The 57671-nt window shown below is 60.0% G+C and carries 50 protein-coding genes and 3 tRNA genes (1 of these 53 running past the window's edge); 5 read left to right on the top strand and 48 right to left on the bottom strand.

Annotated elements, in window-relative coordinates; genetic code table 11:
- The 20 genes from carB to aspS all read right to left on the bottom strand — a co-directional run.
- A protein-coding gene (carB, locus tag IM764_RS07000) for a carbamoyl-phosphate synthase large subunit (RefSeq protein ID WP_194187395.1) crosses the window boundary here: on the bottom strand, window positions 1–3166 show its 5' portion. The gene continues 170 nt to the left of window position 1, outside the view; only the first 3166 of its 3336 coding nucleotides appear in the window; it begins with the start codon at window positions 3164–3166; its stop codon lies beyond the left edge, outside the window.
- Window positions 3167–3227: 61 nt separating this feature from the next.
- Window positions 3228–4373 carry a glutamine-hydrolyzing carbamoyl-phosphate synthase small subunit gene (gene carA, locus IM764_RS06995; RefSeq protein ID WP_099298697.1) on the bottom strand — a complete coding sequence of 382 codons (1146 nt, stop codon included), beginning with the start codon at window positions 4371–4373 and terminating at the stop codon, window positions 3228–3230.
- 83 nt (window positions 4374–4456) lie between these two features.
- Window positions 4457–5815, bottom strand: a complete 1359-nt coding sequence (locus tag IM764_RS06990) for a dihydroorotase (RefSeq protein WP_099298836.1) — start codon at window positions 5813–5815, stop codon at window positions 4457–4459.
- Window positions 5816–5871: 56 nt separating this feature from the next.
- A complete protein-coding gene (locus tag IM764_RS06985; protein WP_194187394.1) occupies window positions 5872–6810 on the bottom strand; it encodes an aspartate carbamoyltransferase catalytic subunit in 939 nt (312 codons plus the stop codon).
- 3 nt (window positions 6811–6813) lie between these two features.
- The gene (gene pyrR / locus IM764_RS06980) at window positions 6814–7419 is read right to left on the bottom strand and encodes a bifunctional pyr operon transcriptional regulator/uracil phosphoribosyltransferase PyrR (protein WP_099298695.1); all 606 of its coding nucleotides are present in this window, start codon (window positions 7417–7419) and stop codon (window positions 6814–6816) included.
- A 161-nt stretch (window positions 7420–7580) separates the two neighbouring features.
- Window positions 7581–8240 carry a transcription antitermination factor NusB gene (gene nusB, locus IM764_RS06975; RefSeq protein WP_099298694.1) on the bottom strand — a complete coding sequence of 220 codons (660 nt, stop codon included), beginning with the start codon at window positions 8238–8240 and terminating at the stop codon, window positions 7581–7583.
- Window positions 8241–8257: 17 nt separating this feature from the next.
- Window positions 8258–8821: an elongation factor P gene (efp, locus tag IM764_RS06970; protein ID WP_099298693.1), complete on the bottom strand. Its 564-nt coding sequence runs from the start codon at window positions 8819–8821 to the stop codon at window positions 8258–8260.
- Window positions 8822–8926: 105 nt separating this feature from the next.
- A complete protein-coding gene (locus tag IM764_RS06965) occupies window positions 8927–10015 on the bottom strand; it encodes a Xaa-Pro peptidase family protein (protein WP_099298692.1) in 1089 nt (362 codons plus the stop codon).
- Window positions 10016–10057: 42 nt separating this feature from the next.
- A complete protein-coding gene (aroQ, locus tag IM764_RS06960) occupies window positions 10058–10495 on the bottom strand; it encodes a type II 3-dehydroquinate dehydratase (RefSeq protein ID WP_099298691.1) in 438 nt (145 codons plus the stop codon).
- A gap of 31 nt (window positions 10496–10526) precedes the next feature.
- Window positions 10527–11606 (bottom strand): 3-dehydroquinate synthase, encoded by a 1080-nt coding sequence (gene aroB, locus IM764_RS06955; RefSeq protein WP_099298690.1) that lies wholly within the window; start codon window positions 11604–11606, stop codon window positions 10527–10529.
- A 46-nt stretch (window positions 11607–11652) separates the two neighbouring features.
- The gene (locus IM764_RS06950) at window positions 11653–12180 is read right to left on the bottom strand and encodes a shikimate kinase (RefSeq protein ID WP_099298689.1); all 528 of its coding nucleotides are present in this window, start codon (window positions 12178–12180) and stop codon (window positions 11653–11655) included.
- Window positions 12177–13394, bottom strand: coding sequence for a chorismate synthase (gene aroC / locus IM764_RS06945; RefSeq protein ID WP_099298835.1), 1218 nt, complete (start codon window positions 13392–13394; stop codon window positions 12177–12179). Before aroC ends, IM764_RS06950 begins: the two co-directional genes overlap by 4 nt.
- Window positions 13395–13404: 10 nt before the next feature.
- Window positions 13405–13878 carry a hypothetical protein gene (locus tag IM764_RS06940; RefSeq protein ID WP_143341764.1) on the bottom strand — a complete coding sequence of 158 codons (474 nt, stop codon included), beginning with the start codon at window positions 13876–13878 and terminating at the stop codon, window positions 13405–13407.
- Window positions 13879–13945: 67 nt separating this feature from the next.
- Window positions 13946–14893, bottom strand: a complete 948-nt coding sequence (locus tag IM764_RS06935) for a shikimate dehydrogenase (RefSeq protein ID WP_194187393.1) — start codon at window positions 14891–14893, stop codon at window positions 13946–13948.
- 15 nt (window positions 14894–14908) lie between these two features.
- Window positions 14909–16063: an endolytic transglycosylase MltG gene (mltG, locus tag IM764_RS06930; RefSeq protein ID WP_194187392.1), complete on the bottom strand. Its 1155-nt coding sequence runs from the start codon at window positions 16061–16063 to the stop codon at window positions 14909–14911.
- A 57-nt stretch (window positions 16064–16120) separates the two neighbouring features.
- A complete protein-coding gene (gene ruvX, locus IM764_RS06925; protein ID WP_194187391.1) occupies window positions 16121–16597 on the bottom strand; it encodes a Holliday junction resolvase RuvX in 477 nt (158 codons plus the stop codon).
- A 50-nt stretch (window positions 16598–16647) separates the two neighbouring features.
- Window positions 16648–19308: an alanine--tRNA ligase gene (gene alaS, locus IM764_RS06920; protein WP_194187390.1), complete on the bottom strand. Its 2661-nt coding sequence runs from the start codon at window positions 19306–19308 to the stop codon at window positions 16648–16650.
- Window positions 19309–19379: 71 nt separating this feature from the next.
- Window positions 19380–20747 (bottom strand): replication-associated recombination protein A, encoded by a 1368-nt coding sequence (locus IM764_RS06915; protein WP_194187389.1) that lies wholly within the window; start codon window positions 20745–20747, stop codon window positions 19380–19382.
- A 14-nt stretch (window positions 20748–20761) separates the two neighbouring features.
- The gene (locus tag IM764_RS06910) at window positions 20762–22006 is read right to left on the bottom strand and encodes a phosphotransferase (protein WP_194187388.1); all 1245 of its coding nucleotides are present in this window, start codon (window positions 22004–22006) and stop codon (window positions 20762–20764) included.
- Window positions 22007–22020: 14 nt separating this feature from the next.
- Complete coding sequence (aspS, locus tag IM764_RS06905) at window positions 22021–23868, bottom strand: aspartate--tRNA ligase (RefSeq protein ID WP_099298682.1); 1848 nt, start codon at window positions 23866–23868, stop codon at window positions 22021–22023.
- Window positions 23869–24037: 169 nt separating this feature from the next.
- Between aspS and IM764_RS06900 the strand changes: the two genes are divergently transcribed.
- Window positions 24038–24943, top strand: coding sequence for a neutral zinc metallopeptidase (locus tag IM764_RS06900; RefSeq protein ID WP_099298681.1), 906 nt, complete (start codon window positions 24038–24040; stop codon window positions 24941–24943).
- A gap of 25 nt (window positions 24944–24968) precedes the next feature.
- On the opposite strand, the gene IM764_RS06895 is transcribed toward IM764_RS06900, so the two are convergent.
- The 4 genes from IM764_RS06895 to IM764_RS06880 all read right to left on the bottom strand — a co-directional run bounded on the left by IM764_RS06895 (window position 24969) and on the right by IM764_RS06880 (window position 32096).
- Window positions 24969–27647, bottom strand: coding sequence for an ExeM/NucH family extracellular endonuclease (locus IM764_RS06895; protein ID WP_194187387.1), 2679 nt, complete (start codon window positions 27645–27647; stop codon window positions 24969–24971).
- 152 nt (window positions 27648–27799) lie between these two features.
- Window positions 27800–29860, bottom strand: a complete 2061-nt coding sequence (locus IM764_RS06890; RefSeq protein WP_194187386.1) for a bifunctional UDP-sugar hydrolase/5'-nucleotidase — start codon at window positions 29858–29860, stop codon at window positions 27800–27802.
- 163 nt (window positions 29861–30023) lie between these two features.
- Window positions 30024–31319, bottom strand: coding sequence for a histidine--tRNA ligase (gene hisS / locus IM764_RS06885; protein ID WP_194187385.1), 1296 nt, complete (start codon window positions 31317–31319; stop codon window positions 30024–30026).
- 78 nt (window positions 31320–31397) lie between these two features.
- Window positions 31398–32096 (bottom strand): MBL fold metallo-hydrolase, encoded by a 699-nt coding sequence (locus tag IM764_RS06880; protein ID WP_194187384.1) that lies wholly within the window; start codon window positions 32094–32096, stop codon window positions 31398–31400.
- A 134-nt stretch (window positions 32097–32230) separates the two neighbouring features.
- Between IM764_RS06880 and IM764_RS06875 the strand changes: the two genes are divergently transcribed.
- Complete coding sequence (locus tag IM764_RS06875) at window positions 32231–33100, top strand: peptidylprolyl isomerase (RefSeq protein ID WP_288800888.1); 870 nt, start codon at window positions 32231–32233, stop codon at window positions 33098–33100.
- A gap of 81 nt (window positions 33101–33181) precedes the next feature.
- Here IM764_RS06875 and IM764_RS06870 read toward each other — a convergent pair whose 3' ends face one another.
- The 9 genes from IM764_RS06870 to ruvC all read right to left on the bottom strand — a co-directional run bounded on the left by IM764_RS06870 (window position 33182) and on the right by ruvC (window position 43707).
- Window positions 33182–35452, bottom strand: a complete 2271-nt coding sequence (locus IM764_RS06870; protein ID WP_194187382.1) for a bifunctional (p)ppGpp synthetase/guanosine-3',5'-bis(diphosphate) 3'-pyrophosphohydrolase — start codon at window positions 35450–35452, stop codon at window positions 33182–33184.
- Between the two features lie 11 nt (window positions 35453–35463).
- Entirely contained in the window at window positions 35464–36075 is a 612-nt protein-coding gene (locus tag IM764_RS06865; protein ID WP_370551564.1) for an adenine phosphoribosyltransferase, read from the bottom strand.
- A 128-nt stretch (window positions 36076–36203) separates the two neighbouring features.
- The gene (locus tag IM764_RS06860) at window positions 36204–37796 is read right to left on the bottom strand and encodes an ABC transporter substrate-binding protein (protein ID WP_159460962.1); all 1593 of its coding nucleotides are present in this window, start codon (window positions 37794–37796) and stop codon (window positions 36204–36206) included.
- 34 nt (window positions 37797–37830) lie between these two features.
- Window positions 37831–39102, bottom strand: a complete 1272-nt coding sequence (gene secF / locus IM764_RS06855; protein ID WP_099298673.1) for a protein translocase subunit SecF — start codon at window positions 39100–39102, stop codon at window positions 37831–37833.
- Window positions 39102–40841 (bottom strand): protein translocase subunit SecD, encoded by a 1740-nt coding sequence (secD, locus tag IM764_RS06850; RefSeq protein WP_228073535.1) that lies wholly within the window; start codon window positions 40839–40841, stop codon window positions 39102–39104. Before secD ends, secF begins: the two co-directional genes overlap by 1 nt.
- Window positions 40842–41046: 205 nt before the next feature.
- Entirely contained in the window at window positions 41047–41367 is a 321-nt protein-coding gene (gene yajC, locus IM764_RS06845; RefSeq protein ID WP_194187381.1) for a preprotein translocase subunit YajC, read from the bottom strand.
- A gap of 58 nt (window positions 41368–41425) precedes the next feature.
- Window positions 41426–42538 (bottom strand): Holliday junction branch migration DNA helicase RuvB, encoded by a 1113-nt coding sequence (gene ruvB / locus IM764_RS06840; RefSeq protein WP_099298670.1) that lies wholly within the window; start codon window positions 42536–42538, stop codon window positions 41426–41428.
- Between the two features lie 3 nt (window positions 42539–42541).
- Window positions 42542–43177 carry a Holliday junction branch migration protein RuvA gene (gene ruvA, locus IM764_RS06835; RefSeq protein ID WP_099298669.1) on the bottom strand — a complete coding sequence of 212 codons (636 nt, stop codon included), beginning with the start codon at window positions 43175–43177 and terminating at the stop codon, window positions 42542–42544.
- Window positions 43174–43707, bottom strand: coding sequence for a crossover junction endodeoxyribonuclease RuvC (gene ruvC, locus IM764_RS06830; RefSeq protein WP_099298668.1), 534 nt, complete (start codon window positions 43705–43707; stop codon window positions 43174–43176). Before ruvC ends, ruvA begins: the two co-directional genes overlap by 4 nt.
- Before the next feature lie 89 nt (window positions 43708–43796).
- On the opposite strand from ruvC, the gene IM764_RS06825 reads away from it, so the two are divergent.
- Window positions 43797–44258: a DUF3817 domain-containing protein gene (locus IM764_RS06825; RefSeq protein WP_194187380.1), complete on the top strand. Its 462-nt coding sequence runs from the start codon at window positions 43797–43799 to the stop codon at window positions 44256–44258.
- 42 nt (window positions 44259–44300) lie between these two features.
- On the opposite strand, the gene IM764_RS06820 is transcribed toward IM764_RS06825, so the two are convergent.
- The 15 genes from IM764_RS06820 to IM764_RS06750 form a co-directional block, all read right to left on the bottom strand.
- Complete coding sequence (locus IM764_RS06820) at window positions 44301–45053, bottom strand: YebC/PmpR family DNA-binding transcriptional regulator (RefSeq protein WP_194187379.1); 753 nt, start codon at window positions 45051–45053, stop codon at window positions 44301–44303.
- A 115-nt stretch (window positions 45054–45168) separates the two neighbouring features.
- Entirely contained in the window at window positions 45169–45741 is a 573-nt protein-coding gene (gene pdxT / locus IM764_RS06815) for a pyridoxal 5'-phosphate synthase glutaminase subunit PdxT (RefSeq protein WP_306345847.1), read from the bottom strand.
- A gap of 14 nt (window positions 45742–45755) precedes the next feature.
- On the bottom strand, window positions 45756–46625 hold the full coding sequence (locus IM764_RS06810) for an acyl-CoA thioesterase II (RefSeq protein ID WP_099298664.1): 870 nt from the start codon (window positions 46623–46625) through the stop codon (window positions 45756–45758).
- A gap of 5 nt (window positions 46626–46630) precedes the next feature.
- Complete coding sequence (gene pdxS, locus IM764_RS06805) at window positions 46631–47542, bottom strand: pyridoxal 5'-phosphate synthase lyase subunit PdxS (RefSeq protein WP_099298663.1); 912 nt, start codon at window positions 47540–47542, stop codon at window positions 46631–46633.
- Window positions 47543–47606: 64 nt separating this feature from the next.
- Window positions 47607–48092, bottom strand: coding sequence for a hypothetical protein (locus IM764_RS06800; protein WP_099298662.1), 486 nt, complete (start codon window positions 48090–48092; stop codon window positions 47607–47609).
- Window positions 48089–49243 (bottom strand): glycosyltransferase family 4 protein, encoded by a 1155-nt coding sequence (locus tag IM764_RS06795; RefSeq protein ID WP_099298661.1) that lies wholly within the window; start codon window positions 49241–49243, stop codon window positions 48089–48091. The genes IM764_RS06800 and IM764_RS06795 overlap by 4 nt, the downstream gene beginning before the upstream one ends.
- Before the next feature lie 33 nt (window positions 49244–49276).
- On the bottom strand, window positions 49277–50218 hold the full coding sequence (locus IM764_RS06790; protein ID WP_099298660.1) for a phosphatidylinositol mannoside acyltransferase: 942 nt from the start codon (window positions 50216–50218) through the stop codon (window positions 49277–49279).
- Window positions 50219–50250: 32 nt separating this feature from the next.
- Window positions 50251–50916 (bottom strand): phosphatidylinositol phosphate synthase, encoded by a 666-nt coding sequence (gene pgsA / locus IM764_RS06785; protein ID WP_099298659.1) that lies wholly within the window; start codon window positions 50914–50916, stop codon window positions 50251–50253.
- A 3-nt stretch (window positions 50917–50919) separates the two neighbouring features.
- A complete protein-coding gene (locus IM764_RS06780) occupies window positions 50920–51453 on the bottom strand; it encodes an HIT domain-containing protein (protein ID WP_099298658.1) in 534 nt (177 codons plus the stop codon).
- A 6-nt stretch (window positions 51454–51459) separates the two neighbouring features.
- Entirely contained in the window at window positions 51460–53544 is a 2085-nt protein-coding gene (gene thrS / locus IM764_RS06775; RefSeq protein ID WP_099298657.1) for a threonine--tRNA ligase, read from the bottom strand.
- A 71-nt stretch (window positions 53545–53615) separates the two neighbouring features.
- Entirely contained in the window at window positions 53616–54827 is a 1212-nt protein-coding gene (locus IM764_RS06770) for a Dyp-type peroxidase (RefSeq protein ID WP_194187378.1), read from the bottom strand.
- Window positions 54828–54839: 12 nt separating this feature from the next.
- A complete protein-coding gene (locus IM764_RS06765; protein ID WP_228073516.1) occupies window positions 54840–55490 on the bottom strand; it encodes a copper chaperone PCu(A)C in 651 nt (216 codons plus the stop codon).
- Between the two features lie 92 nt (window positions 55491–55582).
- Window positions 55583–55927, bottom strand: coding sequence for a hypothetical protein (locus IM764_RS06760; protein ID WP_099298654.1), 345 nt, complete (start codon window positions 55925–55927; stop codon window positions 55583–55585).
- A 100-nt stretch (window positions 55928–56027) separates the two neighbouring features.
- Window positions 56028–56621 (bottom strand): copper resistance protein CopC, encoded by a 594-nt coding sequence (locus IM764_RS06755; protein ID WP_228073514.1) that lies wholly within the window; start codon window positions 56619–56621, stop codon window positions 56028–56030.
- Between the two features lie 332 nt (window positions 56622–56953).
- A tRNA-Val gene (locus IM764_RS06750) sits at window positions 56954–57028 on the bottom strand.
- Window positions 57029–57389: 361 nt separating this feature from the next.
- On the opposite strand from IM764_RS06750, the gene IM764_RS06745 reads away from it, so the two are divergent.
- Window positions 57390–57462: transfer RNA gene (locus IM764_RS06745), tRNA-Gly, on the top strand.
- Between the two features lie 34 nt (window positions 57463–57496).
- Window positions 57497–57571, top strand: a tRNA-Val gene (locus tag IM764_RS06740).
- Window positions 57572–57671 lie beyond the last annotated feature (100 nt).

Here is a 57671-nt window from a genome sequence, read left to right as displayed (position 1 = left end):
CCGGAGTGTTAAGGATGAGGTCCACCTTGCCCTCGTTGATGTAGTCCACCACAGAGCGTGCTCGATCCTCGGACTCTTCGTTGATGCTGGACAGCTTGGCGACAACCTCACACGGCACGCCGTTGCGCTTGAGCATCTGGGCGGTGCCCTCGGTGGCGAGAATCTCGAAGCCTAGGTCGGCCAAGCGCATGATCGGAAGCATCAAGGTGCGCTTGTCGCGGTTAGCCACGGACACGAACACCGTGCCGGAGGTGGGCAGGGAACCAAATGCGCCCTCCTGAGACTTCGCGAAAGCTGTGCCGAAGTCAGAATCAAGACCCATGACCTCACCGGTGGACTTCATCTCGGGACTCAGCAGGGAATCCAACACCTTGCCGTCTGGGCTGCGGAAACGGTTGAACGGCATGACCGCTTCCTTCACCGCAATGGCATGCCCCAGTGGCAGCGATCCACCGTCGCGATCGGTCGGGATCATTCCCTCGGACTGCAGCTCCTGCAGGGTGCTTCCCAGCATGATGCGCGCGGCAGCCTTGGCCAGTGGCGTACCGGTGGCCTTGGATACGAATGGCACAGTGCGGGATGCGCGAGGGTTGGCCTCGATAACGTAGAGGATGTCGTCCTTCAGCGCGAACTGAACGTTCATCAGGCCCTTGACACCAATGCCGTGAGCCAGCGCCTGGGTGGAGCGGCGCACATTCTCGATGTCCTCAGGTCCCAGCGTCATTGGAGGCAGGGCACATGCGGAGTCACCGGAGTGAATGCCGGCTTCCTCGATGTGCTCCATCACGCCTGCGAGGAAGACCTCTTCCCCATCGCACAGCGCGTCCACGTCGATTTCGATGGCGGAGTCCAAGAAGCGATCCACGAGCACTGGGTGGTCATCGGTGATTTCGGTGGCGCGAGAGATGTAGTCCTCGAGGGATGACTCGTCGTAGACGATTTCCATGCCGCGGCCGCCCAGCACGTAGGACGGACGCACCAGCACGGGGTAACCGATGCGGGATGCGACGTCCCGAGCTTCTTCGAAGGAGGTAGCGGTGCCGTATGCAGGAGCAGGCAGTTCGGCCTTCTCCAGAACCTTGCCGAATTCGCCGCGGTCCTCAGCCAGGTTGATGGCCTCCGGCGACGTTCCGACGACAGGCACACCGGCATCTGCCAGTCGCTGTGCCAAGCCCAGTGGGGTCTGGCCGCCCAGCTGCACGATGACTCCGGCGATCTCGCCGGACTCGGCTTCCGCGTTGTAGACCTCCATGACGTCTTCGAAGGTCAGCGGCTCAAAGTACAGACGATCTGCAGTGTCGTAGTCCGTGGATACGGTCTCCGGGTTGCAGTTGATCATGACGGTCTCGTAGCCCACACGGGACAGCTCGAGCGCAGCATGGACACAGGAGTAGTCGAACTCAATGCCCTGGCCGATGCGGTTCGGGCCGGAGCCCAGGATCAGAACCTTCTTCTTTTCCGTCTGCGGGGTCACCTCAGTCTCGGCTGCGGGATCCAACTCGTAGGAAGAGTAGTGGTATGGGGTCTTGGCCTCGAACTCAGCGGCGCAGGTGTCCACGGTCTTGAAGACTGGACGCACTCCCAGGGACCAGCGCAGCGAACGCACGCCGTCCTCCCCTGCCAATTCTGGCCGCAGCGCGGCGATCTGCCGGTCAGACAGGCCCAGGTACTTGGCTTCGCGCAGCAGCTGTTCGTCCAGTACCGGCGCATTTTCTAGCTGGTTGCGGAAATCAACCAGAGCCTGGACTTCCTCCAAGAACCATGGGTCGATTTTGGACGCCTCGTAGACCTCGTCGATGGTGGCACCCAGGCGCAGGGCCAGCTCAACGTCGTACATGCGACCCTCGGTCGGGCGGGTTAGATCTTCCAGCACCGCGTCCTTGTCGGTGGCGCGCTCGCCAGCGAAGTACTCGTCAGCGGTGGTCCAGAAGCCGGTCTGCTTGGTCTCCAGGGACCGCATGACCTTATTCAAGCCGGTGATGTAGTTCCGGCCGATGGCCATGGCCTCACCCACGGACTTCATCGTGGTGGTCAGCGTGTCATCAGCACCGGGGAACTTCTCGAATGCGAAGCGAGGAGCCTTGACGATCACATAGTCCAGCGTCGGCTCGAAAGCAGCTGGGGTGACCTCGGTGATGTCATTACGCACTTCATCCAAGGTGTAACCGATGGCCAACTTTGCAGCCAGCTTGGCGATTGGGAAGCCCGTGGCCTTGGAAGCCAGCGCAGAGGAACGGGACACACGTGGGTTCATCTCGATGGTGATGATGCGACCGTCATCTGGGTTGATAGCGAACTGGATGTTACATCCGCCGGTGTCCACGCCCACCTCGCGCAAGATGGCTAGGCCCTGGTCACGCATGGTCTGAAACTCGCGGTCGGTCAGCGTCATGGACGGAGCCACGGTCACGGAATCACCGGTGTGCACGCCCAGAGCGTCCACGTTCTCAATGGAACAGACAACCACCACGTTGTCCTTGCCATCACGCATCAGCTCCAGCTCGAATTCCTTCCATCCCAGGATGGACTCTTCGATCAGCACGTTAGCTTCCGGAGAAGCGGCCAGGCCGCCGCCGGCGATGCGGTTGAGGTCTTCGTTGTTATAAGCCAAGCCGGAGCCCAGGCCACCCATGGTGAAGGACGGGCGAACCACCACGGGAAGTCCCAGCTCAGCCACGGCTGCATGCACTTCGTCCATGTTGTGGCACACGGCGGAACGAGCGGAATCGCCGCCGATCTTGGCCACGATGTCCTTGAACTTCTGGCGGTCCTCGCCGCGCTCGATGGCATCGATGTCCGCACCGATGAGCTCCACGCCGTATTTGTCCAGGATGCCCAGGCGATCCAGCTGGATCGCAGCATTCAATGCGGTCTGTCCACCCAAGGTGGCCAGTACGGCGTCGACCTTGTGGCCAGCGGCCTGCTCTGCGGCGAAGATCTTTTCGATGTAGCCCGGCTGGATGGGCTCGATGTAGGTGTGATCCGCGAACTCCGGGTCCGTCATGATCGTGGCGGGGTTGGAGTTGATCAGGGTAACTCGTAGGCCCTCTTCCTTGAGGACGCGGCAGGCCTGGGTGCCCGAGTAGTCAAACTCACAGGCCTGACCGATCACGATGGGGCCGGAACCGATGACGAGTACGTGCTTGATGTCTTCCCGACGTGGCATGGAATGAATCTCCTAGTTATTGATTGAGGTGATGACTTAAGTGAGTGAGGTACTCGTCGAGTTAAGACGCGGACTGTTCTTGGTCTAGGCGCTCTACGAACTGGTCGAACAGAGAGTTGGAATCGTGCGGGCCGGCGGCGGATTCTGGGTGGTACTGCACGGAGAAGGCAGATCCATCCTTGAGGGCCACGCCCTCCACCACGTCGTCATTAAGGCAGGTGTGCGTGACCTCAGCGGGTCCGAATGGGGTCTCGAACTCCTCGCCCGCCGTGCCCTTGAGCGCGAAGCCGTGGTTCTGGGCGGTGATATCGATGCGACCGGTGCGGTGGTCGATCACGGGCACGTTGACGCCGCGGTGCCCGAACTTGAGCTTGTAGGTCTCCATACCCAGGGCGCGGCCCAGGATCTGGTTGCCGAAGCAGATGCCGAAGAATGGAATCTTGGCCTCGAGGACCTTCTTGACTTGTTCGATGGTTACGTCAGCGGTAGCCGGGTCGCCGGGACCGTTGGACACGAACACGCCGGTCACCGAGTATTCCTTCATTAGTTCCTGCACCCGCTCGAAGGTGGTATCCGATGGCACCACCACGGTGCGCACGCCGCGGCGGGAGAATTCGCGTGGCGTGTTGGTTTTGATTCCCATGTCGTAGGCGATCACCGTGTGCTTGTGCGCGCCCTCGGCGTCGATCACATACACATCGTCGGTGGACACATCGGCTGCCAGGTCTGCACCCACCATGGTCGGTTGGGCCTTGACCTGGGAGAGCATGTCCTCGTCGGTGGTCACGGCCTCGCCGGAGAACAGTCCGGCGGCCACGGAGCCTTGGTCGCGGAGGTGGCGCACCACAGCGCGGGTGTCCACGCCCTGGATGCCGATGATGCCCTGTTCCTTCATCTCTTCTTCGAGGGAACGGTCTGCGCGCCAGTTAGACACGCGACGGGACAGGTCTCGCACTACCAGGCCGGCGATCCAGATCTTGTCACCGCGGGACTCGGAATCTTCGTCGTTCCATCCCGTGTTGCCGATCTGTGGGGCGGTCGCCACCACGATCTGCTGGTGGTAGCTAGGGTCCGTCATGGTCTCTTGGTAGCCGGTCATGGCGGTGGTGAACACGGCCTCTCCCAGCGTGGATCCCTCCGCGCCGAAGGCCCGTCCCCGGAAGATACGACCGTCAGCTAGTACGAGGGCTGCTGCAGTGTTCGTCATTGTTGTGTCCTGTTCTCTTTGTTTCTTTGTGTCCGACGCCAAGCCTGTCTCTTGCCTGGCGCCCATGACTATCTTTCGGGGGTTTAGGCGGTGACTGCTTGTCCGTCTCGGCAGGTCACTGCTCCGCGGAGCAGCGTGGTGCTGATGCGAACGGGCATATCCATGCCTTCGTACGGGGTGTTGCGGGACTTCGATGCCATGTCTTCACCGGTGGCGACCCAGCTGCGCTGCGTATCGACCACGCAGAGGTTGGCTGGTTCGTCCACGGCGATGGGACGTCCGTGTCCGGGCAGCTTGGTGATCTGAGCGGGACGCTCGGACATGACGCGCGCGATGAAGCGCCAGTCTTGGTCTCCGCCCAGCACGAAGATCTGCGCGATGAGAGCCAACGAGGTTTCCAGTCCCAGCATGCCGGGGCGGGCCTTATCGAACTCGCAGCACTTCTCTTCGGATCCGTGCGGGGCGTGGTCGGTGGCCACGCAGTCCACGGTGCCGTCGATGAGTGCCTGGCGCAGTGCGTCCACGTCGCGCTGTTCACGCAGTGGAGGGTTGACGCGGTTGACGCCGTCGTAGGTTTCTAGGCGCTCGTCGGTCAGCAGCAGGTGATGCGGAGTGACCTCGGCGGACAGCGGAATGTTCTGAGCTTTGGCCCACTTGAGCAGTTCCACGGTTCCCTCGGTGGAGGCGTGGCAGATGTGCAGGCGGCCACCGTAGTCGCGGGCCATGATGGCATCGCGCGCCACGATGGATTCCTCCGCCACGCGGGGCCATCCGGTCAGGCCCAACTTGGCAGCCTGCTCACCCTCGTGCGCCACCGCGCCTTCGGTCAGGCGGGGCTCTTCGCCGTGCTGTGCCAGCAAAACGTCCATGCCCTTGGCATACTCCATGGCTCTGCGCATCAAGCGGGGGTCATCCACGCACTTGCCGTCGTCGGAAAACATGCGCACCTTGGCGTCGGATTCGGCCATCATGCCGAACTCGGTGAGCTCGCTGCCTTCCAGGTTCTTGGAGATGGAGCCCACGGGGTGCACGTCGCATAGGTTGGTGTTTTGTCCCTTGTACCAGACGGTTTCGGCGATGCTCGGGTTGTCTGTCACGGGGGCCGTATTGGCCATGGTGAACACGGCGGTGAATCCGCCCTGGGCAGCGGCGGCGGAGCCGGTGGCGACGGTCTCGGTGTCTTCGCGACCGGGCTCACGCAGGTGCACGTGCATGTCTACTAGTCCGGGCAGCAGAATTTGGCCGTCGAGGTCCAGAGTTTCGCCGTCAGTGCTCAGCCCGTTACCGATCTCGGCGATCTTGCCGTCGCGGATCAAGACGTCCGTTGGCTCGCCTTCGCCATAGATCTTCACGCCCTGCAGAAGCACCTCGTTGTCAGCACCCGTAGGGTGTGCTGCCAGGCGGCCCGTTGCTGGGTAAGCGGAATCATCGGCGGTACCCATGATGTGGGAGTTCACGGCCTGTCCTTTCGGCTGTACAGAATCGTTGTTGCTCATAGTTACTTCGCGCCCTCCAAGTCTTGGCCGGTGCCCACCAACAGTGAGAACAACACGGCCATGCGCACGTGCACTCCGGCGGTGACCTGCTGCAACACCACGGTGTTCGGTGCGTCAGCAACGTCGTCGTTGATTTCCATGCCGCGCAGCATCGGGCCGGGGTGCATCACGATGGCATCGTCGCGCATGGATTCCCGGCGTGCACGCGACAGGCCATAACGGGTGGCATACTCACGGTGGCTCGGGAAGAACCCGCCACGCATGCGCTCAGCCTGCACGCGGAGCATCATCACCGCGTCGGCGCTCTTGATCACTGAGTCGAAGTCTTGAGAGACTTCCACTCCCCAACTCTCTACGCCAAATGGCAGCAACGTCGGAGGGGCAACGAAGGTCACGTGGGCACCCAGCGTGGTGAGCAGCTGTGCGTTGGAGCGAGCCACTCGAGAGTGCAGAATATCGCCGACGATAGCCACGTGCTTACCGGAGATATCCCCCAACTTCTGGCGCATCGTCACGGCATCCAAGAGGGCCTGCGTGGGGTGCTGGTGTGAGCCGTCACCCGCGTTGATCACGGCGATATCGTCCACCCAGCGGGCCACTTGCTGGGCCGCGCCGGACGATGGGTGGCGCATGATGATCGCGTCCGCGCCCACAGCCTTCAGCGTCTGTGCGGTGTCTTTGAGGGATTCGCCCTTCTTCACGCTCGAGCTGGAAGCGGAAATGTTGATGACGTCCGCGCTCATCCACTTTCCCGCGGTCTCAAACGAGCTGCGGGTGCGGGTGGAGTTCTCGTAGAACAGGGTGAAGATGGTGCGCCCACGCAGAGTAGGAAGCTTCTTCATCTCCCGGCCCCGCAGAGTCTCTGCGAAGCGGTCTGCCTCGTCCAAGAGCTCTGTGATTTCTGCAGCAGAGAGGTCTCCGATGCTCAAAAGGTGCTTCATGATCTAGACACTCTCCTGTTCAGAAGTGCTGGTCCCGGCGACGTTAGCGCGGGTGAGTACAACCTGGTCCGTGCCATCGAGCTCTTCGAGCTCCACCACCACGTCTTCGTTCGCGGCGGTGGGAATGTTCTTCCCCACGTAGTCCGCGCGAATGGGCAATTCGCGGTGGCCTCGGTCAATCAACACGGCGAGCTGCACGTTGCGGGCACGCCCGATATCGCGCAAAGCATCGAGTGCGGCGCGGACGCTCCGTCCGGAGAAGAGCACGTCATCGACCAAAATGACCGTGGTGCCATCAATGCCCTCGTTGGGAACGGTGGTGGGCTTGAGCGCACGATGCTTCGATCCGCGGCGTAAATCGTCGCGGTAGAGTGTGATGTCCAAAGAACCGTGGAACACGTCCACGCCGGAAAACTCGGTGATCTTCGCTGCCAACCGTTTTGCCAGTGGCACTCCCCCAGACGGAATTCCTAGTAGAACAACCCGTGGGCTGTCCGGCCCGTCTAGTGCCGTTTTCTCAATGATCTGGTGCGCGATGCGCGCGACGGTACGGGAAACGTCATCTGCTGAGAGCAGCTGGGTTTCACCAGTAGCGGCCGTCGGGTTCATCGTGACCTCCTTTCCCGCCTCTCTGTGCGGTCAGTTAAAGGATGTCGGATAAGTGACTGGTAGACAGTGTAGCAAGACAGCTCACGCAGCGGAACTGTTGCTGCGTGAGCTGTCTCAATATTCGACGCAAGGCTCACCACATCACCCGCGCCCATCTGGAATTACTGCTGTTCGCCGGACGAGGGCTGGTTCGGCGTGGAGTCATTCTGATCAGAAGCGGACTCCGGCTGCTCTGGTGAAGACTCAGCGGATTCGGAAGTGGACTCTTCGCCGACCACGTTGCCGATCAGGCTCTCCAGCTCAACATCGGACGGATCGCCCGAACCAGCGGCTTCTTGACTCTCGCGTTGTGCGGCTGCTGCGTCTGCCAGGCGGATGTCCGCATCGCGGCCAACACCGTCCAGGACCACGTTGACGTAGCCCGGAGCCTTATCGTGCGAATACTCGCTGGCTAGCTCCACGCCTTCCTTCATCGCTACCTTGCCGGGGACATCATCGTTGAACATGACCTCCCACGCAGATACGCGCAGTACAGCGCGGTCCACGGCGGGCAGGCGATCGAGTCGCCACTCGGAAGACAAATGGCTGGCGATGGACTCGTCCAGGGCGTCCAAGTGCACGGCCACGCCTTCGACGATTTGACGGGTGTACTCCGGAACCGGCTTGACCTGGTTTTCTGCATCCTTGCTCAACGAAACTCGCTCGTCGACGATGTCTACCGGATCAATGTCCCGGAATTCTGCCTCGAACAGAATGTCCACTGCACGGCGCCGCGCTTTGTAGCGCGACCCATGGCGCTTGAAATTAGTTTCTTTGCTCACGGTTGGCGTCGAAAAAACTAGCTGTTCACGCGGGAGAGGTACTCACCGGTGCGGGTGTCAACCTTGAGCAGGTTGCCCGTCTCGATGAACAATGGGACCTGGATCTCAGCGCCGGTCTCCAAGGTGGCTGGCTTGGTGCCACCGGTAGAGCGATCGCCCTGCAGGCCTGGATCAGTGTGCTCCACCTTCAGCTCCACTGCCACAGGAAGCTCGGCGAACAGTGGCTCGCCTTCGTGGAAGGAGACCTGAACCACGGTGTTTTCCAGCAGGAACTTGGCGCCATCGCCCATCATGTTTTCGGACAGTTCGATTTGGTCGAAGGTCTTATCGTCCATGAGAACGAAGTTGGAACCATCGTGGTACAGGTAGGTCATGTCGCGACGGTCGACCGTTGCGGTCTCCACCTTCACACCAGCGTTGAAGGTCTTGTCTACGGTCTTGCCGGAGACAACATCCTTGAGCTTGGTGCGGACGAATGCTGGGCCCTTACCTGGCTTCACATGCTGGAACTCGATGATCTGCTGGAGCTTGCCATCAATTTTGAGGACCAGGCCGTTCTTGAAATCCGAGGTATTTGCCACGGGTCATTCTCCTTTTAAAGACTTGTGCGTGATCATCGCGCGGGGTGTACGCAGCAACGACGATAACAATGTGTAAATCAACCGGTGAGTCAGTCTAGCACCGAGCTAGACAACGATGAGCTCAGTGGCCGAGACGTTGAGGCTTTCCGCGCCATCGGCCGTGATGATGTAGGTGTTTTCGATGCGCAATCCGGTATCGCCGGGCAGGTAGATGCCAGGCTCGACGGTCAGGGTCATGCCTTCCTTCAGCTTGTCTGCTTCATCCACGGTCTGGGCAGCGCGGGGTGCCTCGTGAACGTCCAAGCCCACGCCGTGACCTGTGGAATGCACGAAGTACTCCCCGTACCCAGCCGATTCAATGACTTGCCTGCACGCAGAATCTACTTCCCGCAGGCCAGTGCCTGGGCGCAGGATCGACTCGCCTGCTTTCTGTGAGCGGTAGACCGTGTCATAGAGCTCGAAATCTCGGTCTGTGGGTTCGCCTACGCACACCGTGCGCGTCTGGTCGGAAGCGTATCCATTCAGGTACACACCAAAGTCAACGGTCACCAACCCAGGCACGATGACGTCCTTAGATACCCCGGCATGAGGCTTGGAGCCGTTGATTCCAGAAGCCAGGATCGTATCGAAGCTCAAAGAATCTGCGCCTGCCTTGCGAAGACGGTTCTCTAGGTCAGCAGCGGCCTCGATTTCCGTCATTCCTTCGCGAATGCCTCCTTCAGCAATGAACTGCTGCCACACGGAATCTGCCAGCTGACCAGCGGCTCGAAGAGCTTGAATCTCGGCATCATCCTTAATCAGACGAGCCTGCTCCACTGCGTTGGAGATAATCTCCGGATCACCCAGGGCCCGGGCTTGCCCCAGCGACATGCTGGGCTCCACCCGGAGAGTCTGCTCGGTCTCCTCCTGGAAGCGGGCATTAAGCGCGCGAACGATGTTGGATTCCACCACGATCTCCACGTCGTCCGGCTCACCCGTTTGCAGCGCGATTTGCGTGGCGTAGCGACCATCCGTGGCCACAATGCCGGTGCCGTCAGCGCGCAGCAAAAATGCCCCATTAGAGCCACGGAAACCGGTGAGGTATTCCACGTTGCGCAGGTCGGTGATCAACAAAGCGTGTGCATGGGCCTCTGCGATGGTGTTGGCGACTGCCTTGCGACGTTCATGCAGCTGTTGTGCTCGGGTGGGGTCCATGTTGTGATTCCTCCTCAGGTCAGACGAGATAAGGGTTCAAGCCTAATGCTCTGCGAAGTAACGCAGTGCGGCGCGATATCCGAAGGTGCCCAGCCCGGCGATTACTCCCTTGGCGATGGGGCTCAGGTAGCTGTGGTGCCGGAAAGCTTCCCGTGCATGGACGTTGGAGATGTGTACCTCCACGAAGCCTTCGCCGTCAGCGATTTCCGCCAGTGCATCGCGCAGGGCCACCGAGGTGTGGGTGAATCCGCCCGGGTTGATGATTACTCCGTGACCAGCATCGGCGGCCGCGTGCACCGCATCGATGAGTTCACCTTCGTGGTTGGATTGCACGAAGGTGACCTCGATAGATAGGGACTCGGCTTCCTCCCGAATCTGGCTTTCGAGATCGTGCAGCGTCGTGGATCCGTACACCTCCGGCTGGCGCTTGCCGAGGCGGTCGAGGTTGGGGCCGTTGATGACCGTGATTGGACGAGCCATGGGTGTCTCCTCAAGCGATTGGGATGGGAATCTAAGCGGGGTGTGCAGTAGCTGCGTAGGCCTTCTCGAGCAGTTCGCGGGAAGGTCCCTCTAGGCGCGTCGGCGTGCCTGCCTCTTCGATCACCACGAAACGAATGGTGCCGTCCTTGTTCTTTTTATCGCGCGTCATGGCGGTGATCAAGGTCTCCAGATCAGCGTTGTTGTACGACGACGGCAACCCCACGGCAGCAAGAATCTGGCGATGACGATCCACCACGGTCTGATCCAAGAGTCCAGCAGCAAGAGCAAGTTCAGCTTCGAAGACCATTCCTACGGCGACTGCATGACCGTGACGCCACTGGTAGTTCTCGTGGTGCTCTACAGCGTGTCCGTACGTGTGGCCGTAGTTGAGGATTTCCCGCAAGTGAGACTCTTTGAGATCTTGGGCCACCACGTTGGCCTTGACTTGGATTGCGCGCTCGATGAGCTCCGGCAGGCTGCCGTGGGGATCGAGAGCAGCCGCTGGATCTTCCTCGTAGATGCGCAGGATTTCCGTGTCTGCGATGAAGCCGGCCTTGATGATCTCCGCGGAACCGGCGGTGAGCTCCAACTCTGGCAGAGTGTCCAGGACATCCAGATCCACCACCACAAGGGTGGGCTCGTGGAAGGAGCCCACCAAGTTTTTCCCGGCCTCGGTGTTGATGCCGGTCTTTCCACCCACCGCGGCATCCACCATGGCGAGCAACGTGGTGGGGCACTGAATGACCTTGATTCCACGCATCCATGTCGCGGCGATAAAACCAGCCAGATCGGTGGCCGCACCACCACCGAGGCCGATGATGACATCGTGGCGGGTAAGACCAGCACGGGCACACATGTCCCAGCATTCGCCTGCTGCCTGCAGAGTTTTGCCACTTTCCGCATCCGCAATCTCGTGCAGCGTGACCGTGATCCCCTGAGCGCTGAGCTCGGACTTAATGTGTGCAGCTCGCTCGGCCAGCGCTGGCTGATGGATGAGCAGTGCATTGTGCACACCGGTGGTTGCCTGGAGGATATGGGAAACCGTGGCAGCCACTCCCCTGTCAATCGTCACGTCATAGGGAGACTGCGAGTTCACGGTGATGGTCGGCATAGTTTCTTCCTGACTACTGCGGTGATGGGCTGTTGTAGATGCACGGCTAGCGCGCGGTGGGGTTGTTCTGATCCTCTTCGAGGTACTGAAGGATATCTGTGACTACTCGTTGCGGCTTCTTCCCATCCGAGTGCACTAGAAGGTTGGCAACTTCCTCGTAGAACTGGGCACGTTCTTCCAACAGTTGCTCATAGCGAGCGGCAGGGTCGCTGACATTCAGTAGCGGCCGAGAGGAATCTCCGGAGGTTCGACGCACGCCCTCCTGGGCGGTGACGTGGAGGTACACGACCCGCTGGTCGGCGAGGAGTGCACGGTTGGAAGCAGTGAGAACGGCTCCTCCGCCAAGAGAGACGATGCCGTCTGTCTCCATGGCCTCCGCGACTGCCTCTGCTTCTGCCTGACGAAATTGAGCTTCACCTAGCTGATTGAAGACATCGCCACAGGCTGAGCCGTACTTCTCCTCGATCATCAGGTCCGTGTCAATCGCGGAGGTATGCAGCGCGTTAGCGAGTCGCTTGCCCACCGTGGTTTTGCCACTGCCCGGCAAGCCCACCAGAACTACGCGAGGGCTCATGATTTATCCCAGGTCAAACGCTGACGTACCTGCTCGAGATACGCCTCGTAGTTGCGCTTGGTCTCTTCCAGCGAATCGCCGCCGAACTTGCGCAGGATCGCACGTGCCAGAACCAGTGCCACCATGGCTTCCGCCACCACACCGGCTGCGGGTACGGCCACTACGTCAGAGCGCTGGTGGATGCCGGTGGCTGCCTCGCCAGTGGCCATATCCACAGTCTGCAGAGCGCGTGGCACCGTGCTGATCGGCTTCATAGCTGCTCGGACGATCAGATCCTCACCGTTGCTCATGCCGCCCTCAATGCCTCCAGCGCGATTGCTCAAGCGATCCACGCCAGACGCGGACTCAGCGCGCACCATTTCGTCGTGGGCCTGGGAGCCAGGTCGGCGGGCTTCCTCAAACCCGTCACCGATCTCCACGCCCTTGATGGCCTGGATGCTCATCACTGCGCTGGCCAGCTGTGCATCGAGTCGATCTTCGCCTGAGGTGTGCGTGCCCAGCCCAATCGGCAGCCCCTTGACTACTACCTCGACGATGCCGCCCAGCGTGTCGCCGGACTTCTTCGCAGACTTGATGCATTCAATCATGGAATCTTCAGCCGCCTTGTCGAAAGCACGCACGGGAGACTCATCGATCGCATCAATATCGGAGAAGTCTGGCGTAGGACCGGTATACGGCTCGGAAGCACCGATGGAGATCACGTGGCTGAGCACCTCTACGCCGCACACCTCTCGCAGCACGGCGCGGGCGAAGGTCGCGGCGGCCACACGAGCTGCCGTTTCACGCGCCGATGCACGCTCCAGGATCGGACGGGCCTCCTCATGCTGGAACTTCAGCATTCCGGAAAAGTCTGCATGGCCAGGACGCGGGCGGGTCAGCTGTGCACCGCGCCCGCTGCTCATCTCCTTGGCTACTTCCTCATCAGACAGGTCAACAGGATCAGCAGACATGATGGTGGTCCACTTAGGCCACTCGGTGTTGCCGATCATGACGCTCACGGGAGAACCCAAGGTCAGGCCGTGGCGGACACCGGACAGGAATGTGACCTCGTCGGCCTCAAACTTCATGCGAGCTCCGCGACCATAGCCCAATCGACGGCGAGCCAACTGGCTAGCCACATCATCGCGGGTCACGTGAAGACCTGCAGGCAGGTTTTCCACAAGGGAAATGAGAGCTTGGCCGTGAGATTCACCAGCGGTAGTCCATCGAAGCATGAGGAACACTTTACAGGCTGTTTTCAGCGAACAAGTACATAGTCACCAGTGTGGTGGCCATAACCATCGCGGGACCCTGCGGCACATCCCGCCGCCGACCCACCGCGGCAGCGTACAAAGCGGCCAGCAATCCAGACATCATGACGCTGAAGAACACTGCCATGACTCCACCGCAGGATGCTGCGAGAACCCCCAAAGAACCCGCCAACTTTGCATCCCCCGCGCCAGCGGCATGGCGACGGAATATGCCCCCACTAGCCACAACGATGAGCCACCACGCAAGGCCCCCAAGCACTTGTGCGGAATGGTCAATGGTGCCTACGTGGTCTACTAACCCAAGCCCGATGAGCCCACACGAGCCCCAGGTCACGGCAACAGCAGGCAGCGAGAGGATATTAGGGATGAGGGATTTGTTGGCGTCGAACCACATAACGAGCCCGCCCCAACACGCCGCAATAAAGAAACCCCACGTACCCCACCCCATGAGGACAAAGTAACACGGCGCGAGGCGGAGCAAGCCACCAATTCAAGCGGCTGTGGAAAGCCTGTAGCTAGGCGCGGTGCGACATCACCGTGTTCAACATGTGGCCCTGTTGGGGAGCCTGACCAGTAAACAACTCGTACTGGCGCTCGGCCTGACCCGCTAGCATGCGCAAGCCATCCGCGTGCGGCAATGCGGCCTCAGCGGCGGCGGAGAGCAACGGCGTGGGATAAGGATCGTAGATCACGTCCACCACGGACTCCGCGCGCAACAGCGAAGGAACCAGAGGCTTCGCGCCCGCCGCAGGAATGGTGGAGATCACCACGGACGCATCAGCACACAGCTCGTCCACCTGGGACTCGTCGAAACGAGCCCAGGAAAACTCCATCCCAAAGGCCTCCACGAGGGACTGGAGATTCAACGCCCGCTCGGAACGAGCCAACACCGTCACGTGTGTGACACCCTGAGCTGCCAAGGCAGCCACTGCGGGACGAGCCGTGCCACCATTGCCCACCACGATGCCGCGAGTGCCTGCAAAGTTGATCCCGTGCTCAATGTGCAGATCCTCAAGGCACGCGGACACTCCGTCCACGTCGGTGTTATCGGCTAGCCACGTGCCATCGCCCTGCGGAACGAGGGTGTTGGCGGTGCCAATCGCAGTAGCCCGCTCGGTGGCTGCGTCCGCCAGTTCCAAGGCAGCGGACTTGCCAGGCATCGTGACGGAAAAACCGCGCACATCGGCACCAGAATTCTCCAGCAACGTGCGGATCTCCCACGCCTCGCCCGCATCAATGCGCACATAGGTAAACGGCAGCTGATCGTCCAAATAAGCGGAGTTGTGCAGCAGCGGGGACAGAGAGTGAGCGATGGGACGCCCCAGAACCGCGCACAGATTAGGCGCAGCGAGCGTGCGCCACTGTGCCGTGGAATCGAAGAACTCTTCCACGGAAAATACTGCGGGGAATTGCACGGCCGGAGGTTCAGACCCGGCCGGATTTACAGGGTACTCCTGTGACATCGAAATGTTTCAGACCTAACGGTTGGAATCCAGCACGCCATTGTTGGCGGACTCTTCGATGGCTTGTTCGTGCGCGTCGAAATCGCGGTTGAACACGGTGCGACCATCAGTATCCACGGTAACGAAGTACAGCCAGTCACCTTCGGCGGGGTTCTCCATGGCGTGGACTGCCTGCAAACCTGGAGACGCGATCGGCGTGGCTGGCAAGCCTTCCTTGGCATACGTATTCCACGGGGTTTCCCGGTCGCGATCCTCGTTGGTCGTGGCCACTTCCTGCTCAGAAATGGAGTAGTTGACCGTGGAATCGAACTCGAGCTTTTGGTTGATCTCCAGGCGATTCAGGATGACTCGCGCCACCTTGTCAAAGTCACCTGCAGGAGCCTCGCGCTCCACCAGGGACGCGGCAGTGAGCAGTTCGTAGGGGCTCAAGCCCACCTTGTTGGCGGAATCCACCAGGCCAGTGCCTTCAAAGGACTCTACGGAATCCCCGATGATGTCCTGCATGATCGCCAAGGGCTCGGCGGTGGGGTCAAACAGGTGCACGCCAGGGGCAACCAGGCCTTCGATACGGCGTGGGTCATCCCCACGTGCGTTCACTGCATCGCGCGCCCATTCCGGAACGCCCAACTCTTCCGGAGAGGTTTGAGCCACCGCTTCGCGGAGCTGATCAGGCTTGACACACGTCTGCTCGTCCTGGCAGGTCTGCTTGGAGATCAGAGAGTAAATACCGTCGCGAGGCTCGCCACCCACCACGGTGACGTCATCCAGAGTCAGACCGTTAGGGATATCCACCACGCCGCGGCGCGACTCGTCATCAGTCAGCACCTGCAGCGCGTTGTCTGCAGACATCTTCTCCTGCATCGGGTAGTAGCCCTGTTGCAAGCTTGGCTGTTCCTTTTCCGCAGCAGACATCATTGCACGGCGCGAACCAACTACGCCCTTGTCCACCAGTTCGGGAGCCAGGCTGGATACGGAATCGCCGGCGTCCACGCGCACCATGACGATGTTTCCGTTACCCGCGCCTTCGTAGTCCCGCACAGCAACCACGTTGCGTTGGTACCACACGAATCCGGTCACGCCGACCAGTAAAATGACCAAGGCAATAGCCAAAGCTCCCGCCCATTGCCTGCGACGACGATACTTCGGTTGCATGTTGCGTGTTGCGGCCATGCGTGACGTGGCCCTTCCTCTTGATGACATATCTGGCCTATTGTTACACAGTCGTAATCAAATGTTTGCAAGCACGCGCCTGCGCGCGTCCAACCACCCTTGCAAAATATGCACTGCTGCAGCCTGATCGATCTTCTTGCGCCCCTTTTTCGCGGACACTCCAGATGCTTGGAAGGCTTGCGTGGCAGCCATGGTGGACATTCTCTCATCTACCAGACGCACGGGAATGTCGCCGAGGTCTTCACGCAGATCGAGGGCGAAATCCTCCGCCAGGTAGGTGCTCGAGGTGTGGTTGCCACGCAAGGCCACGGGCAGGCCAACAACAACTTCAACCACAGAGTTATCTTGCACCAGTTCCACCACGCGAGCCACGTCGCTGCCGTCGACCGCTGCGGGGACTGTTTCCACTGGTGTGGCGAGGATGCAATCGGGATCGCTCATGGCCACCCCAATGCGCACGGAACCCACGTCGATTCCTAAACGTCGCCCGGCTCCCGGATCAGTAGCTGAGCTCGGCTTTTCCGTCTCGCTCATCGTAGGTCTCTCCTTTTTTATTCCCGACGCCAAGCCTCAGTCAAAAGCGCTTATGCGCCCTCGATGACCTGTTTGACTGCTGAAAGTCCTGCGGAGATGCCCGCGGCTTCGGAACCGGATCCCTGAGCCATCTGCGGCTTGCCGCCTCCGCGGCCGCCAACCTTCTCACCGAAGGCCTTGACGATGTCTCCAGCCTTGAGTCCGCGATCCACGGCCGCGTCCGTCAGCGCGGCGACAAAAGGAACCTTGTCGCCATCCTGGGAGGTAAACAGCACCACAGCTGGCTCGGAGCCGAGGCGTGCCTTGGCATCCATCGCGATGGTCCGCAGATCTCCTGCGCCCACGCCGTCCGGCAGCTGCTGCGCAACCACTGTCACACCATTGACGGATGTCGCGTTGGCCACCAGCTCGCCGACCCGGCTAAGCAGCTGTTGGTTGCGCAGCTGCTGCACCTGCTTCTCCGCGGCCTTGAGCTTGGCCGTCAGAGCCTCGATGCGATCCGGGATTTCCTCGCTGGGCGCCTTCAGGGAGGTCGCCAGTCCGGAGACCAGGTTCTTCTCGCGGGAGAGGTAGCCCATGGAATCCATGCCGGTGTATGCCTCGATGCGTCGGGTGCCGGAGCCTACGGAGGATTCGCCGAGGATGGCGATGGGGCCGATCTGCGAGGAGTGATCCACGTGGATGCCGCCACACAGTTCCATGGAGAACGGTCCGCCGATTTCCACCACGCGGACCTTAGATCCGTAGTTCTCGCCGAACAGCGCCATCGCGCCCATCTTCTTGGCCTCGTCTAGGGAGGTTTCAATGGTGATGACCTCGTAGTCCGTGTCCACGGCGCCGTTGGCAATCTGCTCGATATCGCGCAGTTGGGTATCGGTGAGCTGATCGCCGTAGTTAAAGTCAAAGCGCAGGTAGCCCGGCTTATTCAGGGAACCAGCCTGTACTGCGGTGGGGCCTAGTACCTGGCGTAGTGCGGCGTGGATCAGGTGCGTGCCGGAGTGAGCCTGGCGAGCCTGGTGGCGCCATGCGCGGGATACCTTGGCGGTGACCTTCTGCCCGGCTGCGATTTCGCCGCCGGTGATGGTCACGTTGTGCAGCCAGACCTTCTTGCCCACCTTTTGCACGTCGTCCACGTCCGCCGCGAAGGACTCTCCGCGCAGCTCACCGCGGTCAGCCATCTGGCCGCCGGCTTCTGCGTAAAACGGGGTTCGGTCCAGAATTACCTGGACGCGGCTTCCCTCGGAGGCACGTTCCACCAGTGCACCGTCCTGAACCAGTGCCAGAATAAGGCCTTCGTCCTCCAACTGGTCGTAGCCGGTGAACACCGTGGGGTGGTTATCCACGAAGGAGCGGTAGATGGACTCGTCCGCGTGACCTAGCTTCTTGGCCTGGTTATCAGCCTTCGCGCGGGCCTTCTGCTCGGCCATCAGGGAGTGGAAGCCTTCGCTGTCCACAGAAAGGCCGGACTCGGCGGCCATTTCCATGGTCAGGTCGATGGGGAAACCGTGGGTATCGTGCAGGGCGAATGCCACGTCGCCCGGAACCTCGGTGGATCCTGCAGCCTTAGCTTCCTCTGCGTAGGACTCGAACAGGTGAGATCCGGATTCCAGGGTCTTGAGGAATGCCTTCTCCTCGCCCACTGCCACGCTGCGGATGCGCTCCCAGTTCTCAGCGATTTCTGGGTATGAGGGGGTCATGGTCTGGCGCACGGTGTCCATGAGTACTTCCATGGTCTCCCCCTCAGCGCCCAAGAGGCGGGCGGAGCGAATGATGCGGCGCAGCAGGCGACGCAGGATGTATCCGCGGCCCTCATTGCCTGGGGTCACGCCATCCAGAATCAGCATCAGGCCGGTGCGGCAGTGATCCGCGATGACACGGAAACGCACGTCATTAGTTTGTGTGGAACCGTAGGTGGCGCCCGTAAGCTTTTCCGCTGCCTCGATTACGGGACGCAGCAAGTCCGTTTCGTAGACGTTGTCCACGCCCTGCAGCAGGCATGCGACGCGCTCGATGCCCATGCCGGTATCGATGTTCTTCTTGGGCAGCTGGCCGACGATCTCGAAATTGTCCTTACCGATGCCCTCGCCACGCTCGTAGCCCATGAACACGAGATTCCAGATCTCCATGTAGCGGTTGTCGTCGGCGATAGGACCGCCGTCCTTGCCATGTTCCGGTCCGCGGTCGTAGTAGATCTCCGAGCAGGGTCCACATGGTCCGGGAACGCCCATGGACCAGTAGTTATCGGCCATGCCCAGACGCTGGATGCGCTCGGCGGGAACACCCACCTGCTTTTCCCAGATCTCGGCAGCCTCGTCATCGTCGAGGTAGACCGTGACCCACAGCAGCTCTGGATTGAAACCAAAGCCGCCGTCCTCTACGGACTTCGTCAGCAGCGACCACGCGTTCTTGATCGCACTTTCCTTGAAGTAATCGCCGAAGGAGAAGTTGCCCGCCATCTGGAAGAAGGTGTTGTGGCGGGTGGTGATGCCCACTTCTTCGATATCCAAGGTGCGCACACACTTCTGGATGGAGGTGGCCTTGTCGTAAGGCGGGGTTTGCTGGCCCAGGAAGAAAGGCTTGAAGGGAACCATGCCCGCATTGACGAACAGCAGGTTGGGATCGTTCAAGATCAGCGACGCGCTGGGTACCTCTGAGTGGCCCAGGTTGACGAAATGCTCGGTGAAGCGCTGGCGGATCTCATGCGTCTGCACGGTGGGTGAACCTCGCTGGATATGTGTTGGCTGAAAACTTGAAGGTCAAATCTTTAATAGACATCGGTATTCTACCCGCGTGGCCGACGTCCTCGGACAATCGCCCGCAACGTGGACAGGCGCGAAGCGATGTCGCGCTCGTTTCCGTGGTCTGTCGGCTGGTAGTACTCGGCGTCCGTGATGTCATCGGGCAAGTACTGTTGCGTGACCACGCCGTAGGAATCGTCGTGTGGGTACTTGTACCCCACCGCGTTGCCGAGTTGTTTGGCTCCCGCGTAGTGGCCGTCGCGCAAGTGCGCTGGCACCGTGGTTCCTTTTCCTTGTTCGACGTCAGCAACCGCCTTGCGTACCGCTGTTGTCACAGCATTAGACTTAGGAGCCGTGGCCAGGTGGAGGACGGCTTGTCCCAGGGTCAGCTCAGCTTCCGGCATGCCGATGAAAGACACGGCCTGGTGAGCTGCCACTGCGGTGTGCAAGGCTGTGGGATCTGCAATTCCGATGTCCTCGCTGGCCAAGATCACCAGGCGCCGAGTAATGAATCGCGGGTCCTCGCCCGCCACCATCATTCGCGCCAAATAGTGCATCGCGGCATCGGGATCCGAGCCACGGATGGACTTGATGAATGCGCTGGTGACGTCATAGTGCTGGTCTCCGTCGCGGTCGTATCGGACCACCGCTTTGTCGATGCTGCGGGAGACATCCTCTAGGGTCACATGCTCTTCATCGTCTCGGGATTCAGCGGCGGCTTCAAAGTAGGTCAAGGCACGGCGTGCATCGCCGGCTGCCAGTGCTATTAGCTGCGAGCGGGCGTCGGAAGAAAGGGAGAATACTCCGCCGAAACCGCGCTCGTCTCCCGTGGCCCGGTCCAACAACATACCGATGTCATTGTCCGCCAACGGCTTGAGCTGCACCAACAAGGAGCGCGAGAGCAACGGCGAGACCACCGAGAAGGACGGGTTTTCCGTGGTGGCGGCCACCAACAGCACGGTTCGGTTCTCCACTGCGGCCAGCAGCGCGTCCTGCTGATTCTTGGAGAATCGGTGGACCTCATCGATGAACAGCACAGTGTTTTCGCCGATGACCAGCCGCTTGCGGGCCTTTTCGATGACCTCGCGCACTTCCTTGACTCCGGAACTCAGCGCGCTGAGTGCCTCGAAGTGCCGCCCAGACGTGGTGGAAATCAAGGAGGCGACGGTGGTTTTGCCGGTGCCGGGTGGGCCGTAGAGGATCACCGAGGTGTCGCCGCGGCCGTCGATGAGCCGACGCAAAGGGCTTCCCTGCCCCAGCACGTGCTGCTGTCCCACAACCTCGTCCAGAGTCCGCGGACGCATGCGCACCGCCAGTGGGGCGTGTGTGCCTGGATGGAAGTATTCCGTTGCCTTCGCCGAGCTGTTGGTACTCTCGGTGGAGCTATCGGCGGAATCGAAGAGATCAGCCATACCGTCGCTGTAGCCTAGCGGTTCGCAGAAGTAGAAGTCATGGGATGTCCGCCCTGCCTCGCCAACGCCCGCTTGAGGCGCTGGGTGAAGCGAACGACCGGCTCGAAGTCCTCATTGTCGAAACGCAGAGCAAAGCGGTTGATCGCATCCACGGTGGTAGCCATATCGGAGGCCTGCTCTGGCAGCATCTCCAGCAGATCGCGCGGTGCGGACTGTGCGGGCTCCTCGGCATAGATCACGCGGCGGGTGGCCTTGCGTGACATCTGCTGGCCCTGGTGCAACATGTTCAGAGAAATAAAGGCCCAGCCGATCAGCGTGGCCATAAGCACGTGCGCCACTCTGTCCGCATCTCGCGCGGTCGGCCACACGTGACCGATTTCCGCAGTCCACGCGGTCAGGAACTCGGTGCACTCTTCGTCGGTCAGCGCTGGGGTGGTGTCATCTTGCGGGAAGCCAACGATCACGCAGGCCACATCCAGTGCGATATCGCGGAAGGAGGCCCACTCGAAGTCCAGGAACACCACTTGCTTGTGCACCATGATGTTGTCCGGGGTCAGATCGAACGGGGTGAACGAACGCACGTCAGGGCGGCCTTGCCGCTCCATTGCTTCCCGCGCAAACTTCAACACAGTCTCATCGATTTCGATGTTGTTGCCACGCACCAGATCGATGCCTTCGTTGATGAGGTTGGCGATGTCGATGTCCGAGTCCACCACGGTGCCCGGATTGATGTTGAACTTCTGGCACTGCCTCTTCAGTAGGGTCTGATAGCTGGCGGCATCGCCAAACGAGGTGGCGTGCATACGCCCCAGGGCTCTGCCCAGCTTGCGCACCGCAGAACGGCGTTCGGAAGCATCGGGCAACTGCAGAACCTCGGTGAAGTTCGCGCCATCACCAGCATCAGAAAGGATGAGCATTCGCTCGGCCACGTCATAGGCCAGAAGCAGCGGTCCTGGGCGAACCTTCTCCGGCAACGTGTTGGTGTACTGATAGGCCACGATCTCGCGGATCAGAGCCAGTTCATCTGCATCAAACTCAACCGGAGCATCGTCCGCAGTCTCAGCTTCTTCGACCTTAGGCAGACGCTTGATGACGATCGTGCGCTCTTGGAGAAACGGGTTAGGTGAAACCCGGCAACGCAGCACCAGAGACGCCCCACTGCCACCGAGATCCTCCGGGTTGGTGAGCTCTGGGCTGCCCCCAAAACGAGCGGCGAGGAGGCCTTCCGCTGCCTTGAGGGAATGCTCTGTTGAGTGCACGTCGCGTCCTGCTTCTATGTCTGGTCGGGTGAGTCTTGACTCTGTGTGTTCTGAGCCTGGCTTGCTTGGGCCTGCTTGTTCTGTGGCTTCTTCGGTTTGAAGTCCAGGCCGGCTTCCTTACGCTGCGCCGGCGTAATGGCCGCGGGAGCGTCCGTCAGTGGATCCACGCCACCACCGGACTTCGGGAAGGCGATAACGTCGCGAATAGAAGAGAAACCACCCAACAACGTCACGATACGATCCCAACCGAACGCGATACCGCCGTGCGGAGGAGCGCCGAAGGCAAATGCCTCCAGGAGGAAGCCGAACTTGTCCTGAGCCTCTTCGTCCGTGATGCCCATGACCTTGAACACCCGCTCCTGGATGTCCTTGCGGTGGATACGGATGGAACCACCGCCGATCTCATTGCCGTTGCACACGATGTCGTATGCGTAAGCCAGTGCCTCGCCTGGGTTCTCGTCGAAGGAATCCAGGAACTCAGGCTTCGGTGAAGTGAACGCGTGGTGCACCGCGGTCCAAGCAGAGTGGCCCAGAGCCACATCGCCGGAAGCGGTGGCATCGGCTGCAGGCTCGAACATCGGAGCATCGACAACCCAGGTGAAAGCCCAATCGCCGTCCTTGATCAGACCCAGCTTCTCAGCGATGGCGCCACGAGCAGCACCCAACAGCGCGCGGGAAGACTTGGTATCGCCCGCAGCGAAGAAGATGCAATCGCCCGGCTTGGCGCCCACGTGCTCAGCGATGCCCGCACGCTCGGCCTCCGTGATGTTCTTCGCCACGGGTCCGGACAGCTCGCCATCCTGGCCAACCAAGATGTACGCCAAGCCCTTCGCACCGCGCTGCTTCGCCCACTCCTGCCACGCATCCAGCTGACGGCGTGGCTGATCAGCGCCACCGTCCATGACCACGGCACCGACGTACTCGTTCTGGAACACGCGGAAGGTCGTGTCCTTGAAGAAGTCCGTGCACTCAGTGATCTGTATGTCGAAGCGCAGATCCGGCTTGTCAGAGCCGTACAGGCGCATTGCCTCGGCGTAGGTCATACGTGGGATTGGGGTGGTAATGGAGTAACCAGCTTCCGCCCACACAGCGGTGATGATTTCCTCGGCCAGAGCGATAACATCTTCCTGGTCGACGAAGCTCATCTCCACGTCCAGCTGAGTGAACTCAGGCTGGCGATCGGCGCGGAAATCCTCATCGCGGTAGCAGCGCGCGATCTGGTAGTAACGCTCCATGCCAGCAACCATCAGCAACTGCTTAAACAGCTGCGGAGACTGCGGCAATGCGTAGAACGTGCCCGGCTTCAGACGAGCAGGCACCAGAAAGTCACGTGCGCCCTCCGGAGTAGAACGAGTCAAGGTAGGGGTCTCGATCTCGGTGAAATCGTGCTGAGCCAGCACACCGCGGGCGGCATTGTTCACACGAGAGCGCAGACGCAGTGCATCGCCTTGAGTTTTGCGTCGAAGATCGAGGTAACGGTACTTAAGGCGCGTCTCCTCGCCTACCTCGCCGGCAGACGATGGATCGTCAATCTGGAACGGCAGGGCTGCAGCCTCACTGAGAACCTCCAGCGCGGTGACGTTGACCTCCACACCACCGGATGCCAGGTTGGGGTTCGCAGAACCCTCGGGGCGGGCCTCGATAACACCGGTGACCTTGATGCAGAACTCGCTGCGCAGGTTGTGCGCGCGCTCGGCAACCTCGGACTCGCGGAAGACCACCTGGGCCACACCGCTGCGGTCGCGCAGATCCACGAAGATCACTCCACCGTGGTCTCGACGGCGTCCGACCCAACCAGTCAGAGTTACTTCTTGGCCGATGTGGTCGGTGCGGAGTTCGCCCGCTAGATGAGTGCGCAGCACGTCGCCTTGCTCCTTAAATGTCTTTAGGTGTTTCGGAGTGAGGTCTCAAAGCGTTTTGTCTTGAGAACCTTTAAGAATCAGCCCTTCATTCTACCCTGAAGGCCGACACGTGTGGGCGGGCGGGTCAATCACCGCTCCCCTCACCTGCACTTGTGGCAACATCTGAACCGTGACGTTTAATAACAACCTCAATAACTATTCAGATGGCGTGAGTACCGGAGGAAGTGGCGGAGGCCGTGGCGGTGGTGGCGGAGGAAACATCCTCGTAGCACTGCTGGCCAGCAGCATCGGCCGCAAGTTCGGCATCCCCGGCATGATCATCGCTGCCGTAGTGGTCTTTTTCTTCTCCGGCGGATCCAACATGATCGGCGGCGGAGATAACGCCTCGCAGCAGGGAGAACAGCTCCAAGGCTGCGAAACTAAGGAAGATGCCAACTCTCGCGATGAATGCCGAATCGCTGCGACTAAAAAGTCCTTGGATGATTATTGGGGCGAAGCACTTCCAGCGAACGCCAATATTGATTACTCCAAGCCTCAAGTCCACATTGCAGAGGGCCGTATTTCTACCGGCTGCGGTGCCGCGAATATTTCCCAGAGCGGACCGTTTTACTGTCCCTCCGATAAGACCGTCTACCTGTCCACCGGTTTCTACGAACAGCTGAACAAGATGGGTGGTTCGGACGGTCCGTTCGCTCAGGAGTACGTCACCGCTCACGAGTTCGGGCACCACATCCAGAACTTGCAGGGCAACTTGGGTCTGTCTGATTATAACGACCCAGGTGAGGATTCCAACGCCGTGAAGATGGAGCTGCAGGCGGATTGCTACGCCGGATTGTGGGCATCTCACGCGGACAAGGGCGCAAACGCGCTACTGGAGCCAATCACGCAGGATCAGGTTCAGCAGGCCATTACTACCGCTCAGTCCATCGGCGATGACGCCATCCAGGAATCAGCTGGCCAGGAGGTCAACCCGGATTCCTGGACGCACGGTTCTTCCGAGCAGCGCCAGGAATCCTTCTTGCGCGGCTACCAGGGCGGAACCATGGAATCCTGCCATGAGGATTTCCGGCGCTAAGTAGCGCCCGCTTCCCCAGCGCCGATTAGCGCTGGGAGTTCAGCCACCACCAGAACGCAAGGCCCACTCCGGAGCTCAATCCCACCAGGCCCAGGACAAAGCCGAGGAACCCGTTCCGGGAGCTGGCGTTGGCCAGGGAGCCCAGTGGTGAATCCTCATCAGAGGAACCAGGGGTCTCCGGCAAGGGGTTTTCTGGGTCTTCCGGATCCGTTCCGCCATCGACCAGATTGAATCCAACCTTGATCGGATCGTGGTCGCTAGAGCGGAAAGGATCGGGCGCGTGGAAGTCCGTGACGTTGTAGTTGCGACGGGAGTACTCGTAAGCCACGGATTCATCGGAGTTGATGTCCCACACGTCCGCGCCCGTGGTCATCTCCAACGCCTTATCGTTAGCCAACACGTGATCGAGCGAACCGAGGCGACCGTCGAACTGGTAGGAGTGCCCCGCATCGAACTTGTCCTCGATGTTGGTGTAGCCCGCGTCCTCGAGGATGCGCACAGCATCTTCCTTCGCATACGCGTTCAAATCGCCGATGATGAATTGTGGCTTGTCCTTGAAGTCCTCTTCAGCAGCCAACCACTCCACCAACTTGCGGGACATCTCGGCGCGAAGGTTGGCGTTGTTGCCCTGTCCGTCGCCCATGTCCGCATCACCACGAGCAATGGATCCCTTGGACTTGTAGTGGTTCACAACGGCCACGAAAGCGCTGTCGTCGTCGGCACCCACACCCTTGAAACGCTGCGCAAGAGGTTGACGGGCGATATTGGAGAAAGCTTCGTCGTCGAAGATCTTGGACTCACCGACCGGCTCCACGGCACCTTCGCGGTAGATGAACGCGGTGCGGATCACATCCTCATTTTCGGGGACAACCTCCGGGGAAGGCACGGCCTTCCAGTTGCCTCCGGCCGCATTGAGTGCTGTGACAAGAGTGTTCAGCGACTCGTCGCGATCGCCACCAAACTGCGCGGTGTTTTCGATCTCTTCCAAGCCCAAGACGGATACATCCAAGGTGTTGATCGCGCTGACGATCTTGGCTTGCTGATCCTGGAATGCTTCCTCGGTGTACGCACCGCGAACTTGGCAGTAGTCCGCGGTCACGGGATTACCGTCCATATCTTCGTATGCCCGGCATCCATCCTCGTCTTTGCCCAGGTCGGTGAAGTAGTTCAGCACGTTGAAGCTAGCAATGCTGTGCGTGCCTCCCACTGCGTCCGGTCCACCGATTTCAGCAGCTCGAGTGTCCTCCCAAGAAATTGGTAGCTCGGCAGAGGCGGAGTCTCCCGTGATCTGGGAGGTCGGCTGCAGGCCCCATTTGTCGAAGTTGTAGCTCAGCACCACTGGGTTGGAGAAGCTCAAATGATCGCCCGTGCGCAGTGCCTTCTCGCCGTCAGCGGTGGTCAGGTATGGCAGAGGGGTCTTCTTCGCTTCGGCGTTGCGGAGGAAATTCGCCGTGGCGCCATCGTCGAGGGTGACTACCTTGCGCTGGTTCTCCTGCTCGTAGGCCACTGCCTCTGCTCCTGGGTTGACCACGGAGGTTGCCTGCAGCAGTGGCTCATCCCCTGCCACCAGATCCACCGAGCCATAGGTATTCAGCTCGTAGTTGTTCGTCACCGTGTACGTGGACTCCGGTGCAAAGAGCATGTGCTCGTTTGCCTCTTTGGTCTCCGGGTCCGTAGGAATCAGGCCCTTGTTTGGTTCGACGCCGTCCCCGCAATCTTCCTGGGGGTTTGCCGAAGACTTGAAGGTGGGGTTGGACAGCTGAGTCGATTCGTTATATTCAACGGCCTTTCCGGTCACGACGACACACTGCCCGAGGTCAGCAGGAGCATTCCCTGCTCCGGTATAGACGAAGACCGCGCGGGACGCTTCGCCTGCCTTGCGCGTTTCATTGGTTCCACCCATTTGGATGGTGAAGCCGTTGAATCCACCTGTGGGATAGCTCGCGGTGACCCAGCCGGCGGTGGTGACGGTCTGCCCCGCCAAAGGAGTGGCAGCGCCGGTGCCCTGAATATCTTCGATAGACACGCGCTCGCCCGGAGTGGTGGGCTCTTCCGGGGTATCAGGGTTTTCTGGATCAGTCGTGTCGTCCTGGGTGGCGTCCCCGCCAGAGAACTGAGGAGTAGGAGCGCCGACGGTGAAGTCAACGGCGTTGTTGTCCGTATCGGTGCCCACTGCGTCTCGAGCAGCGCTCGTGGTGTTGCTGAGCCCGGCACTAGGAGCGGTTTCATTCACTGTGGTGGTGCCGTACCCAACGATGTCTACCGCGTCGCTTCCTTGAGTCCACTGACCTGTGGAATCTGAAAGCACGGCAACACCGTTGGATGAGCTCATGTTCAGCCCCGTGCCGTCCGCGTCCGCGGTGAAATCGACGGTGCCACCAGAGCCCTTACCTGCCTTGATCAGGTAGTAGCCGTGCGGGGCAATCTCCCCATTCAAAGCTGCAGTTGATGCAGAGCTGGTGCCCTTGGAGGACAAGTACTGCACGGACCAGCCGTCCAAAGAGATGGGCTGATCAGTTGGGTTGTAGAGTTCGATGAAGTCGTTTGTCAGCTCGGCTCCACTGTTGCCACCGCCTCCGTAAACTTCGCTGATGACTACGTTATCGCCAGCTGGGGAGGCGATAGCGGAGGGAATCGTGGTGGTTGCCAGGGATGCTGAAGCCGTAGCCATGAGGGCCAGGCTGATGCGCGATGATCGCTTCATGAAAATCAAAGACCTTTACTGGAGAACTGCGGAACAAGATTGAACATGGACGAGCCCTTCCCTGCTTCGCGAGACTGCGATTGCGGGAAACGGCTCTGGGTTATTGCACGGTCAGAGCTCAGGTGATGGATCAGAGCTCTACGTCCAGTGAGCTATCGGCGGTTCTGCTGCCACCAGTAGACGGCAGCACCAAAGGCTGCGCTGAGTCCCAGCACGCTGACTGCCAGTCCAATGGCTCCGAGGTCGCGAGGGCTCAAGCTGCCCAGACTGGTGGAGCTCAGGTCAGAAGACCCGGTCAGCGAGCCCAGTGGGCCGCCTTCCTGTGCGACTAGTGGGTAGACAAACTCGGTTCCGTTATCGTCTGTGATCTTCAGCTCGGTAGCACCCTGCGGAACGGTGAGCTGTACGGTCGCACGCCCGGTTTCATTCTGGTTATCCGTCACGGTGTTATCGACAGGCGCGGAAGCACGCACCGTCTTTTCGCCCCCGAGCAACTCCGCGGCAACCTCCGTGGGCTTGGACTCGCTTGCGGTGTAGGACAACGAGGACAGATCGATAGTCAGCTTCTGTCCTGCGGTCACGGTGCCATCGGCGTTGCCGCCACTAATGTGCACGCCAACCGACGTCTGATCATCGCGAACCTGCACGTCTTGGTGGTCTGCCAAGTAGCGGTTGAAGATGTCCACGTCCATGATGCCGGAATCTTCAATGACGTTGTCCCCACTCTGGGTGTTGAACTGGGTGTACGCGTCGCCCTCGCCCAGCAGAAAGGAGGCTCCGGCCACGCGGTAGTTGCGTGCCTCATCTAGGTCTTCGCCGTTGACGCGCACGTGTGTGATGCGCTTACCCAGTGGAGCTTCCGGATCGTAGGAGTACTCCACGTTCTCGGAGAAGCCGAGGATCAAAGTAGGACGGTCTCCACCGGTTTCAGAACGCCACTGCTGCTCCATGACTCCCTTGAGCTCAGCCCCGGAGATCTCCACCACGCCCATGGAGTTGCCGAATGGCTGGACACCGTAGGCTTCAGCGAAAGTCACGTCACCGGACTCGAGATCATCACGCACACCACCGGCATTCATCACGCCGATATCCGCATTAAGGCTGGTCTGCTCGTTGATTCCGTCCAGTGCGGCGTCGGCGAGCAGGGAGTTCAGGGAACTTTCGGCGCCACGGTTTCCTCCCGCTACACCGTTAGAGTTGACACCTCGGTAGAAATCGTCGTCGATCGTGGCAACCACCTTTTGCCCCTCTACCTCAGCGGCCTGCTCTGCCGCGTTCACGATGTTTGCGACCTCCTGGTTTGGAGTGGCACCACACTCGTTCCACACGTCCTGAGCAGGGATATTGCGGGCGGAAACGGAAACGACCTTGTCCTCTGCCTTGTCGTAAGTGATGTCGATGTCAGCCAGCAAGCTGCCGTACGAAGCCGGCTGGATCACTACGGGCTGGGATTTATTGTTTTCTTGCTCTTGGTGAGTGTGTCCGCCAATCACGGCGTCGACATTCGAACCGAATCCTTCTGCCGATACTCCCTCGTGAACCAGGGCGACCACCACGTCGGCTTCGCCCGATTCCTTGAGGTGGCTAGCCTCCGCATCAGCGGCGGCCACAGGTGCGGAGAAGTTCAACCCTGCAACTCCGGAAGGTGACACTAGGGTGGGCGTCGTCTCCGTGACGGCGCCCACGTAGCCGATCTTCACGCCATCCTTAACCACCACGGTGGAAGGGGCCATCGTGGCGCCGGTCACGTTGGCCGCCAGGTATGGGAACTCTGCGAGCTTGGTTCCGTCTACGCCGACACGGTCGCGGAGGTCATCCCATCCCTTATCGAACTCGTGGTTACCCACAGCGGACGCTTCCAGACCCATGGCGTTCAGGGAGCTGATGGTTGGCTCGTCATCCAAGATGGAGGACACGAAAGGCGAGCCTCCGATGTTGTCACCAGCAGAGACAAAGGACGTGGCAGGGTTGGCTGCGCGCTCCTTGTCGATGTAGCAGGCCATTGCGCCCGCACCCATTTCCTTGACCGGCTTGCTGGGGTCCTTCGGTCCGGAGATGTGCCCGTGGAAATCGGTGATGCCCAGAACGTTCAGGTTGACCTGGTCAGCTTCGGCAGCCAGCGCAGCCGTGGAGGTGGAAAAGATGGTGAGGGGGACGATGGCAAGGGCAATCGCGGAACGGCGAGCGACCTTGTGAGAGCGCGTGAACGGCACGGATTTTCTCCTGAAGTGGCGAACTGAAATGAAACGTCGCGTTTCATAAGAACACCTAAGAGAACCCTGTGCCGGGCAAGGTGTGACCCGTCCTCGGCTTTCAACTTGCGCGTTACAAAGAATTCATCGTCGGTTCATTTCCTGCCCGACGACACCACCCCCACTAGCGCTTCTGCCCCACGGCTTCCACGATGTGATCCACCACGGTGCTCAGGCTGATCTCATTCTGCTTGTGGGCAGCCAGATCGCGCACCACAATGGTGTCCGCAGCTAGTTCGGATTCGCCAAGTACCAGCGCAAACAGAGCACCGGCACGGTCTGCGCCCTTCATCGCTCCCTTAAGTCCGCGATCGCCGTAGCTCATGTCCACGGCCACGCCTGCACCGCGCAATTGGTTGACCACGCTGACCATCTTCTGCTTTGCTTCGGCTCCCAGAGCCACGCCGTAGACATCCACCCGTCGACCGGTTGCAGCGGACTTAGATTCAGCTTCAAGCGCCAACAGCGTGCGGTCCACGCCAAGGCCAAAGCCAATGCCGGACAGTTCCTGGCCACCAAGCTGCGCCATCAGCCCGTCATAGCGGCCGCCGCCACCAATGCCAGACTGTGCACCGAGACCGTCATGCACAAACTCGAAGCAGGTCTTGGTGTAGTAATCCAGACCGCGCACCATGCGAGGGTTGATGGTGTACTCGATGCCCATGTCCTGCAGATATCCGGTCACTGCGTCAAAGTGAGCACGCGAGCTATCGGACAGGTGGTCAAGCATGAGCGGAGCGTCAGCGAGCTTTTCCTGCATCTCCGGGCGCTTGTCATCCAGCACGCGCAGAGGGTTGAGCTCGGCTCGGCGCTGAGTTTCTTCGTCCAGGTCCAATCCACGCAGGAATTCCTGCAGCTTGGCACGGTAAGCGGGACGGTCAGAATCGTCGCCCAAGCTGGTCAGCTCCAAGCGGAATCCAGTCAGCCCTACGGAACGGAAACAACGGTCCGCCAACGCGATAATCTCGGCATCCAAAGCGGGATCGTCTACACCGATGGCCTCCACGCCTACCTGCTGTAGCTGGCGGTAGCGCCCGGCCTGAGGGCGCTCGTAGCGGAAGAATGGTCCGTTGTAGACAAGCTTGACGGGCAGCTGTCCCCGGTCTAGGTTGTGCTCGATTACTGCGCGCATCACACCTGCGGTGCCTTCTGGGCGCAGCGTGACAGATCGATCTCCGCGGTCTGCAAAGGTGTACATCTCTTTACTGACCACATCCGTGGATTCGCCTACTCCGCGGGCGAAAAGTGCCGTTTCTTCGAAAATCGGCAGCTCGATGTGTTCATATCCCGCATTATGAGCAGCAGTCGCGAACGCGTCCTTGACGGCCTTGAAGTCAGCAGAGCCTGGCGGGACGTAGTCCGGCACTCCCTTGGGAGCTTGCAGAGCCTTCAATTTCTTTTGCGGAGCCTTGTCAGTCACAGCAGTTAATCCTAGCGGGTCAGCGACGATGGTCAGACACGGGTACCAGCACAGGTAGCGCTGGATTCACCTCGGTGGCTAGCCCACCTCGTGCAGAAATGGATTAGTCGCCTTCTCCTGACCAATGGTGGTTTGCGGGCCGTGCCCACTTAACACCACATCATCGTCAGCGAATTCCGTGACGACCTTCTTCAGAGACAGCATCATGTCTTCCGGCGAAGACCCCGGCAGATCCGTGCGGCCTACTCCCCCGCGGAAGAGAACATCTCCACCCAAGATCAGGCCGGGTACGCGGAACATCACGGATCCGGGCGAATGCCCGGGCATGTGATGGATCTCCCACGTTGCTCCGGCCATATCGATGCTTCCCTCTAGCTCCCGGATGTCGGCAGGCATCTGCATATTTTCTGCCTCGAACATGGAACCAAAGGGCGCATTACTCCAATCCATAGACAGCATGGACCTATCTTCTGGATGGATGTACACCGGCACAGCAAATGGTTGAGCATCACGAATGTGGTCAATGTGTCCGTGAGTCAGCACCACGGCTTCGACCGCAAAGTTTTGCTCATCCGCTTGCTCCTGGATGGTGGCAAACGCGCCCATTCCCGGATCGATCACTACGGCGGGGTACTTGCCTTGTTCCGTGGTCCGTGCAGAATCAATCAACACGTAACAGTTGGTCTGTAGTGGCCCTGCGACAAAACCCACGATGGACGTGGTGGCGGGCAATGGTGCGGATGACGCAGAAGCTGAATCATTCGGCTGGCTAGTCATGCCCACCCAGAGTAGTACAAGCACTAGTTCAAGGAATCTGACACGGGTGACAATTAGGTCTCGGCAACGGCAAGCCAATGAGGCATAATAAGGCGGATCCACACCAAGCAACTGGAAAGGTCGGAGAACCACTCGTGGCTGATAACGACAACAAGTCCCTGCCCAATGAGGCACGTCGGGACGAGGCACTCAAGAACCTGGATAAGGCCATCAAAGGCCGGGATCGCCGTGCCAAGGTAGCCCCATTGGGCGTGGTGGCCGCTACTCTTGCCGTCATCGTTGTGCTGGTGGGCGGCATCTGGTTCGCCGCTACGTACACATCGACCGACGAGGACGCCACCGCTTCTTCCGACGAGTCCACCAGCAGCCCTGAGGTGGAGCCTGCTGCACTTCCGGACGGTCCGCTTGAGCCATATGGCGAGACGGTGGAGTGCACCTACCCGGCCGGGCAGGAAGAAGCCTCCAAGGAAGTCACTCCTCCGGAAGATGGAGAAGTTAAGGCTTCGGGCACCACCCAGGTCACGTTGAGGACGAATCAGGGCGATGTGCCTCTGGAGCTGGATTCTTCCAAGTCGCCATGTACCGTCAACTCCTTTGAGCACTTGGCAAAGGAGGGCTTCTTCAATGACACTGTCTGCCACCGCAGCGTGAAGTCCGAAGGCATGGGCATCCTGCAGTGTGGCGATCCCACTGGCTCTGGCACTGGCGGCCCGGGTTACACCTTCGCTGACGAGTTCCCCACCAACGGTGTGCAGGGCGATGAGACCCAGAACCCAGTGATTTACCCCCGCGGAACTCTGGCTATGGCCAACTCCGGCGAGAACACCAACGGTTCCCAATTCTTCTTGGTCAATGCGGACACCACGTTGCCTCCTGCCTACAACGTGTTCGGCACCATCTCTGAGGAAGGTCTGAAGACCTTGGATGCCATCGCAGAGAAGGCACCTGAGGGAGACGGCAAGCCTGCCGAGGAAGTAAAGATCGAAGAGGCGGACGTCGCCTAACTTCCAGGCAGTACGGCTGGATCGGCAACGCTGGTCCAGCGCATAAAAAGAGCGGCTGGGCACTGTGCCCAGCCGCTTTTCCTATCCGCCCGTTGTCAGACGGTAGACGTCGAAGACACCTTCCACGTTTCGCAGCTGATTCATTAGATAACCCAGCTGCTTGGTGTCCGAGACTTCGAAGGTGAAGCGAATCATCGCCACCCTGTCCTCCGCGGTATGCGAGCTCGTGGCGGTGATAGGCACCTTTTGTTCCGAGACCACCCTGGTGACCTCGGACAGCAGACCGTTGCGATCCAGACCTTCGATCTGAATGGTGACCATGAAGACGGCGTTATTAAAGCTCGACGCCCAGCTCACCTCAATGATGCGCTCTTGTTCCGCATGCAGCTTCTCCGCGTTCGTGCAGTCCGTGCGGTGGACAGAAACTCCCCCGCCTTTGGTCACAAAGCCGAAGATGCGGTCTCCAGGTACTGGAGTACAGCACTTGGCCAGTTTGGCGGAGAAGTCCGCTTGTCCTTGCACCAGGATTCCCGAGCCATCTCCACGTCCAGACTGTGGAGTGTTGGCGATACGGGAGCTTGACTGCAAGCGTGGCAGAACCACGTCATCTGAATCGTCGTCGGTGGCGTACTTCTCGATGAGCATCTTGGTGACGTGCTCAGCGGATACTTCACCGCGGCCGATAGATGCGTACAGCGCATCGACATCCGTCTTTCTCAGCTCCGTGGCAACGAATCGAAGTGCCTCCGGCGTGAACAGGCGCTGAACCGTCGGGCCCCCACGGCGGATTTCTGCAGCCAGCAGATCGCGACCAGAATCGGCAGCTTCCTCGCGGCGTTCCTTGGCGAACCACTGGCGGATCTTCGACTTCGCGCGCGGAGACTTCACGAAGCTCATCCAGTCCTTGGACGGACCGGCGTGCTGATCCTTTGACGTGAAGATTTCGATCTTGTCGCCAGTCTTCAACGAGGATTCCAACGCTACGAGCTTGCCGTTGACCTTAGCTCCAATGCATCGGTGTCCCACCTCGGTATGCACCGTATAGGCAAAGTCCACGGGGGTTGCATCGTTCGGCAGAGTGATCGCATCGCCCTTGGGAGTGAAGACAAAGATCTGGTTGGTCGAAAGGTCATAGCGCAGACTGTCCAAGAATTCGTTGGGGTCCGCTGCTTCCTTCTGCCAGTCCAGCAATTGGCGCATCCACGCCATCTGATCGACTTCCCGGTTATCCCCGGTATGAGCGCCGCTAGTCTCCTTGTAACGCCAGTGCGCCGCGATGCCGAACTCCGCCTTGTTGTGCATATCGTGGGTACGAATCTGCACTTCCAGCGGCTTGGTATCAGGACCAATCACCGTGGTGTGCAACGATTGATACACCCCATACTTCGGCGAGGAAATATAGTCCTTAAAACGTCCCGGCATCGGGTGATACAGCGTATGGATCGCACCCACGGCGGCATAACAATCACGCACGGAATCCACCAGAATGCGGATGCCAACCAGGTCAAAGATTTCCTCGAACTCGTGCCCGCGGACAATCATCTTTTGGTAGATCGACCAGTAGTGCTTAGGGCGCCCCACCACTTCCGCGTGCAGACCCAGCTTGCGCATGGACTGCTCGATCTCGTTTTTGACCTGAGTCAAATATTGGTCGCGCTTGGGAGCTCTATCGGCAACTAGACGGACGATCTCCTGGTACTTCTTGGGATACAGGATCGCGAAAGACAGATCCTCCAGCTCCCACTTCACCGTGGCCATGCCCAAGCGGTGTGCCAGCGGCGCAATGACTTCCAGAGTCTGCCGTGCCTTCTTCGCCTGCTTCTCGGGAGGCAGAAAGCGCATCGTGCGCATGTTGTGCAGTCGGTCAGCAACCTTGATCACCAGCACGCGGGGGTCGTGGGCCATGGCGACTACCATCTTGCGAATGGTCTCCGCCTCGGCCGCAGATCCCAGCGCCACCTTGTCCAACTTGGTTACTCCATCGACCAGCTGTGCTACCTCTTCGCCGAAGTCACGGGTGAGATCATCCAGGCTGTAGTCCGTGTCCTCCACCGTGTCATGCAACAGAGCCGCAGCCAGCGTGGTGGTGTCCATGCCGATCTCCGCGGCTATCGTGGCAACTGCCAACGGGTGCGTGATGTACGGTTCACCGGACTTGCGCATCACGCCTTCGTGCAGTCGATCCGCCGTGGCATACGCCCGGTTCAAGATCTCCACTTCGGCGCGTGGGTGGTAGCGACGGTGAACCGTCAACAGCGGCCCCAGAACCGGGTTGATGCGAGTGCGGCTAGATCCCGTGAGACTGCGGGCAATCCGAGCGGCCATCCATAGAGAACTCTTATCGTTAGACATGGGGAGAACTCCTAAGCGTCCGAGGTGGCGTCGGAAGAAGAACCGTTGCTCGACATCTCACCTGTAGCCACGACATACAACGGCAACCCCGTGAGGCGATCGCGACCATTCAAGCCTTGAACCTCTAGGACCACGGCGAGTCCTGCCACATCCGCACCAGCGCGCTCCAACAATGACCGGGACGCTTCCAGCGTGCCGCCGGTGGCTAGGACATCGTCGATCAACACGATGCGCTTGCCTTTCAGCGGCACGCCCTCTGCGGGGATCTCCAGCGCAGCGGAGCCGTACTCCAGGTCATATTCTTCGCGGTACACAGGCGGTGGCAGCTTGCCGCCCTTACGCACAGCCAGGATGCCTAGGCCCAATTCGTAGGCCACGGCACTACCCAAGAGGAACCCGCGTGCGTCCAAACCGCCGATGAGGTCTGCATTCAGTGAACGCAGAGCCTCGGCCAGGTCAGTCACAACGCTGCGAAAGCTCTCCGGATCCGCCAACACGGGAGTCAGATCCTCAAACACAATGCCCTCGGAAGGGAAATCCGGGACGATGCGGGTGAGACGTTGCAAGGCCTCGGCTGCAGGACGCACGTGATCAGCGGGCGCAGGATGCGAAGTATCAGTCACGAAAACTCAAGGCCTCTCGTCAAGGATGAAACATGTGGAGCGTGTGGCATCCACCCTAATGGGTTCACCTTAGTGTGTTGGAATTCACTCAACCTGAGCAATGGAAAACCCACCCGCGCGCCCGGCAACTAGATGGCGTCCGCCGGTGCCTCAGCATCCTCATCACTGCCGGTGCTTGGCTCCACAGGAGTGGAGCGTTGCACCCAACGGTCCATGTTCCATGACAAGCCGGCGTCTCCACCGTTGTCCGAGACGTTTGCCATGTACTGGTCAACTGCCACCACGCGCGGTTCTGTGCTCAGCGGGATGGAAGTCATGTCCTGGTAGAGCTCCGCTTCCACCTTTTTCACTTCCCCCACGCTGGAGGTTCCGTTCTCGTTGGTGCTGGAGTTACGGCCAAAAGCAGGGCGGGTGGTGAGGATCACGTCATAGTCCGTGCCTAGCTGTCCGTAGGATTCCACGGTCAGAGGCACAGGGTCGATGGTCACGCCTGCCTTCTGGCAGCTCTTGGCCAGTTCATCGACCATCGTGGCGTAGCGCGGGACCGCATCCAAGTAGCCCACGCGAACAGTTTGTCCGCCGAGCCACTGCCCCGCGCGTTCCATGTTCATCGTCATCTGCGCATCAGAGGTTTCCTGCAGCTGCGCAGCCAGCGGGTGCGTCGCGGGCAGCATGCGCAGACCCGTGGCCTTGGTCTCCAAGTTCAGCTCAGTAGACACACGCTGCACCATCGCCTGACGATCCACGCAACCATTAAAGGCGCGGCGCATCTCCACGTCAGAGAACATCCCCGCCGTGTCCAAACCAAAGGTGTCTACGCGTCCGGATTGATCCTTGTCCACGCGGAAGTCCGGCTCCTTAAGACCATCGGTCTCCCAGTTCGCGGTGGAGCCTAGGTCTGCCACGCGCAGCTGCTTGGCCTCCACCAAGGATTTGATATCGGCATCGTTTGGCCACACGTAGATCGGACTCTCCTGCGGCTTGCTGCCCGCATAGTGAGTGTTGGCCTGCAGTTCGAGGTCGCCCTTTTCCCCTCGTGCGCTAATACGGTAGGGGCCGTGAGTCGGCACTGTCGATGGGTCCGTAATTGCCACATTGAACGTGTCCTGCCATGCCTGGCCAAGCTGTTGCAGCGCCTGCTCGTCTTGCGAGTCGATCGCTCCCACCACATCTTGCACCTCTGCAGCTTGTGCAACGGTGTGGGACGGCAGCACTGTCCCTGGGGTAAACAGCTCACGGTAGCGCTGCCCGAAGCCGGGGTTAAAGTGCACGGTGAATTGCTTAGCCCCCGGTGCGCAATCGATCCCCGCCACCTGATTGAACAGTGGCATGTCCGAACCGAATAGGTCCGAGCGACTGCCAGCCGCCTGGGTCAAGAGGAAGTCGTCGCACACTACTGGCTGCTCGTCGGAGTACGAGGCTTGCTCGTTGATGACGTAGTTGACCACCGTTGGATCCTGTGGAACCGGCGTTGCGGTCACCAGATCTGGATTGGGCAGCAGCTGTGCATCAGGACCCGCCAAAAACGCGCCCGGGTACAGCCGAGCGGAGAGCTTTTCCGCATCCGTGGCCACTCCCAGCCCCGTACCTGCATTGGTGGTGGCGATCGGACGAGACAGCACGTAACCCAGCTGCTCGCCCTTCTCGTGCTGCTGTTCGGCCTCCTCTGCACATGCCGCCAGCGCCATGGTCGAAGCCACACCAGTCAGCAGCGCGATCACACGCCCGATTGTCCGCATCCTTAAACGCTTCTTTCTACATTCCTGGGCGCCAAGAGCGCCCCGTGTCCTCGGCCGTTGCACCGTGGTGCTCGTTCGGGCTGCTCACGCGTCGCAGTTCGCGAGTCTCGTTTGCCGAGTTCGGGTGGGAGGCAGCAGTGTCGTTATTTCCGACGCCAACCTCGCGCGCCACAACGGCATTCTCAGCGGGCAGCTCAGAGCTGGAGTCCGCGGAGTCTTCCGAGTAGCCGCCTTCACGAGCTCGCAATACGCGGCTTTCGTGATCCTGGTACTCCTTGCGTCGGTTCTTAAACACAACCAGCAGAGGTGCGGCGAAGAAGATGGAGCTGAACGTTCCGGCCACCACGCCGATGAACTGCACCAGAGCCAGATCCTTGAGCGTGCCCACGCCCATGATCCCCACGGCAACGACCAGCAAAGAGATGATCGGCACGGCGGAGAAAATGGTGGTGTTCAGCGAGCGCATGATCGTCTGGTTGACCGCCAAGTTGACCTGCTCCGCGTACGTCGAGCGGGTGGAGTTAAACAGCCCGGCAGTATTTTCCTTGACCTTGTCGAAGACCACCACCGTGTCGTACAGGGAGAACGAGAGGATCGTCAGCAGACCGATGACGGTGGCTGGAGAGACCTCAAAGCCAATCAGCGAATAGATTCCCGCCACCACGGTGAGGTCGATGACCAAACAAATGATGGCTGCGAGGGCCATGTCCGCTTCCATACGCAGGGTGATGTAAATAAACACCGCTGCCAGGAACACTGCCAACGCGATGCCCATGCGCTGGGTAATGGAGTCACCCCAGGATTCGGAAACGGTGGAATCGTTGACCGCGGCTTCCGTGACCTCGCCGTTGGCATCGGTGGGCTGGAACTTATCGAACAGAGCGGAGCGAGCATCGCGAATCTGCTCCTCGCTGAGTCGTTCCGAGGTGATTTCCACCTGCCGTGCATCACCGGAACCCACGATCTGCGTGGCCTGCGGGCTCACGCCCGTTGCCTCTTCAAAGGTTTCGGAGACGGTGGTCTCGTTGGCGCCGTTGGTTGGTGGCATCGAGATGCGCGTACCGCCCTCAAAATCGATACCCAGCGAGAATCCGCGGATGAGGATGGCGGCGATGCACACCACGAGGATGCCGATCAGTACCGCAAACCACTTCTTACGGTTGGGAACAATCTGCAAACCGCTCTCGCCGTTGTACATGCGCTCCAAGAACCCAGGCTGCTTGCCAGAGTTGTTCTTGGATGTGCGCTTATCCTTCGCGTCCTTCGACGCGGAGATGTCAGTAGACATTACTTCTCCCCCTTCGTGGACGCGGTAGTGCTGGTGCTGTCCGCGGGCGCGGTGGCCACAGCGTCAGTTTTCGAATCAATTTTCGCCGCACGCTGGTGCTCTTCCGAGTGGCGCTCCGCGGAACGGAATGCCGCGCCCAGACCATTGATGTGTGGGCTGTGGAAGAAGCGGCGTCGGGAAAGAAGAATCACCATCGGAGCCGTCACCATGAAGGCCACAACCACGTCGAACAACGTCGTCAGACCCAGCGTGAACGCGAATCCCTTCACCTCGCCGATCGCCAAGAAGTAGAGAATCACGGCGGCCAGCAAGGAGACGAAGTTACCGGTGACGATGGTGGAACGAGCGCGCTGCCATGCACGCGGCACGGCCGAGCGGAACGAGGATCCGTTGAGGATCTCATCCTTGATGCGCTCGAAGTAGATCACAAAGGAGTCCGCCGTGGTGCCCAGGCCAATGATCAAGCCGGCGATACCCGCCAGATCCAGGCTGTAACCGATCCAACGGCCCAGCAGCACGATGAATCCGTAGACCAGCAAGAAGCTGGCCACCAGAGAGAGCATCGCGACCACGCCGAGCATGCGGTAGTAGAACAGCGCCCACAGCGCGACCAGAACTAAACCAACCAGACCGGCGATAATGCCGGCACGCAGGGACGCCTCGCCCATCGTTGGAGAGATGGTTGTGGTGGTGCCACCGGGCTCGCCGTTCTCACCGACGAAGCTCAGCGGCAACGCGCCATAACGCAGGTTGTTGGCCAGATCCTGTGCTTCCTTCTCACTGAAGTTGCCGGTGATCTGGCTGACTTCTCCGGGAGGAGTGGGGCTCTGAATCTCTGGGGCGGAAATCACTTGGCTGTCCAGGGTGATGGCAACCTGGCGGCCCATCATCTGCTGACCCAGCTGGTACCAGGTCTCTCCACCAGGGGTCTGCTCGCCGGTCTTGAAGCGGAAAGTGATGGCCATCTGGGCAGTATTTGGATCCAGCCCACCAGTGATCTGCGAATCGGTATCAATCAATTCGCCGGTCAGCCTCTGGCCTTCCTCACCTGGCTTACCCACCAAAAGCGGGGCGGGGTCCAGCACCATCGGGCCCTGCTCGGAACACGTCACCAATGGCTTCGACGGATCATCTGCACCTGCCAATGGGTCAGTTCCGGAGCACGTCATCAGAGAGGCCGCAGCGTTTTGTGTGTCGGGATCAGCAGACTGGCGGTCATTGCGCAGCACCGAGACCTGATGATCGCGGAACTTCTGCTCTTCCACCGACGTTGCTGGCTCCTTCGGCGCCTTGGCAGAGACCTTGATCTCCTTGGGTGGATTAGGAACGCCGATCTGCGAGAAGACGGGAACCACCGCGGCCAGCTTCTCGTTGGCCTCATCCGGAGTCATCACTCCGGCTTCAACCCAACGATTGGCCATGTCTTTCAGCACCTTGGGAAGCTCGGCGGTAGGTGCCACAGGCTGGGCGACACCACGGAACAGCAACTGGGACGTCTTGCCCAAGTTGCGCGCTTCTCCCGCGTCATCACCAGGCACGGTGATCACCAGATTGTTGCCGTCCGTGACCACTTCTGCGCCGGATACGCCCATGCCGTTGACGCGGTTTTCCAAGATCGTACGAGCCTGGTTCAGCTGATCTGAGGTGGGCTCACCACCCTGAGGAACCAACGTCACACGAGTTCCACCCTGCAGGTCGATGCCAAGCTTCGGGGTCGGGCTCTTGGACCCGGTGAACATCACCAGGGCAAAAACACCAATGAGGATGACGATGAACAAAGCGATGACCTGCTTGGGCCAAGCAACTTGTCCTCGCCGTTTGCTACGCGTGCGCTGAGACGCCACTGTATTAGCTCCTGTAGCGATTGAAGGAGTAGGGATGAGGGCGCAAAATGACCAACTCAATTGGTCACTTGAGCGCCGAACGTAGAAATCTTAGCTGCTATTACTGCTCTTCTGGAGCCTCTGGGTCTTTGCCAAGCTGATCGGCCTGTTGCGAGCCGGACTCCACAGAATCTACGAGCGCCAGGATGCTGGTGCGGTCCCACGTGGTCACCACGCCGGCGCTGATTTCCAGATCCACGGTGGTCTCTCCGATGTGGGAGATGCGGCCGTGCATGCCGGAGGTGGTCTTGACCACCATGTTGGGATGAAGGTTGTCTTGGAAGTTGCGAATTTCCTTCATGCGCTGGTTTTGCTTGCGCAAGCTGATGAGTGGAAGCGCAACAAACACCACGAGAAGTAAGCCTAAGAGCAAAAGATCCATGAGGGATAGTGTGCCACAGTGACCTGTGGGTGCCTAAAGCTTCCCGCGCGTTTCTTGATTACAGCCCAGGTGCATTATCTGGTGGAATCAACCCTGCGTGACGCCAAGCTTGAGCTGTGGCGACGCGTCCGCGCGGGGTGCGGGCGACCATTCCGGCTCGCACCAAGTACGGTTCGCAGACTTCCTCCACCGTCGAGGGCTCCTCGCCCACCGCCAGCGCCAAGGTGCTCACGCCCACGGGACCGCCGCCATGGCCGCGCACCAGCGAATCAAGCACGGCCCTATCGAGGCGATCGAGTCCTTGTTCGTCGACGTCAAACACCACCAGAGCAGACTGAGCCACCTTTACATCGATGACTCCCCCGGCGTACACATCGGCGAAGTCACGCACACGCCGCAACAATCGGTTGGCGATACGCGGGGTTCCTCGAGATCGGCTGGCGATCTCCGCCGCAGCGTCTGCGGAGAGATTCATATTGAGGATTCCCGCAGTACGCATCACTACGCGGGTGAGATCTTCCGTTTCGTAGAACTCCATCTGGGCGGTAAAGCCGAAGCGGTCGCGCAGCGGACCGGTGAGCATGCCGGAACGGGTGGTGGCGCCCACCAATGTGAAGGGGGCAATTTCAATCGGAATGGATGTGGCTCCCGGGCCCTTGCCCACGATGACATCGATCCGGAAATCCTCCATCGCCATGTAGAGCATCTCTTCCGCAGGGCGTGCCATGCGGTGGATTTCGTCAATGAACAGGACATCGCCCTCCATCAAATTGGAGAGCATCGCGGCCAAGTCACCTGCGCGCTCCAGCGCCGGACCGGAGGTCATGCGCAGTGAGCTTCCCAGCTCCTGGGCGATGATCATGGCCATGGTGGTCTTGCCCAGTCCGGGAGGTCCCGCCAGCAACACGTGATCCGGAGCCACGTTGCGAGCCCGCGCACCGCTGAGAACCAAGTCCAGCTGCTGGCGGACCTTCTTCTGCCCAATGAATTCAGTCAGAGACTTCGGACGCAGTGACGTTTCCACATCCTGCTCTTCCGACGTGGTGCGAGCATCCAAATCTGGGTTGCGAACAGGTGGCTTCCCCGCTGCTCCCTCACCGAGCCCTGCGGCTCGCGGGGCATCGTCAGGCAACGCAAACTCCGTGCGCTCGATATCGCCGTTCTTCGCCATGAATTAACGCCCTCCGTTCATCGCGGACAGTACGCCTCGGAGCACAGCGGAGACAGAGACGTTGCTCTGATCCATGTGCGCCAGCACGTTCCGGGCCGTGGCTTCGGATTCCTTCTCCGAAAAGCCTAGGCCGGTCATCGCTTCGACAACCTGGGACAGGACATCCGCATTCTCAATACCGGCAGCGGAAGCGCCTGGGGTTGGCGTCGGATCAAAGGAACCTGGGGTAGAAACCGGGAGATCCGGCAGCTTGCCCTTGAGGTCAACGGCCATGCGCTCGGCCAATCGCTTCCCCACACCAGGGGCCTTCTGCAGGGCCTTGACGTCGCCATCGTGGACGGCGCGGGCCAGCTCCACTGCAGAAAGCGTGCCCAGGATGCCCATCGCTAGACGAGCACCCACGCCCGAGACACCTTGAACGGTGTAGAAAGCCTTGCGTTGCTCAGCGTCCATGAACGCATACAGGGTTTGTGAATCTTCACGCACCACGTGGGCCGTCAGCACGAACACTTCCTCGCCCCGCGCGAGCTGAGCATTCGTGTTCGGCGAGGTCAGGCACTCATAACCCACCCCGCCACATTCGATGACGACAGTATCCAGGCTCTTGTCGATGACAGTGCCTCTCAAGGATGCAATCACAGTTGTCCCTCCACAATCAGGTTCATGGGCGCCCGCCAACAGTGGCACACAGCCAAGGCTAGGGCGTCCGCAGCATCGGCGGGCTTGGGCGGCTCGGATAGACCCAAGATACGGGTAATCATGTTGGTCATCTGCGCTTTGTCCGCGCGTCCATTGCCGCTGATGGACTTCTTGACCTCACTGGGGGTGTACATGTGCACCGCGATGCCTCGCTTGGCGGCAGCGAGCATCAACACCCCAGAGGCGTGCGCTGTATTCATCACGGTGGACACATTAGAACGCTCAAAGACGCGCTCGATGGCCACCACATCCGGGGAGTAATCATCCATCCACTCCTCCACCGCCAGGGAAAGGCGGAGCAGCCGGTCGGCGAGATCCTCGTCCGCCGGGGTGCGCACCACGCCCACCGCGATAGGCAACACGCTGCGACCTTTACCTGCCTGCACCATGGACAGCCCACACCGGGTCAGTCCAGGGTCAATGCCCATTACGCGCACCCCCGCCAAGGAGTGCGCAGAGCGAGGCGCCATCGCGCGCTGAGTAGTGTCCATAGCGCTAGTTAATTTAGCACATACGTGCGAAAACAGGAGCGGACACTCCGTTTGCTAGATTAGGGATCATGTCACCGAAGTCCGTGTATCAGTTTGTATCCGTCGCCGAAGCCTGCACGTGGGCCCTCCTGCTGCTGGGCATGGCCCTCAAGTACTCGGGCACCACGGAGGCGCTAACTCCCATCGCTGGCGGCATTCACGGCTTCGTCTTCTTAAGCTTTTGCGTTTCCACCGTGCTGATCTGGGTCAACAATAAGTGGAGCGCGGGACGGGGAATCATTGGCCTAGCCAGCGCAATCATCCCCTTTGTGACCATCCCCTTCGAGCGCAACGCAGATTCCCGCGGACTTCTGGATGGCCCTTGGCGCTTCCGCAAGGGCTCTACTGAACAGCCCCACACTGTGCCGGAAAAGGTTTTGGCCTTCATTGTCAACAAGCCAGTGCTCGCGCTGCTGGTGATTGTTATCGGACTTGCGATTGTGTTCAGCGGACTACTGGCACTCGGCTCCCCCGCCGAGTGGTTCAAGTAGCCAGCCGATCCTCGCCAACTCCCCTATTAGAGCCGAAGCGCTTTAAGCCTCGAGCTCCTCCAGCACGTCGGCTGGGATATCCATGTTGGTGTAGACATTCTGCACGTCATCCACATCTTCCAAGATGTCGATGAGGTTGAACACCTTCTGCGCGGTCGGCGCATCCACGGGTACTTCCATGGTGGGACGGAAATCCGGCTCCACGGAGTCATAATCGATGTCCGCGGCCTTCAGCGCATTACGCACCGCGCCCATATCGCCCGGCTCGCAGACGATCTCGAACTTCTCGCCGTGGTCATTAACCTCTTCGGCACCAGCGTCCAGAACAGCCATGAGGATCTTATCCTCTTCCTGGCCGTTCTTGTCCAGCACCACCACGCCCTTGCGGTTGAACATGTAGGACACGCTGCCCGCATCGGCCATGTTGCCACCGTTCTTGTTCACTGCGGTGCGCACTTCCGTAGCAGCGCGGTTCCGGTTATCCGTGAGGCACTCAATGAGCATGGCCACGCCGTTGGGGCCGTAGCCTTCGTACATCAAGGTTTCCCAGTCGGAGCCGCCAGCTTCTTCGCCGGCGCCGCGCTTCCGAGCACGCTCGATGTTGTCGTTAGGAACGGAGGCCTTCTTGGCCTTCTTGATCATGTCATCGAGGGTGGGGTTACCGGCTGGGTCTCCACCACCGGTACGAGCCGCGACCTCGATGTTCTTGATCGCCTTGGCCCACTCCTTGCTGCGCTTGGCGTCGTTCGCTGCCTTCTTGTGCTTGGTGGTTGCCCACTTGGAATGGCCTGACATCGTCCTCTTTCGCGTTGGTGGAAATAGGGAAAATCTTCTCGCACCCACGTTACTAGATGGGTTGCGTGTGGTTTGTTGGTGCTGGTCGTTTTCTTTTTTTGTCGACGCCAAACACCTAACAGCTACTGCGAATCATTTCCACGAAGTATTGGTGGACCTGCAGATCCTCGGTGAGCTCTGGGTGGAAGCTGGTGACAAGGACGTGGTTTTGTCGCGCTGCCACCACGCGCTCGTTCACCGTAGCCAGCACCTGCACGTCGTCCCCCACTTTTTCGATTTGCGGGGCGCGGATGAATACCGAGTCCACCGGATTCTCAATTCCGGTGAAGTCCAGTTCGCCTTCGAAAGAATCCCTCTGCCTGCCGAAGGCATTGCGTCGAACAGCCACGTCAATGACACCCAGAGATTCCGCATCGGGGCGGGTGTCCAACACCCTCGTGGCTAGCATGATCATGCCCGCGCACGTGCCAAATGCCGGCAACCCTGCTTGGATGGCTTCACGGAGCGGTTCAATCATTCCACCAAGTCGGAGCAGACGGGACATCGTGGTGGACTCGCCACCGGGCAGGATCAGCCCATCGATGTTCTCGAGGTGCTCGGTGCGGCGCACCAGCACAGCCTCGTGCCCCAGCTTTTCCACCATGCGGACGTGTTCGGCAACTCCGCCCTGCACGGACAGGATGCCGATGGTCAACTTCGTGCTCATGAATTCTCTTTACGTGGTGGCAGGGTGTGCTTTCCTGGCTGCAGTGTGCGCGTCAGGCCTTCCTGAGTCACCACCGCAATCAAATCGCCTTGCTGGTTGAAAATGCGCCCGTGCGTCAGTGCGCGTCCCGCGTGTGCGGATGGAGAAACCTGGTCATACAGGAGCCATTCGTCGGCACGGAAAGGCCGCAAGAACCACAGCGCGTGATCCAGCGAGGCTTCCTGAACGGGCTCGTCCTGGTGCGGAACCAGAGCGGAGGACAGCAGCGTCATATCGGACATGTACGCCAGCGTGCAGATATGCAGGGTCTCATCGTCCGGCAACTTGGCCTTGGATCGGAACCACACCACCTGCTGGGACGGGGTGTATTTGTTGTGTTCGTACATCTCCGGCGGCACGATGCGGATGTCCCACTCGTTCCATTCCTTCAACAGAGAACGGACTGCCTCCCGTGCGGGTGCAGACTCTTCAGGAATGTCCTCCGGTGCCGGGACCTTGCGCATCTGATCTGAATGCTCTGGGCCGTCATCGGTACGGATGTGGAAACTGGCCTGCATCACGAAGATCGCTTTGCCATCTTGCAGCGCCTTGACGTGCCGGGAGACGAAGGAGCGTCCGTCGCGGATGCGATCCACGAGGAACGTGGTTTTCTTATCTGGGTCTCCCCCGGCTACGAAGTATCCGTGGATGGAGTGCACGCCAAATTCAGAGCCCACGGTGCGGGTTGCCGCCACCAAGCTCTGCGCAGCCACTTGGCCGCCAAACGTGCGCCCCAGGTTGGTGGGGATCACTGCTCCACGGTAAATGTCCCGATCAATGTGCTCCAGATCGAGGACGTCCAGAATACGTGGCTGCGGTATAGACATTGGTCTTACCAGCCGCGCTCTGCCAGACGGTGTGGCTGTGGGATGTCATCGACGTTGATGCCCACCATGGCCTCACCGAGTCCACGAGAGACATCGGCGACGGTGCGTGGATCGTCGTAGTTCTGGGTGGCCTGAACGATTGCCTTGGCGCGCTGCTCTGGGTTTCCGGACTTGAAGATTCCGGAGCCCACGAACACACCCTCGGCGCCCAGCTGCATCATCATTGCGGCATCGGCTGGGGTGGCGATTCCACCAGCGGTGAACATGACCACTGGCAGCTTCCCGTTGCGAGCAACCTCGCGGACCAGCTCGTATGGCGCCTGCAGCTCCTTGGCTGCCACGTACAGCTCATCTTCTGCCATGGAGGTCAGGCGGTTGATTTCCGCGCGGATGGTGCGCATGTGGGTCACGGCGTTGGAGACATCTCCGGTGCCGGCCTCGCCCTTGGAGCGGATCATTGCGGCACCTTCGTTGATTCGACGCAATGCTTCACCCAGATTGGTAGCGCCACAGACGAAAGGCACGGTGAAGGCGAACTTGTCGATGTGGTTCTTGTAATCGGCTGGAGTCAGAACCTCGGACTCGTCGATGAAGTCCACTCCGAGGGACTGCAGTACCTGTGCTTCCACGAAGTGGCCGATGCGTGCCTTGGCCATTACGGGGATGGAGACCGCGTCGATGATGCCTTCGATCATGTCTGGGTCAGACATGCGAGACACGCCACCCTGGGCGCGGATGTCTGCTGGAACGCGCTCCAGAGCCATTACTGCGGTAGCGCCCGCATCTTCAGCAATCTTGGCCTGCTCAGGGGTCACCACGTCCATGATGACGCCACCCTTGAGCATGTCTGCCAGTCCGCGCTTAACGCGGGCAGTGCCGGTAGAGCCGGCGGTTGCGGTGCTATTTTCTTCAGTCACAGGCAATCGTCCTTCACAAGTAAGTAGCTAATGTTCGTTTTGCTAAAAACGGCTGTTCAATAATCTACTCTGTGGCGGGCAGCTGGGTAAACAGTGCCTCGTAGTATTCCGGGAGTGGCGCTGATCCTGCCAGTCTCAGGGCTTTCACATCTGCGCGGTCGCGCACCGTGCGGGTGTCTGCCACCGCGTCGTTGTAGAAGCGAGCCGCGAGATCCACGCGCGTGGACGCTTCCACGAACGCGGGGTTGGACAAGATCTCCTTGGGGATTTCTGCCAGGATTCGGTTTTCCGCATCGGTCCGGTGTCCCATGTCGGTGGCACGGAGCACCACACCTTCCACCCGGTTAACCTCCTGGGCGAGGTCGGGACACAAGGCCTTGATCACTTGTCCTCTGGCGCTCAACGCGCCTTCCAATCCCAGGCGCGCGGAATCAGTGCGGATATGCAGCCGGTTCAGGCGGTTGGCCGTACCACTGGCCCATAGCCCCACCAGGCCCAACACCAGCAGCACGACGATGCCAATGAATACCCACATGGGCAGCGAAATCATGACAGCGTCACCTTTCGTCCTGGGGCGTGCACGGTGCGGTAGACATCTTCCACCTGAGAGGTCACCGTCGACCAATCAAACTGCGCGGCGCGGGACTCTCCGTTGCGTGCCAGTTTCTGGCGCTTATCTGCATCCCGCAGCAGGTCAATCACCACGCGAGAAAGTTCCTCTCCATTACCGTTGCGGAACAGTGCTGCGGATTGTCCGCTTTCTCCCACCGCAACAAACGCGGGAATATCGCTGGCCACCACTGCGGCTCCCGCAGACATACCTTCCACCAAGACGATGCCAAAGCTCTCGCCACCGGTATTGGGTGCCACGTAGACATCCGAGCTGCGCAATGCACGGGCCTTATCTTCTTCCGAGACTGGCCCCAGAATGCGCACGGTCGCATCTGATGGGCCCATACCCACGGTGTAGCTCAGTCCAGAGGACTTCAACCGGTTACCCAGAGTGTCTACCCCACCACGGCCGGCAATCATGAGCTCCACATTTGGCACGGCGCGCACGATGTCCGGCATCGCGCTGAGTAGCACCTGCAACCCCTTGCGCGGTTCGTCGAATCGGCCCAAGAACATCAGTCGTGGGCGGGAGTCATCCAGGTCATCCAGTGGCTGCGCGTGGCGATAGTTCGCAGTCTCCACGCCGTTGGGGATGAGCACGGGATCGCCCGCCAAATTCTCCACCTGCCACTTCCGGGCTTCTTCGCTGACCGCGATGCCCCCGTGGATGCGCTCCAACAAAGGGCGCAGAAAAGGAAGCGCGAGCGTCAGCAGCTTCGACTCACTGGCGGAGGCGTGATACGTGGCCACCACCGGTCCCATGACTTGAGACAGCGAGAGCATGGAGTACGAAGGCGAATTCGGCTCGTGAATATGCAGAATGTCGAACTCGTTGCCCTCCACCCACCGGCGGATGTGCCGCCGAGACTTCGGGCCAAAGCTCAGCCTAGCCACAGATCCGTTGTAAGGAATCGGAATGCTGCTCCCGCCGAGTTCCACGAAGTCCGGAACCGTTGAGCGGTCCGTGCCCGGGCCAATCAGACTGACCCGGTGACCGCGACTGCGCAGTTCTTTACACAAGTCAATCGCGTGGGCTTGCACTCCTCCTGGCTCGTCGAAGGAATACGGGCACACCATGCCGATGGACATGCTTTCGGGTGAATGGAATCGAGAAACCACGAACTATCGGCCTCCCTGTTCTGCGTCCGCATCGGAGTGGTCATCCAGGCCCATCTTTCGGCGTCGGTCCGCGGACAGATCCGCGTGCCACAGTGGCTGCAGCATATGCCAGTCCTCTGGCTTTTGACCGATGTATTCCGCCATGAGATCAGCCTCTTGCTGCACAATGTCCTCCAACGGTTGGGAGGTATCCAGCGGATCGGACAGCTCAATCAGCCAGCCATCGTGCGTATAGTGCATCTTCACCACGTGCAGTGGCGCGCCAGTCCGCTTAGCCAGCAATGCGGGACCTGCAGGCATGGAACAAAGCTCACCGAAAAAGTCCACGTGCACGCCACTGCCGGTCAGATCGCGCTCCGCCATGAGGCACACCACGCGGTTTTCCCTCAGGGTCTGCTCCATGTGCGCCATGGGAGGCTTGTCTGCTCCGGACAGTGCAATCACGTCGAACCCTAGGGTTCTCCGGTACTTCACAAAAGCATCAAACAGCGATTCCGGGCGCAAGCGTTCCGCCACGGTAGTGAATTCACCCGAGTGATTGACCAGCCACACCCCCGCCATATCCCAGTTCGTGGCATGCGGCAGGGCGAAAATCGCCCCTTTACCGCCAGCCATAGAGGCTTCGATCTTGGTGGGCACATCCGCCGCGACGTTCTCATTAATCTTGGCAATGAGCTCCGGCCCCACCATCGAGGGCAAGCGGAATGCCTCTAGCCAGTAGCGCATGTAGCTGCGCATCGACTGCCGCACGAGTTCTCGCGTGACGTTTTCTGGGCCCACCACGCGGGCGAGGTTGCGGCGGAGCTGCTCTGGTCCTTTTCCTTTTTTCGACGCCACATCGGCGATCGCATTGAACAAAGGCTTCGCTACCGGCTCCGGGATCCTCTTCATCGCGGCCCATCCGAGCTGGTATCCCCATGCCGCGATGCGTTCCCAAGCGCTCACCCGAGGTGTTTTGTCCTTTGCCACGCTTAACCTCACGCGTCCTTGACTTCGGAGAACTCGCGAGCGCCCTCCGGCGCGGTGATCTTTTCCTGGGCCACATCGGATTTACCCACGATGATCAAGCGTTCCAGGACTGTATAGACGGAGCCCGCAGTCAGGATGCTCAAACCGATGGGAAGGATATACGGGATCCCCACACCAGACAGACCCAGGGAGACCAGTCCAATCAGCAGGCGCTCCGGCCGCTCGATCAACCCGCCGACCACCTTGATTCCGCTGGCCTCCGCGCGAGCCTTGACATAGCTAGTGACTTGGCTAGTCACCAGGATGATCAGACATAGTGCCGTGAAAAGTTCGTGCGGATCCTCCCGGGTGGCAAACCAAAAGGCCATCGCCCCGAAGATCGCACCATCGGAAAGACGGTCGCACGTGGCATCCAACGTGGCGCCGAACTTGGTCCCTCCGCCCTGCATGCGCGCCATGGTTCCGTCCACCATGTCCGTGGCGACAGTCAGTCCGATCAAGGCGGAAGCAGCGAAAACGTGACCGGTGGGAATCAGCGTGAGCGCGAATACGATCGCCAGTACCGTTCCCCCGACAGTCACTGCGTTGGGGGAAACACCTAACCGAGTCAGCCCTTTAGCCAGAGGTTCTATGAACACAGCGACGGGCCCACGACCACGAACACTCAGTACCATCGGTTACTCCTCCCGCCAGGCATCGGCAAGCAACTGCCTCGTCTCTCGCAGAGTCTGAGGAAGTACTTTCGTTCCAGCAATTACCGTCATGAAGTTAGCATCTCCGGTCCACCGAGGCACGATGTGCTGGTGAAGATGCTCGGAGACGCTGCCGCCGGAGGCTTTGCCAAGGTTGAGTCCGACATTGATGGCGTCGGGCGAAGAAACGGTACGCAACGTGCGGATCGCACGTTTGGTGAACACGGCGAGCTCCGCCGTCTCCTCCTCGGTGAGGTCCACGTAGTCCGCGACCCGGCGGTAAGGAACCACCATCATGTGCCCCGGGTTGTAGGGGAACAGATTCAGCACGCAGTACACACTGGTGCCACGAGCGACGATCAGCGCCTCCTCGTCGGACCTTTCCGGAAGGGTGGAAAACGGATCCTCGGACTTCTCGGTGGTGGTCAGGTACGCCGAACGATACGGAGCCCACAAGCGCTCGAGGCGCTGTGCTTCAGGGCTATCCTCGCTGACACCGTGATCCACATAAGAATCCACTACCGGTCACACCAGCGCAGCAATGGTAGCTTCGGACGGCTGATCATTGCGGCGCTCCGCGATCCACTGTGCGATGATCTCCACCGCACGCTCGCGAGGCACGCCGTTGACCTGGGTGCCGTCGAGGAAACGGAAGCTCACGGCGTTCGCCTCCACATCGCGACCGCCTACCAGAATCATGAACGGCACCTTGCCGGTGGTGTGGGTGCGGATCTTCTTCTGCATGCGATCATCGGAAGTATCCACCTCGGCGCGGACCCCGCGCTTGCGCAGATCAGCGGCGAACTCATCTAGGTAGCCGTTGAAATCATCGGCCACCGGGATGCCCACCACCTGGTGCGGAGCCAGCCAGGCTGGGAACGCACCCGCATAGTGCTCCAGCAGCACGCCGAAGAAGCGCTCGATGGAACCGAACAGCGCCCGGTGAATCATGATCGGCTGCTTCTTGGTGCCGTCCGAGGCCGTGTACTCCAAGTTGAATCGCTCTGGCATGTTGAAATCCAGCTGCACGGTAGACATCTGCCAGGTACGGCCGATGGCATCGCGAGCCTGCACGGAAATTTTCGGCCCGTAGAACGCAGCACCCTCTGGATCCGGAACCAGTTCCAAGCCGGAGTTAGTGGCCACGCGCTCCAAAATCTCGGTGGAGCGCTCCCAGATTTCGTCAGAACCAACCGATTTCTTGGGGTCCCGAGTAGACAGCTCGAGGTAAAAATCGTTGAGGCCATAATCTTTGAGCAAGGATAGAACGAACTCCAACACGCTGGTCAGCTCGCCCTCCAGCTGTTCCTCAGTGCAGTAGATATGCGCATCGTCCTGCGTGAAGCCACGGGCACGGGTCAGTCCGTGGATCACGCCAGATTTCTCGTAGCGGTACACGGTACCGAACTCAAACAACCGCAGAGGCAACTCGCGGTAGGAGCGCCCACGGGAGTCAAACACCAGGTTGTGCATCGGGCAGTTCATGGGCTTCAGGTAGTAATCCTGGGCGGCCTTCACCACGTTGCCGTCGGCATCGAACTCGGCATCTACCTGCATGGGCGGGAACATGCCGTCCTTGTAGAAACCGAGGTGACCGGAACGCTCATAGAGGTTCTGCTTGGTGATGTGCGGAGTGTTCACAAAGGAATAGTCCGCTTCCACGTGTCGACGACGCGAATGCTCCTCCATCTCCATGCGCACCATCGCACCGTCCGGATGGAACACGGGCAACCCGGAACCGAGGTCGTCGGGGAAGCTAAACAAATCCAGTTCAGCGCCGAGGCGCCGGTGATCGCGCTTTTCAGCCTCGGCAAGCATGGTCTGGTATTCGTCCAGTGCTTCCTTGGATTCCCACGCAGTGCCGTACACGCGCTGCAGATCCGCCTTGGACTGATCTCCGCGCCAGTACGCCGCAGAAGAACGGGTGATGGCGAAGGCCGGAATGTACCGGGTGGTGGGCACGTGAGGGCCGCGGCAGAGGTCGTACCAATCCACATCGCCCGTCCGCGGGTTGACGTTGCAGTAGCAGGTCAGCTCTCCGGCGCCGACTTCCGTGGCCTCGTCGGAATTAGGATCCACGCTGCCCTTGTCCTCGATGAGCTCCGTCTTATACGGCTCGTCAGTGTATTCCGCCAGGGCATCTTCGGTACTTGCGTACGCCTTGCGCTTAAACTTCTGCCCGGATTTGATGATCTTCTTCATCGTCTTTTCGATCTTCTTCAGATCTTCCGGGGTGAACGGCTCGGCGACGTCGAAATCGTAGTAGAAGCCGTTCTCGATTGCCGGACCAATGCCCAACTTGGTTCCGGGGAATTCCTTCTGCACGGCCTGAGCCAACACGTGCGCCGCGGAGTGACGGATTACGGCCCGGCCTTCCTCGGTATCGGAGGCGATGGCCGTGACTTCTTCGTCTGCTTCCGGAGCCCAAGAAAGGTCACGGAGCTGACCGGTGGAGTCCTTGACCACCACGATCGCCTGTGGGCCCTTGTTGGGCAGTTCCAGTGGTCGCATCGCCGACCCAGCCGTTTCCCCTGCTAGCACCGTGAAAATCACGGGTGCAACGTGCACGTGAGCGGACTGAATGTCGGGGGTCGAATCGAGGGTACTCATGGGGTCAGGGGGCTCCTTCAAGCTCATGGAGACGGTCACATACCTGGTGACAATCTTTAACTTGAAAGAGTCTACCCCTCCAGCACGTCCTGACCCCAGTAGCCACCCTCCGGTGTGCCAGCAGGGCACCAGAACACGGCAGAGCCCACGTGCGTGACCCACTGATTCAGCCGGTCACCCTCCGCCAAGCGCTTCTGGAGGGGCGTAAATGCCGTGTCTGGATCATCCTGGAAGCAGATGAAAATCAGACCCGTGCTTCCCAGGGCCGTGACTTCCCCGTCCCAGTTGTAGGCACGCCTGCGCATGTGTGTGCCTTCACCTGCAGTCAAACCCACATGCGAATGCGGATCGATCATGGGCAAGCCCTGCTCATTGACCGCGTTGAGGTCGACCTCGTCGAACTCCTCTGTGCCACCCAGAGGCGCGCCGGTCTCGATGGAGCGACCAAAGACCACTTCCCTGCTCGAACGGTCCAAGGCTTCCCATTCCGGCATGTCGTAGACCACGCGCCGCACCACCATGGCTGAGCCACCCAGCTCATCCCACACCGCGTCGTCGTACTCTTCCTTCGAGCGCGGGATGACCGTGCCGTCCTTGAAGCCCAGCAGATTGCGCGGGGTCTCCCCCGTCGGTGAGTCAATGAACCCACGTTGACTCCACTTGGGCGTGACGAAGTCCCTACAGCCACGCGTGAGTACGCGAGCAGCGTGGCTCACGGCCGTCAAGTCATCGCCACATATCTGCAGCACCAAGTCACCGTCGGAGAAATCCTCCGTCAGCCGGTCGCCCTTGAACTTAGGCAGCCCGTCGCGGTTGTTTTCGATCCAACCCGGGAGTTTGTCGCTGAGCTTGGCGTCGGAAATCAAACGAGGACCCCACCCCACCGTGATGGTGAGGTTGCGTGGCGCCATCGCCAGCTCCGATTCCAGATCCGCCAGCGGCGTGTGACCTTGCGTGAGGTTGCGCGCATCTCCGGTCCAAATTCGCATGATGCGCTGCAGACCTTTAGCGGACCGCCGCTCCTTGCGAACGTTGTATGCCACCAATAGAGCGTGCGTTTGCGGTGCGGTCTGGATTCCGGCTTGATGCTCGCCATCAAAGGCGATCTTCGTGTCTTCGGTGGCAAGGCCCGCGGAATCTGCTTGCGGTGACGTGCCGTTTTCATCCGACGCCATACTCCCCGCAGCCTCAGAATCAGACCCACAGGAGGTGATGACTGCCGTGGCACCAGTCAGGCCCACCCCGGCGAAAAAACCGCGGCGAGAAATCGATCGACGTGTCATGACCAGTTCCCCTTAGTGGGAGTGCTGCTCGTGATCCATGCCTTCGTGGTTCATGGATTCACTCTCAGCGGCGCCTGAGTTGGAGGAATCTCCGGTGGTGCCGTCGGAGTAGTGCTCGTGGGTGGACTGCTGGACGCGGACGGGTACGTCAGGCAGTTCGTAGCTGTTGCCTTCATCGTCCTTCAGGGTCAGGCTGAGTACGTCGCCTGCTGCGATGTCTTCCGTGTTGTCCATGAGCATGATGTGCTCGTGGCCTGGCTGAAGAACCAGAGAATCGCCGGCCTTGATGGTGAAACCGTCCTCAGCTTCCTTCATCTCGCCATCGGAGACAACGTGGAGCTGGTACATGCCCTTAGCGGAACCGGAGACCTCAGTGATGTGAATGTCCTTGTCCGAGGTGTTTTTCAGGGTGCCGAAGATGCCGGTCATTTCCTTATCGGCGGGCTTTGCCGTGACGTACGCATCGTCGAAGGTGATCGCGGAATCGCTGTCTTCGGTTGCCCCCTCTACGGCGGACTCTGCCGCAGAGGTGGCGGATGTGGCCTGGTCAGAGACGGACTGATCGCTATCGTTCTGCTCAGACGGGCTGCAGGCCGCCAAGGTCAAAGAACCCGCTGCAAGAGTTGCAACAGCCATCTGTGGGAAACGGCGAGAAATACGCATGATCACATTCTTTCTATGCATACGACCTGCGCCCGCGGATTACCGAATTGCTAAACGATTGGCCTTGGGTGCGGCCGGAAAAACTGCTTGAGTTACTGTGCAGAAGTATCAGTTTGGGTACCAGCCTGGCCTGCTGCGCCAGACTGGGTGCCTGCACCTTCATTGGTGAAGCCAGGATCAACCACGGAACCTTCGGTGGCGGCGGTCTCGGAACCGGATACTGCAGTGCCGGTGGCCTCGCCGTTTGCGCCCTGCTCACTTGAGGATGACTCTGCAGTTTCAGAGGACTCGATATCCAAAGATGGAGAACTCTGCCCGGACTGGTTGTCCTTGAAAGGCTGGTCAGAGTCATTCTGGTGTGGAGGGGTGCATGCGGAAAGCGCCAGTGCGGCGGTCAAAGCGATGGAGGCCGTAGCGGCGGTACGAAGGTTCTTCACGAAAATCTCCTGGTTCGTCGGGACGTCAGTCCACGGCCAGAGGATCTACCCGTGGCCGAGGGGGCGCGTGGTGCCCACGCTGCGAAAGGAAGATTGGAGTCTATTCGGACTTCAAATTCCGGAAGCGCGCGATGGCCATTACCAGTGCACCTGCAATAACGACGATACCTGCCAAGGGAAGCAACCAGGAAGGCAGGGAACTTGAATCCTCCCCCTGATTGGAACCGGTGGTTGCTGGGGTGGCTTCGGTGGTTTCGGAACCCGCCGAGTCCCCAGAACCGGACGCGCCTTCGGCGATGGAAAACTCCAGGCTGCCTCTGGTGGCATGTCCGTCGGAGGAGGTGATCTGGTAGCCCAGCATGTAATCGCCAGGTCCAGCCTCGACATCGTCAGGGACATCCACAGTCAGAGTCTGGCCTTCTACCTTTGGCTCTTCGCTGAACAGGACCTCGCCGTCTTGGGACAACGCCACGGTGTTGAACTCACCTTGTGGGGTGCCAGAGAACTCGAGGGTGATTTCCTGCGGAAGTTCGTTCACTACTTCCCCGTTTGCAGGGTTCGATGACAACACAGAATCGTGCGCCATCGCTGCCGGTGCCATGATTGCTGAGCCGAACACGCCCGCCGTCAGCGCGAGTGCGGCGACCGACGTGCGAGCGGCAGGCTTTTCAGTACCGCGGGCAAAGAGTGACATGGAACGTCCTTTCACTGATCTTCTGTGACCGTCATGGGGACGGTCAGTGAAGTAGTCGTTTGTTTGTTTACTTTAGTTCCCGTTTACGTGACGTTTGTGAAGTTTCTCACCTACCGGCGCTATAGCCCAAGCGGCTGAGACCAAGCCGGAGACCATGATCATGTTTTCCTACTATTCCTCAACAGGGCTGTTCCATTTACGCAGGTGAGTGTTACCCATGGGACACCCTTACGCGAGAAATAGTAGGAATACCTGGAGGAATCCAGATCGGCTGGACCCGAGCAAAAAGAAGCTCCGTCGCGGTGATCTGCGCGACGAAGCTTCGTATTAAGTGGTGGTCCTAACTGGGATCGAACCAGTGACCTTTCCGGTGTGAACGGAACGCTCTCCCGCTGAGCTATAGGACCTCAGGTGTTCTTGCGAACGCATCAGAATCTAGCACTGTTTAGGTGCGCTACATAAAAACGCAGGCCACAGGCTTTAACGCGGCGCTTAACCAACCTCGTCGGGTACAGGTATTGCCCGCAGCGGGGTCGTGTCCGTTCCGCAAGCCCCGTTCTTCTGCGACTTCCATCACTCTCGCTCACAGCCGCCAACAACCGCCAACAGCCAACATCCATGCATGCTCAACTCACAGCCATGTCATTTAGCCACCAGCAACAGCGCGCCACACTCACCCCACAAACGCGGATTCACCAGCTGATTTGTGAATACTCACCCGCACCCGCTATCGTTTTATCTCGCACCACACGTTGTTGTGTGGAGCACGCGGATGTAGCGCAGTTGGTAGCGCATCACCTTGCCAAGGTGAGGGTCGCGAGTTCGAGTCTCGTCATCCGCTCTCATTTCACCGGGCCAATCGTTGGAATGTACCCGCGCGTTTAGCTCAGCGGGAGAGCGCTTCCCTGACACGGAAGAGGTCACTGGTTCGATCCCAGTATCGCGCACCATCTACTTGATGAAGTTTCTATCGAACTTGATCGCTGTAAGTAGATACGCGGATGTAGCGCAGTTGGTAGCGCATCACCTTGCCAAGGTGAGGGTCGCGAG

Origin of the sequence: Corynebacterium sp. ED61 (assembly GCF_015233855.1) — a bacterium.
In the GTDB taxonomy this organism is placed as follows: Bacteria; Actinomycetota; Actinomycetes; order Mycobacteriales; family Mycobacteriaceae; genus Corynebacterium; species Corynebacterium dentalis.
Note: the sequence above shows the minus strand (reverse complement) of the source record. Positions and strands in the feature narration are given on the sequence as shown.

Coding starts and splice junctions, on each gene's coding strand:
- IM764_RS06940 (WP_143341764.1), bottom strand. CDS start 13,878: ATGGGGTGGGGTACGTGGGGTTTCTTTATTGCGGCGTGTTGGGGCGGG.
- aroC (WP_099298835.1), bottom strand. CDS start 13,394: ATGCTTCGATGGACTACCGCTGGTGAATCTCACGGCCAAGCTCTCATT.
- IM764_RS06820 (WP_194187379.1), bottom strand. CDS start 45,053: ATGTCAGGCCATTCCAAGTGGGCAACCACCAAGCACAAGAAGGCAGCG.
- IM764_RS06935 (WP_194187393.1), bottom strand. CDS start 14,893: ATGTCACAGGAGTACCCTGTAAATCCGGCCGGGTCTGAACCTCCGGCC.
- ruvX (WP_194187391.1), bottom strand. CDS start 16,597: ATGAGCGAGACGGAAAAGCCGAGCTCAGCTACTGATCCGGGAGCCGGG.
- IM764_RS06985 (WP_194187394.1), bottom strand. CDS start 6,810: ATGAAGCACCTTTTGAGCATCGGAGACCTCTCTGCTGCAGAAATCACA.
- IM764_RS06990 (WP_099298836.1), bottom strand. CDS start 5,815: ATGGGTACCGCCGATGATTCCGCTTACCCAGCAACGGGCCGCCTGGCA.
- IM764_RS06915 (WP_194187389.1), bottom strand. CDS start 20,747: ATGGCTGATCTCTTCGATTCCGCCGATAGCTCCACCGAGAGTACCAAC.
- secF (WP_099298673.1), bottom strand. CDS start 39,102: ATGTCTACTGACATCTCCGCGTCGAAGGACGCGAAGGATAAGCGCACA.
- IM764_RS06795 (WP_099298661.1), bottom strand. CDS start 49,243: ATGTCCATCGGCATGGTGTGCCCGTATTCCTTCGACGAGCCAGGAGGA.
- IM764_RS06765 (WP_228073516.1), bottom strand. CDS start 55,490: ATGCGTATTTCTCGCCGTTTCCCACAGATGGCTGTTGCAACTCTTGCA.
- secD (WP_228073535.1), bottom strand. CDS start 40,841: ATGTTCACCGGGTCCAAGAGCCCGACCCCGAAGCTTGGCATCGACCTG.
- IM764_RS06810 (WP_099298664.1), bottom strand. CDS start 46,625: ATGTCTATACCGCAGCCACGTATTCTGGACGTCCTCGATCTGGAGCAC.
- yajC (WP_194187381.1), bottom strand. CDS start 41,367: ATGGATCTTTTGCTCTTAGGCTTACTTCTCGTGGTGTTTGTTGCGCTT.
- IM764_RS06965 (WP_099298692.1), bottom strand. CDS start 10,015: ATGGACCCCACCCGAGCACAACAGCTGCATGAACGTCGCAAGGCAGTC.
- IM764_RS06880 (WP_194187384.1), bottom strand. CDS start 32,096: ATGACTAGCCAGCCGAATGATTCAGCTTCTGCGTCATCCGCACCATTG.
- mltG (WP_194187392.1), bottom strand. CDS start 16,063: ATGGCCGCAACACGCAACATGCAACCGAAGTATCGTCGTCGCAGGCAA.
- pgsA (WP_099298659.1), bottom strand. CDS start 50,916: ATGGTACTGAGTGTTCGTGGTCGTGGGCCCGTCGCTGTGTTCATAGAA.
- IM764_RS06950 (WP_099298689.1), bottom strand. CDS start 12,180: ATGAGCCCTCGCGTAGTTCTGGTGGGCTTGCCGGGCAGTGGCAAAACC.
- pyrR (WP_099298695.1), bottom strand. CDS start 7,419: ATGAACCCGACGGCCGCTACTGGTGAAACCCAGCTGCTCTCAGCAGAT.
- IM764_RS06800 (WP_099298662.1), bottom strand. CDS start 48,092: ATGATTTCGCTGCCCATGTGGGTATTCATTGGCATCGTCGTGCTGCTG.
- ruvB (WP_099298670.1), bottom strand. CDS start 42,538: ATGGCGAAGAACGGCGATATCGAGCGCACGGAGTTTGCGTTGCCTGAC.
- thrS (WP_099298657.1), bottom strand. CDS start 53,544: ATGAGTACCCTCGATTCGACCCCCGACATTCAGTCCGCTCACGTGCAC.
- IM764_RS06870 (WP_194187382.1), bottom strand. CDS start 35,452: ATGTCTAACGATAAGAGTTCTCTATGGATGGCCGCTCGGATTGCCCGC.
- IM764_RS06755 (WP_228073514.1), bottom strand. CDS start 56,621: ATGTCACTCTTTGCCCGCGGTACTGAAAAGCCTGCCGCTCGCACGTCG.
- IM764_RS06895 (WP_194187387.1), bottom strand. CDS start 27,647: ATGAAGCGATCATCGCGCATCAGCCTGGCCCTCATGGCTACGGCTTCA.
- aroQ (WP_099298691.1), bottom strand. CDS start 10,495: ATGGCTCGTCCAATCACGGTCATCAACGGCCCCAACCTCGACCGCCTC.
- carA (WP_099298697.1), bottom strand. CDS start 4,373: ATGACGAACACTGCAGCAGCCCTCGTACTAGCTGACGGTCGTATCTTC.
- ruvC (WP_099298668.1), bottom strand. CDS start 43,707: ATGGCGCCTCGCTCTGCGCACTCCTTGGCGGGGGTGCGCGTAATGGGC.
- IM764_RS06825 (WP_194187380.1), top strand. CDS start 43,797: ATGTCACCGAAGTCCGTGTATCAGTTTGTATCCGTCGCCGAAGCCTGC.
- aroB (WP_099298690.1), bottom strand. CDS start 11,606: ATGCCGACCATCACCGTGAACTCGCAGTCTCCCTATGACGTGACGATT.
- IM764_RS06770 (WP_194187378.1), bottom strand. CDS start 54,827: ATGACACGTCGATCGATTTCTCGCCGCGGTTTTTTCGCCGGGGTGGGC.